Source organism: Pseudomonas sp. NBRC 111123, from assembly GCF_001320205.1.
GTDB classification, from domain to species: domain Bacteria; phylum Pseudomonadota; class Gammaproteobacteria; order Pseudomonadales; family Pseudomonadaceae; genus Aquipseudomonas; species Aquipseudomonas putida_J.
In genome coordinates, this window is record NZ_BCAZ01000005.1 from 114,071 (window position 1) to 168,814 (window position 54,744).

Annotated in this window: 62 protein-coding genes and 1 pseudogene (2 of these 63 only partly in view); 40 read left to right on the plus strand and 23 right to left on the minus strand. The window is 62.4% G+C overall.

Annotated elements, in window-relative coordinates; all coding sequences use genetic code 11:
• From APH27_RS04795 to APH27_RS04805, 3 genes are all read left to right on the plus strand, one after another.
• Positions 1-177, plus strand: partial view of a GNAT family N-acetyltransferase gene (locus tag APH27_RS04795; RefSeq protein WP_023532427.1) — the 3' portion only. It extends 306 nt beyond the left edge of the window; the window shows 177 of its 483 coding nt (coding positions 307-483); the start codon falls outside the window, past its left edge; it ends in the stop codon at positions 175-177.
• 30 nt (positions 178-207) lie between these two features.
• Complete coding sequence (locus APH27_RS04800; protein ID WP_060484137.1) at positions 208-885, plus strand: FMN-dependent NADH-azoreductase; 678 nt, start codon at positions 208-210, stop codon at positions 883-885.
• A 110-nt stretch (positions 886-995) separates the two neighbouring features.
• Complete coding sequence (locus APH27_RS04805) at positions 996-1,445, plus strand: carboxymuconolactone decarboxylase family protein (protein ID WP_023532827.1); 450 nt, start codon at positions 996-998, stop codon at positions 1,443-1,445.
• 284 nt (positions 1,446-1,729) lie between these two features.
• On the opposite strand, the gene APH27_RS04810 is transcribed toward APH27_RS04805, so the two are convergent.
• Positions 1,730-2,131 (minus strand): MerR family transcriptional regulator, encoded by a 402-nt coding sequence (locus APH27_RS04810; protein WP_060484138.1) that lies wholly within the window; start codon positions 2,129-2,131, stop codon positions 1,730-1,732.
• A 73-nt stretch (positions 2,132-2,204) separates the two neighbouring features.
• On the opposite strand from APH27_RS04810, the gene APH27_RS04815 reads away from it, so the two are divergent.
• The 3 genes from APH27_RS04815 (at position 2,205) to trbK (ending at position 5,047) form a co-directional block, all read left to right on the plus strand.
• On the plus strand, positions 2,205-3,269 hold the full coding sequence (locus APH27_RS04815) for an SDR family oxidoreductase (RefSeq protein WP_060484139.1): 1,065 nt from the start codon (positions 2,205-2,207) through the stop codon (positions 3,267-3,269).
• Between the two features lie 120 nt (positions 3,270-3,389).
• Entirely contained in the window at positions 3,390-4,289 is a 900-nt protein-coding gene (locus APH27_RS04820) for a DMT family transporter (protein WP_060484140.1), read from the plus strand.
• 512 nt (positions 4,290-4,801) lie between these two features.
• Positions 4,802-5,047: an entry exclusion lipoprotein TrbK gene (gene trbK / locus APH27_RS04825; RefSeq protein WP_060484141.1), complete on the plus strand. Its 246-nt coding sequence runs from the start codon at positions 4,802-4,804 to the stop codon at positions 5,045-5,047.
• Positions 5,048-5,113: 66 nt separating this feature from the next.
• Here trbK and APH27_RS04830 read toward each other — a convergent pair whose 3' ends face one another.
• The 6 genes from APH27_RS04830 to nikA form a co-directional block, all read right to left on the minus strand.
• Positions 5,114-5,326, minus strand: a complete 213-nt coding sequence (locus APH27_RS04830) for a hypothetical protein (protein WP_060484142.1) — start codon at positions 5,324-5,326, stop codon at positions 5,114-5,116.
• A 404-nt stretch (positions 5,327-5,730) separates the two neighbouring features.
• Entirely contained in the window at positions 5,731-6,546 is an 816-nt protein-coding gene (nikE, locus tag APH27_RS04835) for a nickel import ATP-binding protein NikE (protein ID WP_027916901.1), read from the minus strand.
• Complete coding sequence (gene nikD / locus APH27_RS04840; RefSeq protein ID WP_060484143.1) at positions 6,543-7,313, minus strand: nickel import ATP-binding protein NikD; 771 nt, start codon at positions 7,311-7,313, stop codon at positions 6,543-6,545. The genes nikE and nikD overlap by 4 nt, the downstream gene beginning before the upstream one ends.
• On the minus strand, positions 7,314-8,159 hold the full coding sequence (gene nikC, locus APH27_RS04845) for a nickel ABC transporter permease subunit NikC (RefSeq protein ID WP_060484144.1): 846 nt from the start codon (positions 8,157-8,159) through the stop codon (positions 7,314-7,316).
• Positions 8,156-9,097, minus strand: coding sequence for a nickel ABC transporter permease subunit NikB (nikB, locus tag APH27_RS04850; RefSeq protein ID WP_060484145.1), 942 nt, complete (start codon positions 9,095-9,097; stop codon positions 8,156-8,158). The genes nikC and nikB overlap by 4 nt, the downstream gene beginning before the upstream one ends.
• A gap of 1 nt (position 9,098) precedes the next feature.
• Positions 9,099-10,673 (minus strand): nickel ABC transporter substrate-binding protein, encoded by a 1,575-nt coding sequence (gene nikA, locus APH27_RS04855; protein WP_060484146.1) that lies wholly within the window; start codon positions 10,671-10,673, stop codon positions 9,099-9,101.
• 87 nt (positions 10,674-10,760) lie between these two features.
• Here nikA and nikR point away from each other — a divergent pair, with 87 nt between their 5' ends.
• Entirely contained in the window at positions 10,761-11,186 is a 426-nt protein-coding gene (gene nikR, locus APH27_RS04860) for a nickel-responsive transcriptional regulator NikR (protein WP_027916906.1), read from the plus strand.
• Positions 11,187-11,273: 87 nt separating this feature from the next.
• Here the strand turns inward: nikR and APH27_RS26765 are convergent, their stop codons facing one another.
• Together APH27_RS26765 and APH27_RS26770 are read right to left on the minus strand one after the other, a co-directional pair.
• Positions 11,274-11,423 (minus strand): HTH domain-containing protein, encoded by a 150-nt coding sequence (locus APH27_RS26765; protein ID WP_256250549.1) that lies wholly within the window; start codon positions 11,421-11,423, stop codon positions 11,274-11,276.
• Positions 11,386-11,640, minus strand: coding sequence for a hypothetical protein (locus APH27_RS26770; protein ID WP_027916907.1), 255 nt, complete (start codon positions 11,638-11,640; stop codon positions 11,386-11,388). The genes APH27_RS26765 and APH27_RS26770 overlap by 38 nt, the downstream gene beginning before the upstream one ends.
• Before the next feature lie 402 nt (positions 11,641-12,042).
• Here APH27_RS26770 and APH27_RS04870 point away from each other — a divergent pair, with 402 nt between their 5' ends.
• From APH27_RS04870 to APH27_RS25625, 4 genes are all read left to right on the plus strand, one after another.
• Complete coding sequence (locus APH27_RS04870) at positions 12,043-12,363, plus strand: transposase (protein ID WP_060484147.1); 321 nt, start codon at positions 12,043-12,045, stop codon at positions 12,361-12,363.
• Positions 12,360-12,695 (plus strand): IS66 family insertion sequence element accessory protein TnpB, encoded by a 336-nt coding sequence (gene tnpB / locus APH27_RS26775; RefSeq protein ID WP_060484148.1) that lies wholly within the window; start codon positions 12,360-12,362, stop codon positions 12,693-12,695. Before APH27_RS04870 ends, tnpB begins: the two co-directional genes overlap by 4 nt.
• A 63-nt stretch (positions 12,696-12,758) precedes the next feature.
• Complete coding sequence (locus tag APH27_RS04880) at positions 12,759-14,294, plus strand: IS66 family transposase (protein ID WP_060484149.1); 1,536 nt, start codon at positions 12,759-12,761, stop codon at positions 14,292-14,294.
• An 87-nt stretch (positions 14,295-14,381) separates the two neighbouring features.
• On the plus strand, positions 14,382-14,576 hold the full coding sequence (locus APH27_RS25625; protein ID WP_082434994.1) for a hypothetical protein: 195 nt from the start codon (positions 14,382-14,384) through the stop codon (positions 14,574-14,576).
• Between the two features lie 173 nt (positions 14,577-14,749).
• On the opposite strand, the gene APH27_RS25630 is transcribed toward APH27_RS25625, so the two are convergent.
• Positions 14,750-15,103, minus strand: coding sequence for a CPCC family cysteine-rich protein (locus APH27_RS25630; RefSeq protein WP_082434996.1), 354 nt, complete (start codon positions 15,101-15,103; stop codon positions 14,750-14,752).
• Positions 15,104-15,447: 344 nt separating this feature from the next.
• Between APH27_RS25630 and APH27_RS04890 the strand changes: the two genes are divergently transcribed.
• From APH27_RS04890 to APH27_RS04930, 10 genes and pseudogenes are all read left to right on the plus strand, one after another.
• Positions 15,448-16,032, plus strand: a complete 585-nt coding sequence (locus APH27_RS04890) for a GNAT family N-acetyltransferase (protein WP_060484151.1) — start codon at positions 15,448-15,450, stop codon at positions 16,030-16,032.
• A gap of 20 nt (positions 16,033-16,052) precedes the next feature.
• Entirely contained in the window at positions 16,053-16,412 is a 360-nt protein-coding gene (locus tag APH27_RS04895) for a cupin domain-containing protein (RefSeq protein WP_060484152.1), read from the plus strand.
• 102 nt (positions 16,413-16,514) lie between these two features.
• A pseudogene (locus APH27_RS26780) lies at positions 16,515-16,815 on the plus strand (LysR substrate-binding domain-containing protein); the annotation flags it as partial.
• 200 nt (positions 16,816-17,015) lie between these two features.
• A complete protein-coding gene (locus APH27_RS04900) occupies positions 17,016-17,711 on the plus strand; it encodes a 3-oxoacid CoA-transferase subunit A (RefSeq protein WP_027916915.1) in 696 nt (231 codons plus the stop codon).
• A gap of 8 nt (positions 17,712-17,719) precedes the next feature.
• Complete coding sequence (locus APH27_RS04905; RefSeq protein WP_027916916.1) at positions 17,720-18,361, plus strand: 3-oxoacid CoA-transferase subunit B; 642 nt, start codon at positions 17,720-17,722, stop codon at positions 18,359-18,361.
• A gap of 727 nt (positions 18,362-19,088) precedes the next feature.
• A complete protein-coding gene (locus tag APH27_RS04910; RefSeq protein ID WP_060484153.1) occupies positions 19,089-20,432 on the plus strand; it encodes a gluconate:H+ symporter in 1,344 nt (447 codons plus the stop codon).
• Between the two features lie 34 nt (positions 20,433-20,466).
• Positions 20,467-21,816, plus strand: a complete 1,350-nt coding sequence (locus tag APH27_RS04915) for a D-serine ammonia-lyase (protein ID WP_060484154.1) — start codon at positions 20,467-20,469, stop codon at positions 21,814-21,816.
• A 34-nt stretch (positions 21,817-21,850) separates the two neighbouring features.
• Entirely contained in the window at positions 21,851-22,810 is a 960-nt protein-coding gene (dsdC, locus tag APH27_RS04920) for a DNA-binding transcriptional regulator DsdC (protein WP_060484155.1), read from the plus strand.
• A gap of 109 nt (positions 22,811-22,919) precedes the next feature.
• Positions 22,920-23,774, plus strand: coding sequence for a LysR family transcriptional regulator (locus APH27_RS04925; protein WP_027916920.1), 855 nt, complete (start codon positions 22,920-22,922; stop codon positions 23,772-23,774).
• A gap of 166 nt (positions 23,775-23,940) precedes the next feature.
• Complete coding sequence (locus tag APH27_RS04930; protein WP_060484156.1) at positions 23,941-24,306, plus strand: AraC family transcriptional regulator; 366 nt, start codon at positions 23,941-23,943, stop codon at positions 24,304-24,306.
• A gap of 35 nt (positions 24,307-24,341) precedes the next feature.
• Here the strand turns inward: APH27_RS04930 and APH27_RS04935 are convergent, their stop codons facing one another.
• Positions 24,342-25,292 (minus strand): GlxA family transcriptional regulator, encoded by a 951-nt coding sequence (locus tag APH27_RS04935; protein WP_060484157.1) that lies wholly within the window; start codon positions 25,290-25,292, stop codon positions 24,342-24,344.
• Positions 25,293-25,398: 106 nt separating this feature from the next.
• Here APH27_RS04935 and APH27_RS04940 point away from each other — a divergent pair, with 106 nt between their 5' ends.
• Positions 25,399-26,196 (plus strand): SDR family oxidoreductase, encoded by a 798-nt coding sequence (locus APH27_RS04940; RefSeq protein WP_027916923.1) that lies wholly within the window; start codon positions 25,399-25,401, stop codon positions 26,194-26,196.
• A 147-nt stretch (positions 26,197-26,343) separates the two neighbouring features.
• A complete protein-coding gene (locus APH27_RS04945) occupies positions 26,344-27,351 on the plus strand; it encodes a zinc-binding alcohol dehydrogenase family protein (RefSeq protein ID WP_060484158.1) in 1,008 nt (335 codons plus the stop codon).
• A 33-nt stretch (positions 27,352-27,384) separates the two neighbouring features.
• On the opposite strand, the gene APH27_RS04950 is transcribed toward APH27_RS04945, so the two are convergent.
• From APH27_RS04950 to APH27_RS04975, 6 genes are all read right to left on the minus strand, one after another.
• Positions 27,385-28,722 carry an amidohydrolase gene (locus APH27_RS04950; protein ID WP_060484159.1) on the minus strand — a complete coding sequence of 446 codons (1,338 nt, stop codon included), beginning with the start codon at positions 28,720-28,722 and terminating at the stop codon, positions 27,385-27,387.
• Positions 28,723-28,913: 191 nt separating this feature from the next.
• Positions 28,914-30,155 carry a cytosine deaminase gene (gene codA, locus APH27_RS04955; protein ID WP_060484160.1) on the minus strand — a complete coding sequence of 414 codons (1,242 nt, stop codon included), beginning with the start codon at positions 30,153-30,155 and terminating at the stop codon, positions 28,914-28,916.
• Positions 30,156-30,159: 4 nt separating this feature from the next.
• A complete protein-coding gene (locus APH27_RS04960) occupies positions 30,160-31,377 on the minus strand; it encodes a PucR family transcriptional regulator (protein ID WP_060484161.1) in 1,218 nt (405 codons plus the stop codon).
• A complete protein-coding gene (gene codB / locus APH27_RS04965; RefSeq protein ID WP_060484162.1) occupies positions 31,374-32,639 on the minus strand; it encodes a cytosine permease in 1,266 nt (421 codons plus the stop codon). The genes APH27_RS04960 and codB overlap by 4 nt, the downstream gene beginning before the upstream one ends.
• A gap of 248 nt (positions 32,640-32,887) precedes the next feature.
• Positions 32,888-33,784, minus strand: coding sequence for a DUF2950 domain-containing protein (locus APH27_RS04970; RefSeq protein ID WP_060484163.1), 897 nt, complete (start codon positions 33,782-33,784; stop codon positions 32,888-32,890).
• Positions 33,781-35,262, minus strand: coding sequence for a DUF3300 domain-containing protein (locus APH27_RS04975; protein ID WP_060484164.1), 1,482 nt, complete (start codon positions 35,260-35,262; stop codon positions 33,781-33,783). Before APH27_RS04975 ends, APH27_RS04970 begins: the two co-directional genes overlap by 4 nt.
• A gap of 239 nt (positions 35,263-35,501) precedes the next feature.
• Between APH27_RS04975 and APH27_RS04980 the strand changes: the two genes are divergently transcribed.
• The gene (locus tag APH27_RS04980; protein ID WP_060484165.1) at positions 35,502-35,759 is read left to right on the plus strand and encodes a hypothetical protein; all 258 of its coding nucleotides are present in this window, start codon (positions 35,502-35,504) and stop codon (positions 35,757-35,759) included.
• Between the two features lie 7 nt (positions 35,760-35,766).
• Here APH27_RS04980 and APH27_RS04985 read toward each other — a convergent pair whose 3' ends face one another.
• Positions 35,767-36,408 (minus strand): VIT1/CCC1 transporter family protein, encoded by a 642-nt coding sequence (locus tag APH27_RS04985; protein WP_060484166.1) that lies wholly within the window; start codon positions 36,406-36,408, stop codon positions 35,767-35,769.
• Between the two features lie 322 nt (positions 36,409-36,730).
• Between APH27_RS04985 and APH27_RS04990 the strand changes: the two genes are divergently transcribed.
• Positions 36,731-36,982, plus strand: coding sequence for a hypothetical protein (locus APH27_RS04990; RefSeq protein WP_027920340.1), 252 nt, complete (start codon positions 36,731-36,733; stop codon positions 36,980-36,982).
• Here the strand turns inward: APH27_RS04990 and APH27_RS04995 are convergent.
• Positions 36,961-37,884, minus strand: a complete 924-nt coding sequence (locus tag APH27_RS04995; RefSeq protein WP_060484167.1) for a LysR family transcriptional regulator — start codon at positions 37,882-37,884, stop codon at positions 36,961-36,963. The genes APH27_RS04990 and APH27_RS04995 overlap by 22 nt on opposite strands.
• A gap of 113 nt (positions 37,885-37,997) precedes the next feature.
• On the opposite strand from APH27_RS04995, the gene APH27_RS05000 reads away from it, so the two are divergent.
• From APH27_RS05000 to APH27_RS05025, 6 genes are all read left to right on the plus strand, one after another.
• Positions 37,998-39,188, plus strand: a complete 1,191-nt coding sequence (locus tag APH27_RS05000; protein ID WP_060484168.1) for a CaiB/BaiF CoA-transferase family protein — start codon at positions 37,998-38,000, stop codon at positions 39,186-39,188.
• A gap of 15 nt (positions 39,189-39,203) precedes the next feature.
• Positions 39,204-40,169 (plus strand): hydroxymethylglutaryl-CoA lyase, encoded by a 966-nt coding sequence (locus APH27_RS05005; protein ID WP_060484169.1) that lies wholly within the window; start codon positions 39,204-39,206, stop codon positions 40,167-40,169.
• On the plus strand, positions 40,166-40,549 hold the full coding sequence (locus APH27_RS05010) for a VOC family protein (protein ID WP_060484170.1): 384 nt from the start codon (positions 40,166-40,168) through the stop codon (positions 40,547-40,549). The genes APH27_RS05005 and APH27_RS05010 overlap by 4 nt, the downstream gene beginning before the upstream one ends.
• Positions 40,550-40,569: 20 nt before the next feature.
• Positions 40,570-41,511 carry a D-2-hydroxyacid dehydrogenase gene (locus APH27_RS05015; protein ID WP_060484171.1) on the plus strand — a complete coding sequence of 314 codons (942 nt, stop codon included), beginning with the start codon at positions 40,570-40,572 and terminating at the stop codon, positions 41,509-41,511.
• A gap of 168 nt (positions 41,512-41,679) precedes the next feature.
• On the plus strand, positions 41,680-42,969 hold the full coding sequence (gene dctA, locus APH27_RS05020) for a C4-dicarboxylate transporter DctA (RefSeq protein WP_027920346.1): 1,290 nt from the start codon (positions 41,680-41,682) through the stop codon (positions 42,967-42,969).
• Between the two features lie 119 nt (positions 42,970-43,088).
• Positions 43,089-43,808 (plus strand): TorF family putative porin, encoded by a 720-nt coding sequence (locus tag APH27_RS05025; RefSeq protein WP_060484172.1) that lies wholly within the window; start codon positions 43,089-43,091, stop codon positions 43,806-43,808.
• Here APH27_RS05025 and APH27_RS05030 read toward each other — a convergent pair.
• The gene (locus APH27_RS05030; RefSeq protein ID WP_081784335.1) at positions 43,805-44,062 is read right to left on the minus strand and encodes an EamA family transporter; all 258 of its coding nucleotides are present in this window, start codon (positions 44,060-44,062) and stop codon (positions 43,805-43,807) included. The genes APH27_RS05025 and APH27_RS05030 overlap by 4 nt on opposite strands.
• A gap of 255 nt (positions 44,063-44,317) precedes the next feature.
• Here APH27_RS05030 and APH27_RS05035 point away from each other — a divergent pair, with 255 nt between their 5' ends.
• A complete protein-coding gene (locus APH27_RS05035; protein ID WP_060484173.1) occupies positions 44,318-44,962 on the plus strand; it encodes a cupin domain-containing protein in 645 nt (214 codons plus the stop codon).
• Here the strand turns inward: APH27_RS05035 and APH27_RS05040 are convergent.
• From APH27_RS05040 to APH27_RS05045, 3 genes are all read right to left on the minus strand, one after another.
• Positions 44,957-45,484, minus strand: coding sequence for a helix-turn-helix transcriptional regulator (locus APH27_RS05040; RefSeq protein WP_027920350.1), 528 nt, complete (start codon positions 45,482-45,484; stop codon positions 44,957-44,959). The two genes, APH27_RS05035 and APH27_RS05040, sit on opposite strands and share 6 nt — an antisense overlap.
• Complete coding sequence (locus tag APH27_RS25640) at positions 45,481-45,723, minus strand: DUF4160 domain-containing protein (protein WP_079230521.1); 243 nt, start codon at positions 45,721-45,723, stop codon at positions 45,481-45,483. The genes APH27_RS05040 and APH27_RS25640 overlap by 4 nt, the downstream gene beginning before the upstream one ends.
• A 108-nt stretch (positions 45,724-45,831) precedes the next feature.
• Positions 45,832-46,719 carry a LysR family transcriptional regulator gene (locus tag APH27_RS05045; RefSeq protein ID WP_060484174.1) on the minus strand — a complete coding sequence of 296 codons (888 nt, stop codon included), beginning with the start codon at positions 46,717-46,719 and terminating at the stop codon, positions 45,832-45,834.
• 141 nt (positions 46,720-46,860) lie between these two features.
• Between APH27_RS05045 and APH27_RS05050 the strand changes: the two genes are divergently transcribed.
• From APH27_RS05050 to dctM, 8 genes are all read left to right on the plus strand, one after another.
• Positions 46,861-47,700: a MaoC family dehydratase N-terminal domain-containing protein gene (locus APH27_RS05050; protein ID WP_060484175.1), complete on the plus strand. Its 840-nt coding sequence runs from the start codon at positions 46,861-46,863 to the stop codon at positions 47,698-47,700.
• A gap of 21 nt (positions 47,701-47,721) precedes the next feature.
• Entirely contained in the window at positions 47,722-48,885 is a 1,164-nt protein-coding gene (locus tag APH27_RS05055) for an acyl-CoA dehydrogenase family protein (protein WP_027920353.1), read from the plus strand.
• A 10-nt stretch (positions 48,886-48,895) separates the two neighbouring features.
• A complete protein-coding gene (locus APH27_RS05060; protein ID WP_060484176.1) occupies positions 48,896-50,245 on the plus strand; it encodes an MmgE/PrpD family protein in 1,350 nt (449 codons plus the stop codon).
• Positions 50,246-50,263: 18 nt separating this feature from the next.
• Positions 50,264-51,463, plus strand: a complete 1,200-nt coding sequence (locus APH27_RS05065; protein WP_060484177.1) for a CaiB/BaiF CoA-transferase family protein — start codon at positions 50,264-50,266, stop codon at positions 51,461-51,463.
• Positions 51,460-52,278, plus strand: coding sequence for a CoA ester lyase (locus APH27_RS05070; protein WP_060484178.1), 819 nt, complete (start codon positions 51,460-51,462; stop codon positions 52,276-52,278). Before APH27_RS05065 ends, APH27_RS05070 begins: the two co-directional genes overlap by 4 nt.
• Before the next feature lie 257 nt (positions 52,279-52,535).
• Positions 52,536-53,534, plus strand: coding sequence for a TRAP transporter substrate-binding protein (locus APH27_RS05075; RefSeq protein WP_060484179.1), 999 nt, complete (start codon positions 52,536-52,538; stop codon positions 53,532-53,534).
• 69 nt (positions 53,535-53,603) lie between these two features.
• The gene (locus tag APH27_RS05080) at positions 53,604-54,236 is read left to right on the plus strand and encodes a TRAP transporter small permease (protein WP_027920358.1); all 633 of its coding nucleotides are present in this window, start codon (positions 53,604-53,606) and stop codon (positions 54,234-54,236) included.
• Positions 54,236-54,744: the beginning of a C4-dicarboxylate TRAP transporter large permease protein DctM gene (gene dctM / locus APH27_RS05085; protein WP_027920359.1), read on the plus strand. 775 nt of this gene lie beyond the right edge of the window; only the first 509 of its 1,284 coding nucleotides appear in the window; its start codon is at positions 54,236-54,238; its stop codon lies beyond the right edge, outside the window. The genes APH27_RS05080 and dctM overlap by 1 nt, the downstream gene beginning before the upstream one ends.

Consider the following 54,744-nt stretch of genomic DNA (forward strand, 5'->3'; position numbering starts at 1 on the left):
GGAGGTCAGTGGGGCTCGCGCTTATTGCAAGCCTTGGAGCGACTGGCCCGCGCCAGCGGTTGTGCACGCCTGGTGCTCGACACGGGTTTGGCCAACGCCCGCGCGCAACGCTTCTACTTCCGTGAAGGCCTGTTGACGGGTGCACTGCGCTTTCAGAAACAGTTCGATACGCCATAACCCGCACGCACATCCAAGGAGGCGAACCTCATGACATCGTCACAACAGCCACTTGCTCCTTTGCGCATTCTTCGCCTGGTCGCCAGCCCCAATGCAGAGGATTCGGAAAGTCTGAAACTGTCCCAGCAGATCCTGTTTGCCTTGGCCAGTCAGGCCGGCAGAAGGGGTATCCAGTTGACCGATTTAGACCTCAACTCCTTGGCCCCAGTCGATGCGCCTTACGCCCAGGCGTTAGCCAATCAGCGCGTAGTCATAGCAAGCGGTCAGGAGGGTACGTTGAGCCGTTCCGACGAGTTGATCGACCAACTGCAGGCATGCGACGTACTGCTGATTGCCACGCCGATGCACAACTACAGCGTGCCCGCCCCACTCAAGATGTGGATCGACCAGGTGGTACGCGTGGGCAAAACGTTTCTGGGCACCGCCAAAGGCAAAGTCGGATCGCTGACGGATCGTCCGGTTTACGTCGCAATAGCTTGCGGGGGCTACATCAGCGGCCAGCATGCCCGTCAACCCGACTTTCTGCGATCCTACCTGTCCGCCGTCCTCGCCACCATCGGTCTCAATCACGTGTACTACTTCACCGTTGAAGGTACCGCCAAGGGTGTGGAGTCACTGAATACTGGGAGGGAAACAGGGTACGGTGAGGTGCAGACGTTCTTTGGTAGGGATAGCCATGGTGTGGATCAAGTCTGCAGCCCGCTTTAAGAACATCATCGAATTCAAGCGTATAGGTTTGCACATTAGCTGGGCGGTGTGCCGTCAAGCGGCAATCCGCATGTCACCCTCTTCATTGCTCAAAGACAGGAAAAGAAATCATGAGTCGACTCAATTGGTTTGAAGCTTCGCCTGGTGCAGCCAAGGCCCTTGGCGGGCTGCATCATTTCGTGACCACCGCGACAAATTTGCCAGCCCCGTTGATTCACCTCGTGTTTCTCAGGGTGTCTCAAATCAACGGCTGCGCCCATTGCATCGATCTGCACTCACGCGATCTGATCAAAGCAGGTATTTCAGTGGACAAAGTGCTGTTAGTACCAGTATGGCATGAAGCGCACTATTTGTTCTCGGATCAGGAGCGCTCAGCATTGGCCTGGGCAGAAGAAGTCACGCGGGTAAGCGAGACACATGTATCCGACGAAGCTTACGCAGCAGCATCGGCAATGTTTGCCGAAAAGGACCTTGTCGACCTGACAGCGGCCATTGCCGCAATGAACGCTTTTAACCGTATGGGCGTCAGCTTCCGACTCAAACCTGCCGCTAAAACGTGATGACCTATGACTCAACATGCAAACGCAGTACTTCAGAGACCGCCCTAGTATTGCCTACAGTCTGTTTCAGGCCTTTGCGGCCCCTTCTGAACGACGGGTATGAGCCGAAAGCAGTCTCTGACGGACGTCCGCAATGGGTCGAAAGCAGACAGTCACGACTGACCGCTATCGACCCATAGCGGCCATTCGACACCGGCAGTCATTGGCTGATTGGCCGCAAGGTTTCCCGGCAGGCCTATGAAGGCCTGGAAGCAACTGGTCTTGCAAATGGCCTTGCCGGGAGGTTATGGCGTAGAGGCATGCAGATGTGCAGCTAAGGGGGTAATCAGACCGTTGGCAATGGCACTGGCTTCAAGCTTCGCATGCTCTGCGTTCAGAAAGACATAAGCGGCTTGAAGCTTGGCGATCTTCGCTTGAATTTCGACCATCTTGCTGGCAACTAAAGCTGCGCCTTGCGCGCAATCGATCTTATTGCCTCGCTTGGCTGCAAGAATTTCTCCAATCTCAGCGAGGGAAAAACCGCCACTCTGGGCGCTCTGAATAAAGGCCAGGTCAACAACCGTCTGATCGCTGTAACTGCGGTAATTGTTGGCTTGTCGTTGTGCCACGATAAGCCCGAGCTGTTCGTAATAGCGCAATGTATGCCGACCGACGCCACTGCGGCGCTCTAATTCTCCAACGTTCACACTAAAAACTCCTTGACTGTAGAGCGTGCTCTACACCTTAGCCTGCGCCCATTATCCAAACAAGGGATCAGGCATGAGCGTGGAATGCTTCGTCACAGGCGGCAGTGGATTTGTGGGGCAACATTTACTGGCCCGTCTTACTGCTGCAGGGTACAAGACCTGGGTGCTTATGCGCACCCCTGGCAACATTGAGCGTCTTAGAAAACAGGTAGGTCAACTGGGCGGTAATCCTGCCTATGTCCATGCCGTTGAGGGCGATATCAGCATAGACGGGCTTGGGCTCAGCGAAGCGGACAAGCAGTGCGTGTCTTCGACCTCTGTGATCTTCCACCTCGCGGCGGAGTTTTCCTGGGGGCTGACAATGGAGCGCGCCCAATCAGTCAATGTGCTTGGGGCGCTGAGGGTCGCCAAGCTTGCGGCGAGCCAGAGCATCCGATTGCTGATGGTGGGCGGCTTTATGCTGAAAAACCTTAACCACCTTGCCAGTATCGGTGTTGATATAGAGTGCCCTGAAAACACAAGTTGGCACAAAGTCTACGGCCGTGTAGGTGGTTACGAAGGAAGCAAGATCGAGTCACATTTTGCAGTCATCCGTTATATGCAGGATGCGGGCGCGGACTACACGATCGTTCATCCTGCTACGGTGTGTGGCCACAGCGAGAGTGGGCACATACTGGAGGGACAACCTCTGGTCGCACTCATTCGAAATCTGGCACAAGGTCGGTTCAAAGCGGTCCCCGGTTCCCCCAAGCACTGGTTGCCATTAGTCAGCGTTGACTACCTGGTGGCGATGATGACCTATGTGGCGTTCGATCCCTCGATGGCCAACCGGCAGGCGCTGGCGCTCTATGAATACACATTGAGCCTGCACGGGATGCTTGAGCAGATCGCAAAAACGCTGGAGGTCAAGGCGCCCCGCCGGCATGTACCGATAAGGTTGCTCAGGTGGCTTTTGACGATTCCCGGGCTGGCAGCACGATTTGCGATCAGCGACGAGTCATTGCACTTCATCCATACGCAGCGCTTCGACATGAGTGATAGCGAGCAATTGGAACGCAAGTATCAGTTAACTCATCCCAATATGGCGCGCACGCTGGAGAAGACGGTGCACTACGTCAAGGATCAGTTTCTCCACTAAGGCAGGCCGGCCGTAATGGCTCAAGAAATACGTAAGACAGCGAGCTCGCGTTCGAAGCGCGTGGCCCTATGTCAGCAAGACCTCTCCGTACTCTAAAGACCCGTGACAAGGAATGTACTAATGCAATCCTATTTTGGCAAAGGCGTCCTCTTTGCACTCTGCGCCGCGGCCCTGAATGCGACAATCGGCGTACTTAGCAAGGTGTTGATGAACAGTGGATTCAACTCCAGCAGCATCGCCTTAATTAAGACAGTTCTCGGCTGCCTGATACTGTCAGTCCTGCTCCTGTTTTCCAAGCGACCCGCGACCACTGCCAAGTGGTTTCACGCAGCCATTTGTGCCTTTCTCGGAATTTTCGTGTTGTTCCACTTTGAAACCTCGGCCTATAGCCATTACGCGGCGGCGGGCGTCGTCGTCATTCTGATGGCGAGCGCCTCCATATCGTCGATTCTCTTTGGACGCATGGTCCTTCATGACCCCATTACCGCCAACGCAATGGTTGGCGCCGGCTTGGCCATCGCCGGTATTACGGTGATTTTTGGCGCCGACCTGGGAGAAGGCTTCACGCTGCAAGGCGCAGTGCTTGCTTCGATTGGTGGATGTGGCTATGGGGCCTTTTCGGTTGCCATGAAAAGGATGGGGGTATCGGGAGGGCTGCATTTCACCCGACAATTGTTGTTCTTTGGCAGCCTGTACCTGCTGATGCCGGCTGCGGCCAATGGTTTCGTGACAGGAGAGCTGTCGCTGCTGGCGATCGCTGTACTACTGGCGCTGGCCACGCTGCCGACAGTCCTGGGTTTCTTCTGCACCACCAAGGCCATCGAGTATCTCAAACCATCACAAGTGCAGGCGCTGGAGCTGACCGAACCCCTGTTCGCCGCGCTGCTGGCATTTGTGGTGCTCAATGAGGTACCGCGCGAAAGCCTGTACGTGGGAGCGGCACTGATCATCATCGGACTGTGCTTCTCCAATGAACTAATCCGCTTGGGCGGCAAAGTATCTGCCCCTTCGACCGAGTGAGCTTTTTCGGCCCCTGATAACTTCAACAATCAGTTAATTGAAGTGGCTCAAGAGGCTGGCCGTTGCTGGCCGAAAGTGGACATCCACCGGGCTACCCAACCTCCAGGTGCTGGCTATCGGCCGAGTTGCTGTCGAGTGACAGGGCAATGGTTGGTCGCTGCCAGGTGGTTTGCAGTGCCGGTGTTCGCGGCTAAACCTGCTCCCACGAAGTGGTCTGCCCCCGAAAAGTTGGACAGTTTTAGCCAGCGGCCTGAGTCTTGTAGCTGACAGGACTGTGCTTTTGCCGTCAAACGGCGAGAGTTGCTCGCTGGTCCTGCGCATGATTCGCTCGATGTGCACGCTCGGGAGCGTTAGTTACCGGTCGTAAATGGCTGCTTTCGACACAAAACGTCCGTTGGTGTATAGCGAGAGAAATGGCCGAGGCTGGTGTTTCACGCCCCCGCGCTTTAGGCTACTGCCGGGCTCAAGGGAGCCCACTACCAAGCTGAACGCAATGACCTAAGGATCACAATATGGATATCAAATTGGCTCGGCTGGGTGCAGCCATGGGATTGGCCATGATTTTGGCAGCCTGCTCAGAGGAAAAAGTACCCGAGCCGACAGCAGACAACTGTGCTCCGCAGATGTACGAAAAGAATCTGGCGAGTTTGTCGAAAGAATCGAACCGTAACGAGTTCATCGCAAACTGCAAGAGTTTCATCGCCGCGAAGAAGATGACCGAATGGGAATTCAAGAAAAGCCCAGAAGACAATTTCTGAGCATCTAGCCTGACAAGCCACCTCGCCAATAAGGAGCCTACGGGCTCCTTATCCTTCGGATCGCGCTCAGCGGGTCTTTTGCCCAGAACCGCCGTTCTCGGATGGCTCCAGAGCATCGCACTTATCGATTAGATCTTCCGTCTTCTTGCCATCTGGTAGATTCTCCCAGTACTCAGGAGTGCAATGCTCTTCTGACACTGAATAATCAGGCTCACCCGCCGCCATGGCGAAACCTGAAGCAAGCGCAGCGGTGAGAAAAATTACAGATTTGGTTGTCATAGGTTCATTCCTTTGAGGTGGCCGGCTGTTATAGCAAAACTTCCTTCGGTTCACAAAAACGTCTGTGCGTTGCCTTGGTGGTCTGCTATTGGGCGTGCCTGCATCCAAGGCCGCCCCCCCACCACCCCAGAGCAGGCGGCGTTCCATAGCTCTGGTCAGTACCGTTTACAGATGTCCGCTATGGGTCGTAAGCGGCCTTTCGCGACTGGCCGCTCTCGACCCGAAGCGGCCGGTCGCGAAGCCTGACCTTATTTAGGTTAACCAGGCAGCTGAAAATTAAATGCGCTACGCAGGGTCGCGATAACGTGATCTACAAAGGGGCCTGGTACCGGTGGCCGATAGCGCACAGTGCTGACCGCCTGCTTTCTACCCGCTGAGGATGAGTGCCCATTACGCTCATTTGCTCACACGAAAGATCCATTCACCCGAGCGCCGGCCTTTGTTGGGCGTTCAGGCAGCACGGCGGCTTGCAGCTGTTGCCCTACCGGGTGGTCAAACGACAGGTTGCCGTTTATCAGGCGGTCTTCGACCATGCGCCCAGCATCGAGCACGACAACCCGCTGGCAAAAGTAGCGCACCAGACTGAGGTCATGGGTGATCAGAAGGAAGGCAGTGCCATGATCGCGACGCAGTGCTTCGAGGCGTTGCAGCAGTTGCAGTTGCAGCACACGATCCAGGTTGGATAGCGCCTCGTCGAGCACCACCAGTTTTGGTGAAATCGCCAACGCTCGTGCGATGCTGGCCCTTTGTAGCTGACCTCCGCTGAGTTGCTGTGGCAGGCGTTCTGCGTGCTCGGCACGCAGGCCCATTTGTTCAAGCAACTCAACGGCACGTGTGCGGCGGGCTGGCTGATCCAGATTGCTCAAGTGACGCAACGGCTCCGCAATGCTCCAGCCGATGCTGCGCTGCGGATTAAATGCGCCTGGCGCGTCCTGGAACACCAACTGCACGGTGCGTTGGAATGCACGCGCTGATTCACCTCGTAATTGGCTGACGGCTTGGCCGGCGAACGTCACCTCGCCCTGGCTCGGTTTTTCCAACCCGAGCAGCAGGCGGGCCAGCGTGCTTTTGCCACTGCCACTGCTGCCCAGCAAGCCGAGCGATTGGCCTGCCTGAAGCTCCAGATCTATACCGTCGAGGACCTGTAGCCAACCGCGTTTGTGCAGCAATCCGCCAGTGCGGTATCGATGGCTCAATTGGTGGACATGTAGCAGGCTCATAATGGGCTTCCGCACAGGATTTGATGGGCTTCGAGCAGCGTGCGCGCGACGTCGCTGGTGGGGTTGCTGAACAGTGCATTCACCGGCTGCCGCTCGACAATCCGGCCAGCCTCCATCACCGCGACCTGATCGGCGCAGCGCGCTACCACGCCCATGTCGTGAGTTACCAGTAGCACGCCAAGGCCATGCCCCTCGACCAACTCCATGAGCAGATCGAGAAAGCGCGCTTGACTCAGCACATCCAGATCACTGGTGGGTTCGTCCGCCAGGAGAAACGGCGTTTCGGCCATTAACGCCAGGGCGATCATCATGCGTTGCAGCATGCCGCCGCTGAGCTGGAAGGCGAACGATTGCAGGACGCGGGTTTGATCTTCCAAGCCCACGACTTCCAAGCAATGGGCCATGCGCTCACGGGCACTGGTACCTGTCATGCCGCGCTGGCGAAGCGTTTCCAGCCCGTGGCTGGCCATGTTGCGTACCGGGTTGAAGGCGCTACGCGGGTTTTGCAGCACCAGGCTGGCCAGGCGGCCGCGCACTTGGGCTGCGTTCACCGGTTGGTCGTCGAGCAGCAACTGGCCCTGTGTGCGTAAAAGGCCTGCCGGCAACAGGTCGAGCATGCCCAGGCAGCTCAGCGATTTGCCTGAACCACTGGCCCCGACCAGTGCACTGACTTCGCCGCGATGCAGTTGGAGATCGACGCCCTGCACCAATGCGCTGGCATGGCCCTCGATACGCAGGTCACGGACTTCCAGGGTAGATGGAGTCATCTAGTGGTGCTCCCGAGTCGGGTCAAGGCGGTCGCGCAGGGCATCGCCCAGCAGGTTGAAGGCCATTACCGAGAAGAAGATCATCAGCCCCGGCAACAGCAGCAACTGTGGGTGGGTCCAGATGAATTCCTTGGCGTCGTTGATCATCACGCCCCATTCGGCGGTCGGAGGCGTCACCCCCAGGCCCAGAAACGACAGGCCCGAGACGTGCATCATCATGTGCCCGATGTCCATGGTCGCCAGCACCAGCAGCGGGCCGGCGATGTTTGGCAGTACATGCTGACGCAGGCGCGTCCAGCGCGAAGCGCCGGCCAAGCGCGAAGCCAGCACGTATTCGCGACCGCGCTGAGCAATCACCATGCCGCGCACCATGCGTGCATACCAGGCCCAATGGGACAACGCGATGGCGATGATCACGTTGGTCAGGCCGGTACCGAGCAGGGTAACGAAGAAGAACGCCAGCACCAGCGTCGGGAAGGTCATGAACATATCGCACAGACGCATCAGCAGCAGGTCGGTCCGCCCGCCGACGAAGCCCGCAAGCCCACCCACGACAAGCCCAAGGGCCAACACCATTGCCAGCGTGAGCATCACGCTGCCCAGTGACAGTCGGGTGCCGACAATCAAGCGGGAGAGCAGGTCGCGGCCCAGGTGATCGGTGCCCAGCCAGTGCCGGGCGTCCGGAGGCATCAGACGCTGACTGAGGTCGACCAGGTCAGGGTCGTGCGGTGCCAGCCACTGGCCGAACACGGCCAGGACAATCAGAAGACCCACCAGGATTATTCCGATAATCAGGCCAGTGTGGCCGGCCAGTGCCGGCCGACGAATTGTGGTGAGAACGGTCATGCGCTAGCGCCCTCCAGCCGGCTGCGCGGATCGAGCCAGGCGTAACACACGTCCACCACCAGGTTACAGACCATGAGCAGACCGGTCAGCAGCAGGGTAAAACACTGCATCACTGGGAAGTCTCGGTTGAGCACCGCCGAAACGGCGAAACGACCCACTCCGGGCCAGGCGAAGATGGTTTCGATCACCAGTACACCCCCTATCAACTCGCCCACGTGCATGCCGGTGGCCGTGACAAATGGCAGCCAGGCGTTGCGAAGCACATGGTGGCGCCATACCCGGCGCTCGGGCAGGCCGCGGGCGCGGGCGTAGGTGACATGGCGCTGGCCGCTAACTTCGAGCAAGCTGGCGCGTAGCAGGCGGGCGTTTATCGACATCGACATCAGGGCAATGGCCAGCACCGGCATCACCAGGTGCCCAGCCGTGCCACGTCCCAGCGGTGGTAACCAGCCCAGCCACAGCGAGAACAGCGCGATCAGCAAGAACGCCAGCCAGAAGTTGGGCATCGACACGCCCAGGAAGGTGACCGCTCGTACCGCATGATCGGGCCAGCGGCCCTGCCAACGTGCCGCCATCAGCCCTAGCGGAATCGACAGTAACAGCGTGCAGGCCAGGGCCAAGCCGCCGAGTTGCAGGGTGGCGGGCAGGTAGTACAGCAGGTCATCGAGCACCGGCCGGCCCGTCAGGTAGGAAATACCGAAGTCCAGATGCAGGGCTTTCCACAGCCAGCTCAGGTACTGCTCGTGCAAGGGACGATCCAGGCCCAAGGTGTGGCGCACTTCGGTGATGGCCGCATCGGTCGGCGGGATGTGCGACAGGCGTAGATAATCCAGCGCCGGGTCCGTACTGCCCAGGTGCAACAGCACGAACACCAGCAGCGACACGCCTAACATCACTGGCACCAGCAACACCAGGCGCATCAGTATGTAGCGCAGCATGTCAGGGCTCCTGCTTCGGTGTCATGGCCTCGAACGGCACATCGAAAAGGGTGCTTCCAAACTGCACGTGGGCCACCGAATCACGCCGCACGCTGATGGCGGTAAGGTGCGAGATCGGCAGGTACACGGCCTGTTCGTGCAGGGTGGTGAGGATGAAACGGTACTGATCGGCACGTTTTTTCTCGTCGGTGCTGGCCAGCACCTGGCCGATGCGCTGATCGAGTTCGTCCTTGATCGCCAGGCCGCGCTGGGCCATGTAGTCGGCGTGGCCGGCATAACGCATGGAACTGACGAACGAATGCGGGTCGTAAGGGGCGCCCCAGGTGTCGGCGAAGATCATGCCGAAGTCACCGTCGCGCTGGCGGCGGACCAAGGCGCCTTCTTCCACGGCGCGCAGCTCGATATGGATACCGACCTTGGCTAGCTCGCCTTGCAGCACTTCGGCCAGGCTTTTTTGCAGGGCGCTGGTGCCGAGGAACACCAGTTCGATCGAAAGCGGCTCACCGTTTTTGCTGCGCACGGACGCACCGGGAGCGAGTGTCCAGCCCGCAGTCTCCAGTGCCTGCATCGCCTGAGCGGGATCGTACGGATAAGGCCTCAGGCCAATGTCTGCGTACGGCATGTTGCTAGCAAACAGTGTGTCAGCCTTTGGCTCCAGGCCGTAGAGGATCTTGTCGATGATCGCCTGCTTGTCCACCGCCTCGTTGATCGCCTGGCGCACCGCCAGGTCACGAGTGGCACCACGGCCAGTGTTCATGGCCAGCGTGCGCGTGGCCAAGGGGGCCGACAGCGCAGTGGCGTAGCCCTGGTCGCGCAGGCGTACGAAGGTGCCGGCAGTGATCTCGCCGGCGGCGCCCTGGATCAGCTCGACCTCGCCAGCCTGCAAAGCCAGGGCACGACTGTTGGGGTCGGGAATGACCTTGACCATGACCTCGCCATAGGCTGGCTTCGGCCCCCAGTACAGCGGATTGCGCACGAAGCGGTCGAACTCGCCCAGACGTGATTCGGCACGTACCCATGGCCCGGTACCTACGGGCTGCCCGGGCTTGGCAGCGGGCGCGCCGAAGCGCAGCGGGCGAACCTGGGCCAGCTCCATCAGGGTTGGGTAATAAGGGTGCTTGAGCACCAGGCGCAAGGTCAGGCGATCCGGAGCGTCTACGTGGTCTAGGGTGCTGACCAGCTCCATCCAGCGGTGGCGTTGGCTGTTGGCCAGGACCGCATCCAGGTTGGCCTTGGCGGCCGCAGCATCGAACGCAGTGCCATCGCTGAAGCGCACCCCGTCGCGCAGGATAAAGGTATAGGTCTTGCCGTCATCGGAAACCTTCCAACTGGTGGCCAGCCACGGCTCGACAGTACCGGAGTGGGTGTAGCGCACCAGCGGTTCGTACACCATCGCCTGGGCGTACATCTGATTCGGCGAGTAGCCACGCGGGTCAAGCGGGCCCGCGTTGACGGGCCAGGAGTACACCAGTGTCGGACCTGGGGCCTGGGTGTCGGCGGCTTCAGCGAAGGCGCTCGCCGCGAGGAAAAGGATGCCCCACAAGGCGGGCTTTCGTTTGCCTGGCTGCTGCTTCACACTGCGTCCCCCACTTCAACGGAGGGCGTAGGCTAATCAGCGGTGGGTATGATGTCTACGTAAAATCATCTTACTGGAAGTTACAAAATGCAACGGATCACCATCACGCTGGATGAAGAACTGCTGGATCTCATCGATCGGCGGGTGGAAGTGCAAGGTTATCAAGGGCGCTCGGAGGCCATTCGCGACCTGCTGCGCAGCGGCCTGCGAGAAGCCGAGGCGTTGCCCGACGATACGCCGTGCGTGGCGGTGGTCAGCTATTTGTACGACCACACCACCCGTGAGCTGCCCAAGCGCCTGAACCAGACCTTGCATGCCCACCATGACCTGACACGCTCGACATTGCACGTACACCTGGATGCCGGGCATTGCCTGGAAGTCTCGGTGTTACAGGGTGAACGTGGGCGTATTAGTGAGCTGTCGCGCCAGTTGATGGTCGAGCGGGGAGTGGAATATGGACAAGTACACGTGATCCCAGCACCACTGTCCCAGCGTCCGCTCTGCGACCATTAGATGAAGCGTTGTGAATCGCCCCTGGTGCCCTGGACACCTCCAAGCCTTTTAATGAGACCTGGAGGAATCTAGGAAACCAGGGGCGATTCAGTATCGATAGATTGAGCGAACGGAAACGCCAATTCGGCTAGCCAGTCGTTCAGCGGAGATTGGCTGATGGACACGAATCAGATTTACCAATTGAAATAAGCGATCAGCTTTACGCGCTAGGTGTGCCCAACTGCGAGTCCTTTGCAAGCTCGATGGCCGCGTTAATGGCGGCCCGAGCTTGGGGGCTATTCTTCCAGCAACTCGATCCCGCTGCTGCCGACGCCTGAGCCAGAATGTCACAAGCATTCGCTTTGCTGAGCACAGCTAGCGAGTCAATGCCCATCTGCTCAAGGCGAGCGATAACAGCCGGCCCTACGCCCTTTAGGGCCAACAAGGCATTATGCTCCGTCAGTGGAAATGGCATCCGTAAACTCCTGTTATCGGCCAATGAAACAACCGGAGTCTGCCCGACAGTAGAGGGCACCTCAATAGATGGACTTCATCGCCCTCAGCGTAAGCATCAGGAAGGTGGGTTTGGCAGACGCTTACGTTGACCCTTCGAGCGTAACGACTGAATCGAACCCAGTTTCGTAGGCAACTCTAGTCGTTCGCTTTTGGCCGGTTGCCGCCTTTCGGGAAGGGCAGCTTTGGGTCGATAGCGGCCTGTCACGTACGGCAGCTTTCGATCCATAGCGGACTTTTTACGCCAATTCACGCTGCTAGGTCGTAAGCGTCCGGCGAACTCACCTTTCAAACTCCAGCATTAAGGGCGATGGTGTCCGCGTATTTTTAAGCGGACGCGATCGCCTTTATCGCCAGGATTTCCATGCGCCAACGAAGCTCTTATCCGAAACCCTTCAAGGCCCAAGTCGTTCAGGAGTGCTTGCACCCTGGGGCAACCGTGTCCAGTGTCGCCCTTAGCCACGGCATCAACGCCAACGTCATCCGCAAATGGATGCCGCTCTATCGAGACCAATGCGCGACAACTTCGCTACCGGCCTTTGTGCCAGTGAAGGCTGCCCCTAAACGGCCAACTGAAACGTCAGTGATCATCGAATTGCCCATGGCCGGGCAAGTGATCACGGTGAAATGGCCAACCTCGGATCCCGAGGGCTGCGCGCAATTTATCCGGGCTGTCGCTCAATGATTCGCATCGATGCGATCTGGCTGGCCACCGAACCGATGGACATGCGCGCCGGCACCGAAACGGCATTGGCCCGAGTGATCGCGGTGTTCGGTGCGGCGAAGCCGCACTGCGCTTATCTGCTCGCCAATCGCCGGGCTAATCGGATGAAAGTGCTGGTGCACGACGGTGTGGGCGTTTGGCTTGCAGCGCGGCGTCTGAATCAAAGCAAGTTTCACTGGCCTGGCATTCGCCATGGCTGTGAGGTCGAACTCGACAGCGAGCAACTCCAGGCGTTGGTACTAGGTTTGCCGTGGCAGCGAGTCGGCGCGGGTGGCGTGATCAGCATGCTGTAATCACCGGCCATTTGACCGGTCTGCTTGTCGTGGTTTCGGCCCTGCTCTGGCACAATCGGCGGCATGACTTTCTCGCCCAACCTCGTCCAGATGACTCCGGAACAGCTTCGTGCCTTGGCGGCACAGGCGTTGCAGTTGCAGTCTCAGGTCGAGGCGATGAGCAGGAAGATCCAGAACGATGAAATCCTCATCGAACAGTTCAAGTTCGAAATTGCACTTCTCAAACGCCACAAGTTTGCCAAGCGCAGCGAGCAAATCAGCCCGGCACAAGGCAGCTTGCTGGATGACCTGCTCGATACAGACCTTGAAGTTATCGAGGCAGAGCTGAAACAGCTTCTTCCCGCTTCGTCACAGGCCGAGCCACGGCAATCGCCCAAACGTGCGCCATTGCCGCCGCAGTTTCCGCGCACCGTGATTTGTCACGAACCAGAAAACACCCAATGCGCCTGTGGCTGCCAACTTCAGCGTATTGGGGAAGACGTCAGCGAGAAGCTGGATTACACGCCGGGCGTTTTTACCGGCGAGCAACATGTGCGTGGCAAATGGGCCTGCCGTCACTGCGAAACACTGATCCAGGCGCCGGTGCCGGCGCAGGTCATCGACAAAGGTATCCCGACCGCAGGCCTGCTGGCCCACGTGATCGTGGCCAAATTTGCCGATCACTTGCCGCTGTATCGGCAGGAGAAAATCTTTGGTCGTGCCGGACTGGCCATTGCTCGCTCGACCTTAGCCCAGTGGGTCGGGCAAACCGGTGTGCGGCTCCAGCCGCTGGTCGATGCACTGCGTGAAGCTGTGCTGAGCCAAAGCGTAATTCACGCCGATGAAACACCGGTACAAATGCTTGCGCCGGGCGATAAGAAAACCCACCGAGCCTACGTCTGGGCCTATAGCACTACGCCGTTTTCGGTGATCACAGCGGTGGTTTACGACTTCAGTCCAAGCCGTGCCGGAGAACATGCACGCAACTTCCTGGGCGACTGGAACGGCAAGCTGGTCTGCGACGACTTCGCTGGATACAAGGCTGGTTTTGAACAAGGCATCACTGAAATCGGCTGCATGGCTCATGCCCGCCGCAAGTTTTTCGACCTGCATGTCGCTAACAAAAGCCAGCTGGCCGAACAGGCGCTGCACTCAATTGGCGGTTTGTACGAGGTTGAACGCCAGGCTCGGGACATGAGCAACGAAGACCGTTGGCGAATACGTCAGGAGTTGGCGGTACCGATCAGTAAAACACTGCATGAGTGGATGTTGGCCCAGCGCGACCTGGTGCCCAACGGATCAGCCACGGCCAAAGCCCTCGACTACAGCCTGAAACGCTGGGTAGCGCTGACGCGCTACCTGGACGATGGGGCTGTGCCCATTGACAACAATCAGGTGGAGAACCAGATACGGCCATGGGCACTCGGACGCTCGAACTGGTTGTTTGCAGGGTCGCTGCGCAGTGGCAAACGGGCGGCTGCAATAATGAGCCTGATCCAATCGGCGCGTATAAATGGTCATGATCCGTATGCCTATCTAAAAGATGTGCTGACGCGGTTGCCGACACAGCGGGCCAGAAAGATCGGGCAATTGCTGCCGCACCAGTGGGTACCGGCTTGACTTACGCAAGGTGAGTTCGCCTGACGCTTGCCGTAAGTCAAGACGTGACGGAACTTTTGATAAAATTTGAATCGTGTCGGTGATTGAATGAGCAACAGAGTAGACTGGGAAAATCGAGGCAAGACAGTGGCGGAGCTTATCGCTGAACTTAAGACGTTTGGCGATCAGCACCTTAAAGTGGAAATTTCTTTTGATGAGGGCGAAACATCAAGACCGATCAGTATTGTCGTTAAGCGAGATGGAAAATGCCTTTTATTGCATGTAGATTCGCTGGGTGATTGAAGGCCGTGGCGGCTCGTCATGAGCATAACTTTGTAATTCTCGTTATTTCAAATGCTTGGCAAGCTCATCTAGCTGCTTTCAAACCTTATAGACGATGGTGTCTATTTATGAATACGCGGACACCACCGCACTAAAAGCTGGAGTTCGCAAGGTGAGTTCGCCGGACGCTTACGCTAGGTCCGCAGCCAATAGTAGAGGTCGTACTTTGATTGCATATGTTGAGAATGTTGGTTGCCGGACTTGGCGTCTGGCATGTCAACTCGGCGAGCCCAGAGCGGGAACCACTCGCCATCCCGCACATCGCCATGGCTAGCCACTCGCACATTCTTCGACATGCCTCGCTCGCAGGCACCGAATTGGAAGAAGTTCACCTGCGCCTCAATCAAACTACATCTATTCGGGCCACCTTTCTGGTGAGGGTAGTAGAGTTGGAAGACGTCATCCTCCCAGAAACAAATTGGGCAGATTTCGTATGACCCTGGGGGTTCCTCGAAGACTACATATCCGCAGCATGGGCAGGTAAACATCAAATCTCACTTATCGATGGCCGTCTATTTTTGCTCGATTTTAGCCACATGCCGAACGACTGCAATGGGTCGGTTGCTGCCATTTCGTGCAACACGACCTGCTCAGTTTCCGGCCACCCTGCCATGGAAGTAAACATCGCCCCCGCTTCTCGCCTCTCCACCTCCAGCAATTGCATGATCGATTCCCCAGGCCTGAGCCATTAGACGGCCACATGCCTTTGAACATGGGCAACGTCGCAGGCCGTGCTGACGGTGTTCGCCCAGAGCATGATGGCAACCGCTGAACCCGCCTACCCTGCCCCCCTGTCAAAGGCGTAATCCTTGAAAACTAATCACCCGATGCCATGGGAGCACTGTACTTGCCTATCGACTTCAGACCCGCGCAAGCCTCAGACGCGCGCGATATTGCACGCTTCTTTCAACTGACATCGGAGGGAATGGCCGATTACATATGGAGCAAGCTTGCCGCACCTGGTGAAGCATTGCTGAGTGTCGGTGCTTCTCGCTATGCCAGGGAACAGGGCGACTTCTCCTACAAGAACTGCCTGATGGCCACTTTCGAAGGGCGCGTCATCGGCATGATGCATAGCTATGCCTTGCACGAGATCCCTGGCAGGCCTGTCGAGACAGACCCTGTCCTTGCGCCCTATTCCGACATGGAAATACCCGACACCTTGTACCTATCCAGCCTGGCCCTGGATGAAGCCTGGCGCAGCCAAGGGTTGGGCATGCAGTTTCTTCGCCACGCCCAGCAACGTGCTGAGGACGCTGGCCTGAATGGGCTATGCCTGATCGATTATGCAGAAAACCACGGTGCACGCCGCTTCTACGAACGCCACGGTTTTCAGATTGTTAAAACCTGCCAGATCGTTCCGCACCCGATGCTGGGCGTAACCGGTGAAGCCTATTTGATGTATCGCCCTATCTAAAACGTGCTCGAGAAAAAACCATGAACAACAAACTGACCGTGTTCCGCGAACTGGATATCCAACCGGTGCGTGACCTTCCCTTTTTTGAAGAGGTCTTGGAAGGCACCCCTCATACGCTGACGTCCAAGTACTACCACGATGAACAGCAAGGTCGTATTTCCGGAGAATGGGAAGCCAGCACCGGAGCGTGGCGCATCAACTACACAGTTTGGGAGTTCTGCCATGTCCTGAGTGGAACCTGCGTCATCGAGCTTGAGGGTTGCCCCCCCGTCACACTGGCCACTGGCGACACGTTCATTATCGAGCCGGGCGCCAAGGGCAAATGGACCGTGCTGGAAGACATGAAAAAGAACTTCGTGATCCTCTTGCCCGCGAACTAGTCACCGGGTCGCGTTTCATCGCGCGCAGCGCAAAGCCAGGTTGCAGCCTTGCCTGCTGTTTGCGCGGCTCCCACAGGGTAGGCCTTCATAGCAGGTCGGGGAATACTGGATCTGTTCAGCTTCTACGACCTTTCACCTGCCGTCGTGCACCGTGTGCGCACCTTCGAGTTGCAGCGCAGCCTCGTCGCCAACGGGTTTGGCGTGGCGCTGATCCATACCCCCATTTGGTGACCGTAGCGATGATGGCCAAGCGCTGGTCTGCCGGCCGACCGAGGGAAAACTGCCAACCCATAGCATCGTGCTAGCGCATGACCAGCGCTATCCGCTGACGCCTTCAGCCGAGGCGTTCAAGGCGCTGGCGGTGGCATGGTTCGCGGAACGACCGTCGTTTGCATCCGCGTGAACGCAGGTGACGTGAGCCGCTCATAAATCGCACAACAGTTCGGTAATCGCACAAATTCCACTCCGCCCTCTCTACTGTTGCCCTGTCTTGCGGCACGCTATAGGCAAGTCAGCACACAACGCCAAGCGCTGAATGGCCCCACCGCGTCCGCACGCGGCCAGGTCGACAAACCATACTCCAGGAAGAACCAGGAGCTCGCTGTGATCAATAAAACGTTTGAGTCCATCGCCAGCGCGGTGGAAGGGATTACCGACGGCTCGACCATCATGGTCGGCGGTTTCGGCACTGCCGGCATGCCTTCGGAACTCATTGATGGCCTGATCGCCACCGGTGCCCGCGACCTGACCATCATCAGCAACAACGCCGGCAACGGCGAGATCGGCCTGGCCGCTCTGCTGATGGCGGGCAGCGTGCGCAAGGTAATCTGCTCCTTCCCGCGCCAGTCTGACTCATACGTCTTCGACGAACTGTACCGGGCCGGCAAGATCGAACTGGAAGTCGTGCCGCAGGGCAACCTGGCCGAGCGTATCCGCGCGGCGGGCTCAGGGATCGGTGCATTCTTCTCGCCGACCGGCTACGGCACGCTGCTGGCCGAGGGCAAGGAAACCCGTGAGATCGACGGCCGCCAGTACGTGCTGGAAATGCCGCTGCACGCTGACTTCGCGCTGATCAAGGCGCACAAGGGCGACCGCTGGGGCAACCTGACCTACCGCAAGGCCGCCCGCAACTTCGGGCCGATCATGGCCATGGCCGCCAAGACCGCCATCGCCCAGGTCGACCAGATCGTCGAGCTCGGTGAACTGGACCCGGAACACATCATCACCCCGGGTATTTTCGTCCAGCGTGTGGTTGCCGTCTCCGGCGCTGCCGCTTCTTCGATCGCCAACGCTGTCTGAGGCCTGCCATGACCATCACCAAAAAGCTTTCCCGCACCGAGATGGCCCAGCGCGTGGCCGCAGACATCCAGGAAGGCGCATACGTCAACCTGGGCATCGGCGCACCGACCCTGGTGGCCAACTACCTGGGCGACAAGGAAGTGTTCCTGCACAGCGAAAACGGCCTGCTGGGCATGGGCCCGAGCCCGGCCCCAGGCGAGGAAGACGATGACCTGATCAACGCCGGCAAGCAGCACGTTACCCTGCTTACCGGGGGTGCCTTCTTCCACCACGCCGACTCGTTCTCGATGATGCGTGGCGGCCACCTGGACATCGCCGTACTGGGCGCCTTCCAGGTGTCGGTCAAGGGCGACCTGGCCAACTGGCACACTGGCGCCGAAGGTTCGATCCCCGCCGTGGGCGGTGCGATGGACCTGGCCACCGGCGCCCGCCAGGTGTTCGTGATGATGGACCACCTGACCAAGTCTGGCGAAAGCAAGCTGGTGCCCGAGTGCACCTACCCGCTGACCGGCATCGGTTGCGTCAGCCGTATCTACACCGACCTGGCCGTGCTGGAAGTGACCGCCGATGGCCTGAAAGTGATAGAGATCTGCGCAGACATCGACTTCGACGCGCTGCAGAAGCTCAGTGGTGTGCCGCTGAGTCAGTGACGTGCAGCGGTGGGTCGTTATCGCCGGATTCAGGGCGTGATGGCCTAAAGGTGTTCGACGTTAAATAGACAGCGGCTGTGAGACCGAGCGCCGCCCGCGCGGCGCATCGCGAATAAATTCGCTCCTACATTTGTTGCAACGTACCGAACATGTTATGCCATGGTTGCCAGCCCCGGCGCATGCCCTGAGCCTTGCAGGCAGGCTGGAAACCATGGCCTGTCAGGCATGGCCACGTTGCAACAAATGTAGGAGCGAATTTATTCGCGATGCGCCGCGCGGGCGGCGCTCGATTTCACAGGCACTGCACAACTGTCGACGAACACCTGATAGCCGTAATGCGTTCTCAGACCTGGCCTTTCGCAGCCCCCATGCCTATCTCTGCGCCCTCCATCAAGGCCTTGGCCATCGCCCATCAACGCCGAAGCCTGCTCGCGGGCGAGCTGGCAAGGGAACTGGTTCGACACGGAACAGCAAGCGATGCTGCGAATCTCAGGTGGAGCACGTGCTGTTCCACAATCCGGCGGACTTCTTCGCCAGGGTGACGATCTTCAGCATTCTCGTACTGAATCGCCCCCAACTCTGAATGCCAACCCAATGCCATGGGTGACATGGGTTCACTCATGCCTTGAAAAGTGATCGTTTGAGTCGATCAAATCGCTGAAATCTAATGGTTGGAAACCAACAAGAAGCTCGCACGGAAGCGATCAGCGACAGAGATAACTACAAGATGACTCCAACGTTCTCGTTAATCGTCCTGGGCACCGCGATACTCCTGATCGTGGTGATGATCAGCAAGCTCAAGGTCCACCCCTTCCTCGCTCTGCTGGCTGCAAGCCTGGTGGTAGGCATCGGCACCGGCATGCCGCCTACGGCCATGGTTGCTGCTTTCGAAAAGGGCATGGGCAGCACGCTCGGCTTTCTCGCCGGCATCATCGGCCTGGGCAGCATCTTGGGCAAACTGCTCGAAGAATCGGGCGGAGCCAAACGCATCGCCACCACGCTATTGAAACTGCTGGGCGAACGCAACGCGTCATGGGCAATGATGCTGGTGGGCTTCATTGCCGGCATCCCGGTGTTCTTTGAAGTCGGCTTCGTGTTGCTGATTCCGCTGATTTACGTGGTCGCCCGGCAAACCCGTATCAGCATGCTGTACCTCGGCGTGCCGCTGGCTACCTCGCTGATGGTGGTGCACTGCATCCTGCCACCGCACCCGGCTGCCACGGCAATTACCGGCATGCTCAATGCCGATATCGGCACTGTCATCCTCTACGGCCTGATCGTTGGTCTGCCCACTGCCATCATCGCCGGCCCGATCTGGGTACGCTTTGCCTGCAACCGCGACGCGACACCCGCGCAACAGGCCTTCCTTGCCGCACGCAGCGAGGCCCAGGCCGACGACCAACCGCTACCACCCTTCGGCATCACGCTCGCCACGGTGCTGCTGCCGCTGCTGCTCATGGTCGCGAAGACCTTGGCAGTCACCGTGCTGGCCAAAGGCACCCCGCTCTACGAATGGGTGGCCTTTATTGGCAACCCGCTGATCGCCCTGGCGCTGTCGGTGGTGTTCGCCTACTGGGCGCTGGGCCTGCGTCGCGGCCTGGACATGGCGCAATTGCTCAACCTGACCCAGCGCTGCTTCCCGCCCCTGGCCGGCATCTTGCTGATCATCGGTGCCGGTGGCGCCTTCAACGACATGCTGGTGGGTAGCGGCATCGGCAAGGCACTGGCTGACGTGCTCAACCAGACCCAGCTCAACCCAATCATCCTCGCCTGGCTGATCGCCGGGATCATGCACTTTGCGGTCGGTTCGGCCACGGTGGCCATGATCAGCGCAGCGGGCATGGTAATGCCGATGCTAGGCCAACACCCCGAATACAACCGGGAAATCCTGGTGATCGCCATCGGTGCCGGGGCCATTGGCTGGACGCACATTACCGATTCGGCGTTCTGGGTTGTGAAGGAATACCTCGGCCTTTCGCTGAGCGATGCGCTGAAGAAATTTACCGCAGCTACCGTGCTGGCCTCGGTGATCGCCTTGTGCCTGACCCTGCTGCTTTCGAAAATTGTCTGATCTACTGTGCAAAGACTGCGCTACAGGTGAAATCATGATTCACGGAAAAACCTTGCAAGCCTGGCAACAAAGCCACCCGATCATTGCCGACCTGATCGCCCTGAAGGAAACCAGCTGGTTTAACCCTGGTATTGCCAAGGCGTCAGCAGCACTGAGCGACGTGGGCCTGACCGCTGAAGATGTGCAGGCCACGAGCCAGCGGCTGCAGAGGTTCGCGCCCTACCTCGCCACTGTGTTCCCCGAAACGGCAGCCAGCGGCGGGGTTATCGAGTCCCATATCGCCCCACTGCCGCAGCTTCGCCAGCTGCTTGTCGAAGAAGGATCATTGCAGAACGCTGGTAGCCTGTGGCTCAAGGCAGACAGCGACCTGCCCATTTCAGGCTCCATCAAGGCCCGTGGCGGCATACATGAGGTGCTCAAGCACGCCGAGGATCTGGCGTTGGCAGCCGGCCTGATCACGCCCTGCGATGATTACGCCGTACTGGCCAGCGAGCAGGCGCGCGCGTTCTTCAGCCAGTACAAGATCGCCGTGGGTTCGACCGGTAACCTGGGCTTGTCGATCGGCATCATGAGCGCGAAGCTGGGCTTCCAGGTGAGCGTGCACATGTCATCCGACGCCAGGCAGTGGAAAAAGGACAAGCTGCGCGCCAACGGCGTAACGGTGGTTGAACACGCCTCGGACTACAGCGTTGCCGTCGAGCAGGGCCGCCAGCAGGCAGCGTCCGACCCCAGCTGCTATTTCGTTGACGATGAGAACTCCCCGCAACTCTTTCTGGGCTATGCCGTGGCCGCCGAGCGCCTGGCCCGGCAATTCGACCAGGCCGGCATCAAGGTGGACGCCGATCATCCACTGTTTGTCTACCTGCCCTGTGGTGTTGGCGGCGGCCCTGGCGGCGTCGCCTTCGGCTTGAAGCTGGTTTTCGGTGATGCAGTGCACTGCGTTTTCGCCGAGCCCACCCACTCGCCCTGCATGCTGCTGGGCGTGTACACCGGCCTGCACGACGAAACCAGCGTGCAAGACTTCGGTATCGACAACATCACCGCCGCCGACGGCCTGGCAGTCGGACGCCCGTCCGGGTTCGTCGGCAAAGCCATGCAGCGGCTGATTGACGGCTACTACACCGTGACCGACGAAGAGCTGTACCGCCTGATGGTGGTTGCCTTCGAACAGGACAAGGTCAAGCTGGAGCCCTCTGCGCTGGCCGGCGTACCCGGGATGGCTCGGGTGCTACAGGCAAGCGACTATCTGGCTCGCCTGGGCTACTCTACGGCCCAACTGCAGCAGGCTACCCACCTCGTCTGGGGTACAGGTGGCAGCATGGTGCCGGACGATGAGTTCAACGCATACCTGGCGAAAGGGCGAAGCCTTCCAGCTACGGTGTAACAGCAGTAGATGAACTGCGCAGAAGGATGGGTCAATGAACAGCCAAGGCAGCGGTACCACGGTGAAACTCAACGGCTCGCACTTGGGCAGCCTGCATGTTTTCCTGGTGGCCGCACGACACCTGAGCTTCTCTCGCGCAGCAGATGAGCTGTGCCTGACGGCCAGTGCAGTGAGCCATCGCATCAACCGCCTGGAAGATGAGCTGGCATACAAGCTGTTTCACCGCATGCCGCGCAAGGTCCGCCTTACCGAAGACGGTGAGCGCTTGTTCACGGTCATGCAGCGGACCATGGATGAACTCAGCGAGGCCGTGCAGGAGCGTGCCCACGCTGAGATCGCCGGCCAGCTGACCTTGTATGTACGCCCGTCCGTAGCACAGTGCTGGCTGGTGCCGCGGCTGGCACAGTTCAGCGCCCGCTACCCTGATATCCAGCTGGATATCAGGGTCGGTAACGAGAGCATCGATTACCGGACACGAAAGATCGACCTGGTCCTGTGTTACTCGGATGGGCATCATCCCGGGTTACAGAGCATCCACTTGATGAACGAGCGGATCGCCCCAGTGTGCTCTCCCCGTTACGCAGAAACCCATGCATTGGCAGGTGACCTGCGACAGGTGGAGCAGTGCACCGCATTGCATGACGTTGCGGCCTGGGACAACGCCGCATTCGATGCAGAATGGCAGCTCTGGGCCAACAGCACAGGTGCCGGCCTCAAACTCCCGCGCCGGTTCCTCACATTTGACCGTTCAGACCTTTGCACGCTCGCTGCGCTGAATCACGCCGGCATTGCCATCGGCCGGGAACAACTGGTCACGGAGCGTATTGCGCAAGGTGAGCTGGTGCTGCCGTTCGGGGACTTTCTGGATGCCTCCAACTACGGTTACTTCCTGGTCTACCCCCATCACGATCCGATGCCCAAAAGGTTACAGGTTTTGATCGACTGGCTTGTCGAGTGCGCCACCAGCCAAGCCTTCGCTACCAGCAACCCATAGAGCAAACTCTTGCGCCGTGCAGAAATCCGCCATCCACGATTCATGCTTGCTTGCCACTTTGGCGGGATCGATACTCTTGGCACACCTTCCATAGCCTTAATCGATACCCATGCGCTACTCCCCCGAAGCTCTTGTCGCCTTCGTCGAAGCCGCCGCCCTCGGTTCGTTCTCCGCCGCCGCGCGCAAGCTGCGCAAGAGCCAGTCGACCATCAGCATCGCCATTGCCAACTTCGAGGCCGACATCGGCTGCCCGCTGTTCGACCGCGCCGGCCGTCACCCCACGCTCAATGCGGCCGGCCATCAGGTGCTGAACCACGTCGAGGCGATCCTCGATGCCAGCGCCAGGCTGGATGCATTGGCCGTGCGCCTGGCTGACCAGGTCGAACCGCTGGTGTCAGTGGTGATGTCCGACAGTTACAGCGTGACCTTCCAGGGCGCGGCGATGGGCCGTTTCGCCGAGCATTACCCACACACCGAACTGCGCTGCGGCCCCTCCGAAGACGCCGACGTGATCGACCTGGTGCAGCAAGGCCTGGCGCACATCGGCATCCTCGCGGCGCAGGGCAGTTACCCGGCGGACGTCAGCGTGGCACGCCTGCCCGAGCAGGCAGAATTCTGCCTCTATGCCAGCCGCGAACACCCGTTGGCGAAGCTGCCGGCGTTGCAGCCGGAACACCTGGAACACGAACGCCAGCTGTACATCAAGACCTACGCCCCAAGCCTGCCCCACGGCCACGGCCAGGCCTGGTCGGCACCGGACTACCTGACCTTGCTCGAATTCGCCGTGCGCGGCTTCGGCTGGGCCGAACTGCCCAAGGCGCTGGTGGCGCGTTTCGGCAGTGGCCTGGTGGAGTTGCCCATGGCCGGCTACCCGCGGCGGGTGGCCATGGATGTGGCCTGGTCGCGCCAGCGGGCGCTGGGGCCCGCCGGGCAATGGCTGGTGGGGCAGTTGCTGGAGCGCTAGGCGAGTTCGCCCTGCCCCGCCCGTGCTTCGCGCCGGGCCCCCGGTTGCTGCCTCTGCCTGACCCTTGTCAGCCCCTGCGCCCAGGGGCTGCTCACTGACCCGCTGGTGGGTAACCCGGCTGCAGTGGACGGCGGTGTGTGCCCACTTCATGGATAAATGGATTTGTATGAACAGTGACCACTGCACTGTGCTGGCAACTGTCGCACTAAAAACGACCGGGCGGCTGAAACCTTGGCAGCTCAAGATTGCCAAGCCGTTGATGCTGGGTCACCTGGACACCGGCATCACCGTTACCGAGCTCGCCCAGGCACGCGCGCTGTCACGCAGCCATTTCACGCGCATGTTCAAAGAAACCGAGCAAGTGCCCCTGCAGCAGTGGATGCGTGAGCAACGGCTAAAGCGAAGCAAGAAGTTGCTGGCTGAGATCGCACTGGATTGCGGTTTCTGCGACCAGTCCCACTTTTGTAGAACCTTCGCGAAAGCGGAGGGCATGTCGCCGCAGGCCTGGCAGCGATTGGGCGCCTGCAGCTGACTTGCAGCCCCGGCATCTCGCTTACAGCCGGCGCTTCAGCCAGCCACTACGCGTCGTGCGTCCCTGCGCACCGCCTGCGGTGGCACACCAAACCCACGCATGAACACCTCGCGCATATGCCGCCGGTCGCGAAAGCCAGTCTCCCGGGCCACTGTGTCGAGGCTGTGCCGGCTCTGCTCGATCATCACCCGGGCAGCCTCCAGGCGCAGGCTTTCCACCGCCTTGGCGGGTGATTGGCCGGTTTCTGCGGTAAATACACGGGTGAATTGCCGAGGGCTCAGGTGCACCACGTCGGCAAGCTCCTCCACGCTCAGCGGCCGGCTCAGGTGCTGGCGGGCGTAATCCAGCGCGTGCTGGATACGGTCCGACTTGGGCGACAGCGACAGCAACTCGGAATGCTGGGATTGCCCACCGGAGCGGCGCTGGTGCATGACCATCCTGTGCGCCACTGACCTGGCCAGTTCGGCGCCCAGGTCCTTTTCCACCATGCCCAGGGCCATGTCCAGGGCAGCGGTCATGCCGGCGGAAGTCCAGATCGAGCCATCGACGATGAATATCCGGTCTTCCTCCACTTGCACCTGAGGGAACAGCTCGCGCAGCTTCGGGGCGTAAGCCCAGTGAGTGGTGGCGCGCCGGCCATCCAGCACGCCGGCCTGGGCCAGCACGAAGCCGCCGGTGCACAGGCCAGCGGTCCGGCGTGCGCCATCAACGAAACCGCGCACGCTGGCCAGCACTGCGTCATTGGGTGGTGTCAGTGGCGTCAGCGTGCCGGTGACCATCCAGGTGTCCGCAAGGCCGGGCGCGCCCAGTGGCAGCGTCTCGATATGCATGCCCAGGGAGGAGCGCACCATACCGCCCTCGATGGAGAAGTTCTGGACCCTGTACACCGTTTCGCCCGCCGAGATGTTGGCGAATTCGAACACCGTCTGCGTCGCCAGGGACATGATCTGGAAGCCTTCAGTAATCAGATAGCCGACACGATGCATCGTGAACCTCCTGCGCCTGTTGTCCTGAAAACTTACCATATACGTCATTTAAGCCACAAAACACTTTCTGCATCATGGCTCCACACCCAAGCAACGGAGCATCACCATGACGCAGCAATTCAAAGGCACCGCGCTCATCACAGGCGCTTCAAGCGGTATTGGAGCGATCTACGCAGAGCGCCTGGCCCGCCGCGGCTATGACCTGGTGCTGGTGGCTCGCAACCGGGAACGCCTGAACGCGCTCGCCGGCCGGCTCACCAGCCAAACCCGGCAGAACGTCGAAGTGTTCCCGGCCGACCTGGGCAATGCCGAGGACCTGGCCAAGGTGGAGCGCAAGCTGCGCGAGGACGCCAGCATCAGCCTGCTGGTGAACAACGCCGGCATCGGTACCCACACCCCCCTGCTGGAGAGCGACGTCGAGCGCATGGCCGAGATGATCAGCCTCAACGTCACAGCCCTCACCCGCCTCACCTACGCGGCAGTGCCTGGTTTCGTCGCTCGTCGGCAGGGGGCGGTGATCAACATTTCGTCCGTCGTCAGCCTGGCGCCGGAACTGCTCAACGGCGTGTACGGTGCCAGCAAGGCCTATGTCACGGCGTTTACCCAGTCACTGAACAAGGAGCTGGCAGAGCAAGGCGTGCAGGTCCAGGCGGTATTACCCGGTGCCACTGCCACCGACTTCTGGCAGATCGGCGGCTTGCCAGTGGAGAACCTCGACCCCGGCATCGTGATGTCCGCCCAGGACTTGGTGGACGGCGCACTGCAGGACTTCGACAACGGTGTGCTGATCTCGCTGCCGTCGGTGCACGACCTGCAGGCCTTCGACCACTACCAGGCCAGCCGGCAGGCGCTGTTCGGCCAGTTGTCCAGCAACCAGCTCGCACCGCGCTACAGCGCAAGCTGATCAGCACCCGAGGAACTGAGCCATGAAGCGGCGGTTCATGGCTTTTTCACTGCTGCAGTGAAAGTGTTGCGCCATTTTGGCTGTTTATCGTTTGAAACGAAAGGAATAGCCTGAACCCACTTTCCGAATGCCCAAGAGGTAGCGCCAATGAAGGCTGTCGTTTACACCCAACCCGGTTTGCCGATCCACGACCCACAGTCGCTGTACAACGCAGAACTGCCCAAGCCGAAACCTGGCCCGCGGGACCTGCTGGTCGAAGTCAAGGCCATCGCCGTCAACCCGGTCGACACCAAGATCCGCGCCAGCCGCGGGGGTGAGCAACCCCAGGTGCTGGGTTGGGACGCCGTCGGTATCGTGCGCGAGGTTGGCGACCAGGTGACGTTGTTCGGTCCCGGTGATGAAGTGTTCTACGCCGGGGCCATCGACCGCCCCGGCAGCTACAGCGAGTTCCACGTGGTGGACGAGCGCATCGTCGGGCACAAGCCACGCAGCCTGGACAACGCCAGCGCCGCCGCCCTGCCACTCACGTCCATCACCGCCTGGGAACTGCTGTTCGACCGCCTGGGCATCGAAGAAAACGGCGGCCAGGGCCAGCGCCTGCTGGTGGTCGGTGCCGCCGGCGGCGTGGGCTCGATCCTGGTCCAGCTCGCCAGCAAGCTGACCCAGCTGACAGTCATCGGTACCGCCTCGCGCCCCGAAACCCAGGCCTGGGTCCGGCAACTGGGTGCCCACCACGTCATCGACCACACCGAATCGCTCCCGCTTCAGCTGCAAGCGCTCAAGCTGGATTCGGTCGACTACGTGATCAGCCTGACCCACACCGACAGCTACCTGGCACAGCTGGTGGAAGTACTGCGCCCACAAGGCAAGCTGGCATTGATCGACGACCCGGCGCAGCTGGATGTCATGCCGCTCAAGCGCAAGTCGCTTTCGCTGCACTGGGAGCTCATGTTCACCCGTTCGCTGTACAAGACCGAGGACATGATCAAGCAACACCAACTGCTCGACCGCGTGGCGCAGCTGGTTGATGAGGGCGTGCTGAAGACGACCCTGGGCGAGCATTACGGCACCATCAACGCCGAGCACCTCAAGCGCGCCCACGCCATGATCGAAAGTGGCAAGGCGCGCGGCAAGATCGTGCTGGAAGGCTTCTGATGAGCCTCAGCGGCTGGCCGTAGCCTTCGTCAACTACTGCTTGCCAGCCTGCTGCGTCAGGAAGTCCACGGTCACGCCCGACAACGCCCGCGCGCCCACGATCAGCGCGCTTTCATCCACGAAGAAGCGCGGGTTGTGGTTGGGCGCGGCCTTGGCCGGGTCCTGCCCTTGCGGCGTGACCCCGAGGTAGAAGTACAACGCCGGCACCTGCCCGGCAAAGAACGAGAAGTCCTCCGACGCCCCTACCAGCGGCGATGTCGCGACCTTGCCATGGGCCGCGCGGCCGAGCACCGGCGCCATGCGTGCGGCCAGTTGCGCGTCGTTCATCGTCACATCGTAGGCCGGCACGATCGACACCTTGGCCGTGGCCCCGGCGCTCTCGGCGATTTTCTCGGAGGTCAGCTTCACATCAGCGGCCACCTGCGCGCGCACGTTAGGGTCGTAGGTGCGGATGGTGCCCGCCATGTCGACGCTTTCCGGCACGATGTTCGGCGCACTGCCGCCCTGCAGCATGCCCACGGTCACCACCGCCGGCGACTGGGTCAGGTTGGTGCGGCGGCTGACCACGGTCTGCAAACCGGTGATCACCTGCGCCGCAGTCACCACCGGGTCGACGGTGTTCCAGGGCATGCCACCATGGCCCTGCTTGCCGATAACTTGAATGGCGAGGTCGTCACTGCTGGCCGTGGTGGCCCCGGAGCGCCAGCTCAGCTGCCCCGAAGGCCCAGGCATCACGTGCACGGCGAACACCGCATCGGGCTTGAGCTTGTCGAACAGCCCTTCCTGCAGCATCAACTGCGCGCCCCAGCGGCGCCCTTCCCCGCCCTTGACCAGGCTGGAGCCTTCTTCCGCCGGCTGGAAGATGAACATCACCTTGCCCGGCAGGCTGTCGCGCATGCCAGCCAGCACCTGGGCAGTGGCCATCAGCATGGCGGTGTGGGTGTCGTGGCCACAGGCGTGCATCACATCCACCTGCTGGCCGTGATAGGTGCCCCGTGCGGTCGAGGCAAAGGGCAGCCCGGCAGGTTCCTTGACTGGCAAGGCGTCCATGTCGGCCCGCAGCGCCACGGTCGCGCCTGGCTTGCCGCCTTGCAGAATGCCGACCACGCCCGTGCGGCCGACGCCGGTGTGCACGTCCATGCCCAGCTTCTTCAAGTGCTCGGCGACCAGCTTGGCGGTGCGGGTTTCCTGCTCGCCGAGCTCCGGGTGCTGATGGATGTCACGGCGCCAGGCGATCATCTGCGGCTCGACCTGTGCGGCGCGGGCAAACGCTTGTTCCTCGAGTGGGTTGTCTTGCGCTTGCGCAGTGCCGGCCAGCGACAGCATGGCCAGGCACAGCGCGTTCAAAGGTAAAGAAGATCTAGCAGGCATATTCGGGGATCCAGGCAGGTCGCTCGGCAGTAGATTCACGCCGACGCTGATGATTGTTCTTGGGAGGGGCGACCTTAACAATCGCTTAGCTTGCTATCAATGAGCCTGGCGTACGGCTGTGTTTCAGCAATACGTCTGGACAAGACCCGCGCGCCATGACGCGCGGGTTTCGTTACCACTTGCCTGCGTTGTCAGGCAAAGCGCTCGACCTGCGCCGGCGTACGCCGCATCAGCACCTTGCCGTTGCGCACCGACACCAGCGCATGGCCCTGGCTGCGGACCATTTCGTAGTCATCCGGCGCCGACAGCAGCAGCAGGTTGGCCGGCCGCCCGACCTCGATGCCATAGCGCTCGCCGAGGTTGAGGGTGCGGGCGCTGTTGTCGGTGATCAGGTCCAGGCTGCGTTGCAGGTCTTCGTAGCCGAGCATGTGGCAGATATGCAGCCCAGCCTCGAGAATGCGCAGGATGTTGCCGTTGCCCAGCGGGTACCACGGGTCGACGATGGAATCCTGGCCAAAGCACACGTTCATCCCGGCGCGGTCGATCTCGGCCACACGGGTCAAGCCGCGGCGCTTGGGATAACCGTCGTAGCGCCCTTGCAGGTGGATGCTTTCGGTGGGACACGAGACGAAGTTGATTCCCGACATCTTCAGCAGGCGGAACAGCTTGTAGCAGTAGGCGTTGTCGTAGGACCCCATGGCCACGGTGTGGCTGGCCGTGACCCGCGCGCCCATGCCTCGCACCCGCGCCTCTTCGGCCAGCACTTCGAGGAAGCGCGACTGCGGGTCGTCGGTTTCATCGCAATGCACGTCCACCAGGCAGCCGGTGCGCTCGGCAAGGTCCATCAGAAACTTGATCGACGACACGCCCTGGTCGCGGGTGTTTTCAAAATGCGGGATGCCGCCAACCACATCGGCGCCCATGGCCACCGCTTCGCTCATCAGTGCCCGCCCATTGGCGTAGGACTCGATGCCTTCCTGGGGGAAGGCGACGATCTGCAGGTCGACCAGGTGGCGCACCTCCTCACGCACTTCGACCATGGCCTTGAGCGCGGTGAGCTTAGGGTCGGTGACGTCGACATGGGTGCGTACGTGCTGGATGCCATGGTCGACCAGCATGCCGATGGTCTTGGTGGCGCGGGTCTTGATGTCGTCGTGGGTGGTGATTTCCTTGCGCTCGGCCCAGCGTTCGATGCCTTCGAACAAGGTGCCGCTCATGTTCCACTTCGGCTCGCCCGCCGTGAGGGTGGCGTCCAGGTGGATGTGTGGCTCGACGAAGGGCGCCACCACCAGGTTCTGCTGGGCATCCAGGTCATTCGGGTGGCCCGGGGCGGCCACGTCGGCCTGTGCCGTGATGGCAGCGATGCGCTCGCCTTCCAGCTCGATGCGGAACAGGCCGCTTTTGCCACGCAGGCGGGCGTTGATGATGTTCATGGCGTTACTCCTTACCTTGGTCTTCGTTCATGCGCCATACCAGCATGGCGACGGAAGCGTTCATGCGAAACAGCGGATCGTCGAGGGACTGCCCACTCAGTTGTTCGATGCGTTGAATACGTTGGTTGATGGTGTTGCGATGCAGGCCCAGGCGCTGGGCTGCCTTGAGCCCGTTGCCGTTTTCCTTGAGCAGGGCGTCGAGGGTGTGCACCAACACATGCGGCTGTTTGCGCCCGGGGGTGATCAGCGGGCCGAGGGTCTGGGCAACGAAGTCGTCGATCAGCGTGCGGTCAACGATACCTTGCAGCAGGCGCAACACCCCCAGTTCGCTGAAGTCGCAAAAGCCGTTGGCCGGGTGCAGATGCTGCGCCACTTCCAAGGCCTGGCGCGCCTGGCTAAGGGCTTGCCGGTAGTGCGCACAATCGCCGGCCAGGCTCGACAGCCCCATGTACAGGGCCAGCTCCCCGACCACCGCGCTCAACTGCCGATGCAGCGCCGCCAGGGTTGCCGGCAGGTCGGCGGCATCAGCCAGCAGCAGCACCTGCAGGTCGCCCGGCAACTGCGCCGTCACCGTCCCCGGCCGCTCACGGCACCAGGCTTCGAGCTGGTCCTCCAGCGCCTGCCGGATAGCTTGCCAAAGGCGTTCGCCCTGGGCCAGGCCATGGCGCTCGAACAACTGCTCGACGTGCAGCAAGCGCAGCGCCACCACGCGACGCGGCTCATCCAGTGCCAATTCCAGGTGCGCTGCGCGCTGGCGGGCGATGGCCAGGCTTGGATAGTCGCCGCTGAGCAACTGGCCGAGGATGTCGCTGCGTGACCGGCGCACCTGGTTCATCTGTACAAGGGCGGTGCCGATCAGGTGGGTGACCACCACCATCTTCAGGGCATAGGGCTGCTCGATCAACGGCAGGCCCAGTTGCTCGGCGCGGGCGACCACTGCGGGCGGAATGCCCTGGATGAAGGTGCCGCCAGTAAGAATCACCATCCCGGCAATCCCCACCGCCTCGCCGTCTTCGACCAGGCTCAGCAAGTTGGCCTCGCCACGCGGGTGGTTGATCCCGGTGACGAACACCAGCTCGCCACCCATCACCCACTCGGCGATACCTTCGTTTTCTGCTACGTACGGCCAGCGCACCCGCCGCTGCAGGTTGCGCGCGCCGGCACGCACGGTCATTTCCTGCAGGCCCGGCAGGTGCAATATCTCCTCCAGCGCCAGGCTCACGGCTCGGTGCCCGCCTGGCCCAAGGCCCGGCCCCGGCCACGCAGCTCAAGCATGATGATGTAGCACAGGGCCGAGGCGCCAATGCCTACCAGCGGCGCGACCCACGGCGAGGCGTAGGCCAGTACTGCACCCAACGCGTAGGCCCCAAGCCCCATGAAGTTGTAGCGCGGCAGCTGCACCGATGCCAGCGCCGGGTACTTGCCACGGTGGCGGTACCAGAAATCGGCCATGATCACCCCGCCCACCGGCGGAATGATCGAGCCCAGCAGCACCAGGAACGGAATCAGCATTTCATACATGCCGCCGATCGCCAGCACGATGCCCACCGCTGCCGCGACCAGCGTGGCGGTGCGACGACGTTCGCTGCGCAGCAAGTGGCAGGCGGCTGCCGACACGTTGTAGATGGTCGGCCCCTGGATGGTCCAGAGGTTCAGGCAGAGCATCACCACCGCCGCAAACGACAGCCCTTGCAGCATCATCACTTCAACGATGTCGGCCTGCTGATAGACCATCGCGCACCAGGCCCCGGCCACCACCATCAGGCCGTTGCCTAGCAAGAAAGCGACGACGCTGGCCACTACCGCCACCCGCCCGCTGCGCGACAGCCGGGTCCAGTTGGTCGCCTGGGTGGCGCCGCTGGCGAAGGTGCCGAAGACCATGGTCACCGCTGCCGAGAAGGTCATGGTTTCATGCGGAACCACCGCTGCCAGGCCGGCAAAGCCACCGGCATCGCCAGTGGCGATGTACATCGATACCAGCAGCAGCGCGAACATCAGCGGCACCGACACCCGCGACAGCAGATCCAGCCCCTTGAAACCGATGATCGCGGTGATGCTGAAGCCCAGGCCGAACAGCACCATGAGCGGCACCGTAAAGCCACCCGCCAGGCCCAGCAGCTTGACCAGCACGATCGCCACGGTCGCGGTACCCCAGGCGTACCAGCCCAGCTCGGCGAAACCCAGGATGAAGTCGGAAAGCCGGCTGCCCGCCTCGCCGAAACAGAAGCGCCCCATCAACACGGTATTCAACCCGCTGCGCGAGGCGATGAAGGCCAAGGCCGCGGCATACAGCGCCAGCAGCGTATTGCCGATGGCCGCCACCCACAACATGTCGACGAAGTTGAAGGCCATGCCCAGCTTGCCGCCGGCAAACATGGTGCCGGTGAAGAAGGTAAAGCTGAACAGCACCATCGCGATGGGCAGCAGCCCCTTGCGTGATGACACTGGGGCTTCGCATAGCGGGAATTCGGTCGGTGAGCTCATGGCACGGTGCTCCGGGTTGTCGTTGCGACAGCAGGGAGCAATATGCGGGCCGCTTTTGCCAATCGCTGTAACCGGTAAATTTGCGGGCAATCGGCACAACCATTCCTGTTCAGTCTGCACACCAATAGACCCATCAAACGATGTAAACCTGTGCTTCAAGACCTGTTTTGATGCAGGCGCGCACCAAAGCGGAACAGCACTGGGTAGTTTCAACCCAATCCGGCGCTGCGGGTGGGCTGCCCCGCCCCTCATTCGCTGGCGTTGACGTCTACCTCCTTCCAGCTGTCGTCCGGGTCGAAGCGCTTCATGGCTTTGGCAATCTTGTCGCCCTGCGGCCCCAGGTCTTTCTCGAACACCTGCCCGTCGTGGCTGATCATGAAGCTCATCACCCCGGTATCGTCATACTTCGCCGGCCAGGCGACCAGGGCGAAACCGCGGCTCATCTGGTTGCCGATCAGGTAACTGTAGGCGCCGCCCGGTGCTGACGGGCCCTGGGCATCCAGGATGCGGAAGTGGTAGCCGTACCAGGCATCCCCCACCACGTCCTTGCCGAACAGCGGCCCCAGCGGGCTGATCTCACCGCCCTCTTCGTCCTCCCAGAACAGGCCGTCGTGCTTGCCGGGGGTGCTGAAGATCTGCTGGGCATATTCCAGCGCGCCGTTGCCGTTGCGGTCCTGCGAGGCGTAGTCCATCTGCGCGTCGTGATAGGCGAGCACCGACTGCAGGGCGGCCAGCTCGTTACGGCCGATGCGTCGGGCGCGGATTTCGGCGCTGCCGGCCTTGAGGTCGAAGCGCCAGCCGTTGGCGGCCTTGGTCAGCGGTATTGGCAAGGTCCAGTGTTCGGGGCCCACGGCCAGGATGGCCTTGCTGTCGCCCTGCTTGTCGATCTGATGCCCGGCCTTGTACTGCTCGAGGAAGGCATCGACGTCACTGCGCTGCACGCCTTCGCGTGGAATGTAGGTGCGCCAGTCGTCACCGAGCAACTGCGCCAGGCGCGCTTCGTCGGCGTGCTCGACACCCAGCGCCTGGACGAACGACTCGACCGCCTGCTCCGGCGTCGGGAATGCTTCCTGCGCGGCGGCCAGGTTGGTCAAGGCCATGCCCAGGCCCATCAGCAACGCCGCAATGGTTGTCTTGTTGTTCATCGACGGCCACCTCCACCACCGCGACGCGCCGGCGCACTGGGGCGGGAAATCTGATGCCCGGCCGCCCGCGAGGCGCCGGGCCGCTGGGCGAACGACTGACTGGTACGGCCGCGGTTGGCCTGCGCCGTGGTTCGCGACGGCGAGCGCACACCGTCGAAGGCATTGTTGCGCGCCCGGCCTGCCGTGTTGCCGGTACGGTTCTGTACGGCCTGACGGGCCTGGCCCTCACCCTGGCGCCGCTGGTTGATCTGGTTGCGCGCCTGCTGGTGATCGCGGGTGTTGTCACGCGTCGTGCGTGGCTCTGCACGGCGGTCGGCAGGGCGTGCGTTGTTGTTGGCGCCTTGCATGCGGTTGCCCACGCCACCTTCTGCGCGGGCCTGACGTGCACTGTCACGCGCTTCGCGGTTGCTGGTAGCCGGGCGCTCGATGCCTGCGCGGTCCATCGAGCTGCGGGCGCGATCGCGGGCCTGGGCACGCTGGGCATCGTCGCCGCGGAACGCCGCGCGCTGGTTGGCCCCGTCAAGCTGGCGGCCGAATTGCTGGCGGCTGCGGTTGTCGCGGTAGGGCACGCCATCACGGTGCGCGGGGTTGTGCTGCCACTTGTTCTGGTTGTTGGTGATGCGATTGTTTCGGTTGATGTTGTTGTAGCGGTTGACGTCGATATCGACATCGCCGTTGTTCCAGTCGCAATCACCCCACACCGAATCGATGATCGCCACGCCGGCGCCGAACGCCAGCCCGGCCATCAGCGCGGTGCCCGCGTAGTACATCGGCGACGGCGGGTAGTACACCGGCGGCGAGGCAGGATAGGCCCAGGTGCCATAGGTGGTGGTCGGGTTGTAGGTGGGCACGTACACCACCTGCGGGTCGGCCGGCTGGATGATGATGGTGCTGGTCGACGAACTGCTGGCTGGCGCGCTCTGCGCCCCGCCCGAGCTGGCCGGGGCCGGGGCTGGCGCCGCTGCTGGCGCAGCCTGCACCGTGACGTTCTGGTACTGGTTGCTGGTCAGGTTGCCAGCCGTCTGTGCCTGGTGGCGCAGGCGCTGAACACTGGCCATCACATCATCGGGTTGCGCCAGGAAGGCGTCGCCCAGCCGCTGGACCCAGACCGGGTCCTGACCGAGCACCACCAGCACCTGCGGGAACGCCACCAACGACTGCACGCTCGGGTCCCAGGTCTGCTTGGCCACCTGTTTGACCGCATCATCGCCCTGGGCCTTGGGATTGGCCTTTGACCAGGCCACCGCCTCAGTCACCTCACCTGGGTAGGTCGACGCCATCAGCACCTGGGCCAGCAGCGGGTCGGGATACAAGGCGATTGGCGCGAGCATCTGGTCGAGTTGTTCCTGGTTGAACACTGCCTGCCTGGCTTCGGCAGGCGCCGGGTCGGGTGCTGGCAGGTCCTCGGCCAGCGCCATGCTGGCTGCAGCGTCAAGGCACAACACCACCGACAAGACGCATAACAATGGCATGCGCATCGCAGTTCCTCATCTGGCCATACCGCGTGAAAGAGTGAGTTGCACAACCGGCCAGTCGCTGCCGTGCGATAAGGGTAGCAAAGGCACCCTTTTCAACCACGCTCGGACATTGGATTACAACGCACTAATGGCAAACAGGCTTACTCCCTTTAAATCTGGATCGCCAAGCGAAACGGAGCTCTACTTAATTACCCCCGAGCATTTTTCGGCAATGAACCAACCCAGCAGGAGGCTTGGTAATGGCAACTTCAAGCGCTTGTCGTTTTTGCGTGGCCGTGCTGTTGTGTGCCACCACGTTACAGGGCTGGGCAGCGGTCACCGACCGCGCCGAACGGCGCCAGGCAGCACGGGAGGTGCGCCAGGAAACCCGTCAGGGTGCACGCCAGACCAAACAGGACTGCCGCCACGCCGACCAGAAGAGCAATGCCGGTTGCCGCCAGGACAAACGCCATACCAAACAGCAAGGGCGCGAGCGTGCCAGAGACATCAAGTACTGACCCTGCATCAACCACCCAGGGCGATGATGGCCAGAATCAGCGCGACCCCGACCAGCGTCATGACCACGCCAGTCAGCACCCCACGGCCACCGGAATAGCGCGCCAACAGCCAGCCGGCGAGGAACAGCATGGCCAGGGCGACAAAGTTGGAGACCCGAATGGCGGTGCCGGTGTGTGCGGTCAACAGGAACGGGATGACCAACGGGAAAGTCGCCAGCACCACCAGCAAGAAGGTCGCCAGTGCCGCCTTGAAGTCCTGCAGGCCAAGGCGCGCGGGCATCGGGTGCCGGCCGTTGCGCATCAGGTGGACCCTGAGCAGTTCCAGGCCGTGTTCATCCACCACCTCGCCAATGCGCGCCGGCAGCGCATCGGCAATCAGCTGGCGCCCCTCGCGCCCGTTCTCGTCGGCGAGCAGCCGGGCCAGCAAGGTGCGGCTGCGGGTCCGTTCGGTCCAGGTGCGCAGCAGGTAGATCACCGCATCGGCCAGGCCCCAGGCCAGGTTGCAGCCAAAGGCCGCGATCAGCATCAGGCGGGCATCTTCCCGGCCGGCCGTGGCCACACTGAGCGAACCGGTGAAGGTCGTGGCCATCAACAGGCCGAACATCACTTCGGTAATGCGATCGACGGGTTCCAGCAAACGTCCACTCATACACTGCCCCTCGGGGTGGGCCTGAACTGACGGATGCCATGTTTCAGACGAGCATGGTGCGCAGGCTTGCGCTCATGCGGGCAGGTAATACGCCACGGCAATGTTTTTCCAGCGTAGCGCAACTATGAAGGTGCTCAACTAACCCTTCATTGTTCAAGTGGCCGCTGAAACTCACTTCCCATCTATCCGCCGAGTGGTCACGGACTGGAAACGTGTAGAAGCCTCAATAGTCACTATCGACAACACCAATTTCTACCAGCCGCCAGCAATCAATAACCTAGCTCCATCGATTCCCATCACCCGAATCCTGGAGTTTCCACCGATGAACACCACGGCCCGCCTGCTGCTCGCTGCCCTCACCGCCACCACCATCGCCGTGCTCACCGGTTGCGCCAGCCACCCCGAACTGCGCCCCTACACCGCCGAGGAAACCCGCCAGTTGCAACTCGAGTCGATCCAGCGCCAAAGCCTGTCGCTGGACGAATACGAACTGCGTAAACGTGTTATCGAACGCTCCTCCAGCCAGCAGGTAGTCACCGAAACCGGCGAAGCTCAAACCGCCATCAAAGGCTGATCGCCCCCGTCGAGCGAGCCCAGGTATTCGAACAGCCGGGTTGCCTCAGGCGAAAGGCTCGCCTGTTCGGCCACCCCGACATACAGCGTACGTAACGCCCACGGGTCCTCCAGCACGATGGCCTGCAATTGCTGCCCAAGCAGCTCCGCTCGCACCGACGCCAGTGGCAGCACGCCTATCCCCAGCCCCGCCTCGATCATCCGGCAGATACCATCGAAACTACTGACCTGAATCCGCACCTTGAGCAGCTTGCCATCGGCCAGCGCCGCCTCGCTGACCCGGCGCAGCAGTGAACTGCCCTGGTTCAATGCCACGAACTCGTAATCCAGCGCCTGGGCCAGGCGAATCCGCCGATGGCCGGCCAGGGCATGCCCGCTCGGCACCAGCAGCACCAACTGGTCGCGGCGGTAACAGCGCTTGTGAATACCCTCTGCGGCCACGTTGTCGGCGAAGATGCCGATATCCGCCGTGCCATGCAGCAGCGCTTGCACGATGTCATCACTGAGGGCTTCGTCCATGCCGATGCGCACGTGGGGGTTGCTGGCCAGGTAATGGGCCAGGTCCTGCGGCAGGAACTGGATCACGGCCGAGGTATTGGCCGTGAGCCGCACATGGCCGCGCACACCTGCGGCAAAGTCGTTGGCATCGCAGGCCATGCGGTTGACCCCATCGAGGATGTGCCGGGCATGTTCGGCAATGCCGCGCCCCGCCGCCGTGAGCTCGACGCCGCGAGGCAAGCGTTCGAGCAGCGCGCATTCGGTCTGGCGTTCAAGCTCGGCCAGGCGCTTGCTGGCGGCCGACAGCGACATATTGGCCAGCCGCGCCGCCTGGGTCAGGTTGCGCGTATCAACCACCAGCAACAGCAGGCGCAACGACAGCAAGTCCACATGCAACAGGTTCATGGCGCACCCCCAGCCTTTCGATTTGCGAAAGGGTACTGGAGAATTCGCCAATTTTCATCGGCCCGCCAGACGAGGACTATCGGCACATACCAACCACAAGAGCGGACAACGCCATGACCCTGCCGTTGCAAGGTATCAAGGTAGTCGAGATGGGCCAGCTGATCGCCGGGCCATTCGCTGCGAAGATGCTCGCCGAGTTCGGCGCCGAAGTGATCAAGATCGAACCGCCCGCCACGGGCGACCCCCTGCGCAAATGGCGCCTGCTGCACGGCGGCACGTCGGTGTGGTGGGCCGTACAGTCGCGCAACAAGCAATCGGTGACCCTCGACCTGCGCCAGCCCGAAGCGCGCGAGGTGGCCAGGCAATTGATTGCAGAGGCCGACGTACTCATCGAAAACTTCCGCCCCGGCACCCTGGAGAACTGGGGCCTGGGCTGGGACGAACTGCACGCCCTCCACCCGAAGCTGGTGATGTTGCGGGTGTCCGGTTACGGTCAGACCGGCCCCTACCGCGACCGCCCAGGTTTTGGTGTGATTGGCGAAGCCATGGGCGGCCTGCGCCACCTGTCCGGGGAGCCAGGGCGCACTCCGGTGCGGGTCGGCGTGTCCATCGGTGACTCGCTGTCGGCCTTGCACGGCGTGATCGGCGTGCTCCTGGCCCTGCGCCACCGCGAGCAGCACGGCGGCCAGGGCCAGCAGGTGGATGTAGCGCTGTACGAGTCGGTGTTCAACATGATGGAAAGCCTGCTGCCCGAATTCTCGGTGTTCCAGACTGTGCGCCAGCCGGCCGGCAGCAGCCTGCCGGGCATCGCACCGACCAACGCCTACCGCTGCCAGGATGGCAAGTACGCGCTGATCGCCGGCAACGGCGACAGCATCTACCGCCGCCTGATGGAAAAGATCGACCGCCTAGACCTGGCCAATGACCCGGCGCTCGCGCACAACGACGGCCGCGTGCTGCACGTGGCGCGCATCGACGCAGCCATCTCGGCATGGACGGCCGAGCGCCCGCTCGATGACGTGCTGGCGGCGCTGAACGATGCGCGCATCCCCGCCGGCAAGATCTACGACGCCCAGGACATCGCCAACGACCCGCACTACCAGGCCCGCGACATGTTGCTCGAGGCCCGGCTCGACGACGGCACGCCGGTGACCCTGCCCGGCATCGTACCCAAGTTGCTGGCCACGCCTGGCCAGGTCCGCAGCCCGGCACCGAAACTCGGTGAGCACACCGACCGCGTACTCGAAGCCCAGGGTATCGACGCCACCACCCGTGAGCTGTGGCGCAGCCGCGGCATCATCTAACAAGGAGCACAGCGCATGAAACGCCTGTACCTGCAGGAAGTCGCCACCCGCGACGGCTTCCAGAACGAAGCCACGTTCATCGACACCGCCGACAAGATCGCCATGGTCGATGCCCTGAGCCGCTGCGGCTTCGCCAAGATCGAGGTCACCTCGTTCACCTCGCCCAAGGCGATCCCGGCGCTGCGCGATGCCGAAGCGGTGATGCACGGCATCCGCCGCCACCCCGGTGTCGAATACACCGTGCTGGTGCCCAATGTGCGTGGCGCCGAACGCGCCCTGGGCTGTGGCATCGACGAGGCCAACCTGGTGATGTCGGTCAGCGAACCGCACAACCGCTCCAACCTGCGCATGACCCGCGAGCAGTCGTTCGCCCAGCTGCGCGAAGTGATCGAGGTGATCGGCAACAGCCGCGTTGCGGTGAATGTCTCGCTGTCCACGGTGTTCGGCTGCCCGATGCAAGGTGACGTCAAGGAAGACGAAGTGCTCGGCTGGATTGACCGTTTCGCACAACTGGGCGTACGCGGGGTGACCCTGTGCGACACCACGGGCATGGCCTTCCCGTCACAGGTGCAGCAGTTGAGTGCGCGCGTGCTGGCGCGCTTTCCACAGTTGCAGGTCACCCTGCACTTCCACGACACCCGCGGCATGGCTCTGGCCAATACCCTGGCGGCACTGCAAGCCGGGGTCGACCGCTTCGACGCCTCGCTCGGCGGCCTTGGCGGTTGCCCGTATGCGCCCGGGGCCAGCGGCAACGTCTGCACCGAAGACCTGTTGCACATGCTGACCCTGATGGGCTATGACACCGCGGTAGACCTGGACCAAGTGCTGGCCGCGTCGGCGCGCCTGCCCGGCTTGGTCGGCCACGCCACGCCGAGCCAGGTGCTCAAGGCCGGCAAGCGCCTGGATTTGCACCCGATCCCGCAACACGTGCAGACCCTGAGCAGGCAAGTCGTCTCGACCCTCACGGAGGCCACCCAATGATCAACCACCTGGACCACCTGGTACTGACCACCTGCGACGTCGACGCCTGCTGCGACTTCTATACCCGCGTGCTGGGCATGCAACGGGAAACCTTCGGCGCCGGCCGCCTGGCGTTTCGCTTCGGCCAGCAGAAGATCAACGTGCATGTGCGCGGCCATGAGTTCGAGCCCAAGGCCCATCTGCCGGTGCCGGGCGCGCTGGACCTGTGCTTCATCGCCAGCATCCCCCTGCAAGCCGTGATCGCCCGGTTGCACGAGGCGCAATGGCCGATCGTCGAAGGCCCGGTGCAGCGCACTGGCGCTACCGGCCCGATCCGCTCGGTGTATGTGCGCGACCCGGACCTGAACCTGATCGAGATCGCCGAACGCCTTCCCGCCTGACAGCCCTGCAGAGGTCCCCCATGAACATCGTTTTTCTCGACGGTGCGAGCCTGCCTGCGCCCTTGAATCGCCCGGCCCAGGCCAGCCGCTATGAAGTACGCCCCAGCACCACGAGCGCAGAAGTGCTCGACGCCCTGGCCGACGCCCAGGTGGCGATCACCAACAAGGTCAGCCTGCAGCGCAGCCAGCTGGAGCGCCTGCCGGCGCTGAAGCTGATCTGTGTGGCCGCGACCGGCTACGACTGCATCGACCTGGCGGCCTGCCGTGACCTGGGCATCAGCGTGTGCAACGTGCCGGCGTATTCGGCCGTGAGCGTGGCCGAGTCGGTGATCGCCTCGCTGTTCGCCCTGCGCCGGCACCTGTTCGCCTACCGCCAGGCGGCGGTGAGCGCCTGGCCAACCTCCAGCCACTTCTGCGTCCACCAGGCGCCGATCAACGATATCCAGGGCATGACCCTGGGCATCGTCGGCCGCGGTGACATCGGCAGCCGCGTCGCACGCCTGGCCAAGGCACTGGGGATGAACGTGCTGTTCGCCGAGCACCAGGGCGCCAGCACTGTGCGCGAAGGCTATGTGGCCTTCGACGACCTGCTGCAACAGGCCGACGCCATCACCCTGCACTGCCCGCTGACGCCGCGCACCCGCCAACTGATCGGCGCTGCGCAGCTGGCCCGGATGAAGCCCGGCGCCTTGCTGATCAATACCGCCCGCGGGCCGCTGGTGGATGAACACGCCCTGCTCGCCGCCTTGCTCGATGGCCACCTGGGCGGTGCCGCGCTGGATGTGCTGGACGGCGAGCCGCCGCGTGCCGATCACCCGCTGCTGCAGGCCGGGCTGCCCAACCTGCTGCTCACCCCGCATGTGGCCTGGGCCAGCCAGAGCAGCGTGGCGCGCCTGAAGCAGGTGCTGCTGGCCAATATCGAAGCGTTCGCCAAGGGGCAGCCGATCAACCTGGTTTCCTAGCGAGCGCGCCCTTTGCAGGCGCGGCCTTGTGTCGCTAAAGGGTCGCGCAGCGGCCCCGCCAATGGTCGCGGTGAAGCTGAAATCCCGGAGGCGCTGCGCCCCCCTTTTGCGACACAAGGCCGCGCCTACAAGACCGTGCGCAAATCAACAAGTACAAGGCAGAGCACCATGACAACAACAATCAGCTCGACAAACGACCTGCCGGCCATCCGCCGCAAACCGTTGTACCAGCACCTGTACGTGCAAGTGCTGGCCGCCATCGCCCTGGGTATTCTGCTCGGCCATTTCAGCCCTGGGCTGGGCGAGCAGATGAAGCCACTGGGCGATACCTTCATCAAACTGATCAAGATGCTCATCGCACCGATCATCTTCTGCACGGTGGTCAGTGGCATCGCCGGCATGCAGAGCCTCAAGCGCATCGGCCGCATCGGCTTCAAGGCGCTGGTGTACTTCGAGGTGCTGACCACCATCGCCCTGGTCATCGGCCTGATCGGCGTCAACCTGCTCAAGCCGGGCGTGGGTATGCACATCGACCCGGCCACCCTCGACGCCAGCGCCATCGCCGGCTACAGCAAGGCGGCCCACGACCAGAGCGTGGTCGGCTTCCTGACCCACATCGTGCCGAGCACGGTGTTCGGCGCCTTCAGCGAAGGCGACATCCTTCAGGTGCTATTCATCTCCGTGCTGTTCGCTTTCGGCCTGCAACTGCTCGGCGATGTCGGCAAACCCTTGCTCGACACCCTCGACCTGGTGGCCAAGGCGTTCTTCCGCATGCTCAAGATCGTCATGTACGTGGCGCCGCTGGGGGCGTTCGGCGGCATGGCGTTCACCGTTGGCAAGTACGGCGTGCAGTCGCTAAGTGCTTATGGGCATCTGCTGCTGTGCTACTACCTGACCGGGCTGGTTTTCGTCTTCGTGGTGCTGAACCTGGTTGCCCGCCTGGCCGGCTTCAGCCTCTGGAAGTTCCTCAAGTACATCCGCGAAGAGCTGGTACTGGTACTCGGCACCTCATCTTCCGAGTCAGCGCTGCCGCGACTGATGGGCAAGCTGGAAAAACTCGGCTGCGAGAAATCCACGGTGGGCCTGGTGGTGCCGTCCGGCTACTGCTTCAACCTCGACGGCAGCTGCATCAACATGACCGTGCTGGCGATCTTCATTGCCCAGGCACTGGATATCGATGTGTCGCTCTACCACCAGGTGACCTTGCTGCTGATCCTGCTGCTGACCTCCAAGGGCGCAGCCAGCGTCACCGGCGGCGCCTTCATCACCCTGGCAGCCACGCTCGGCTCGCTGGATGTCATCCCCGCCGCCGGGCTGGTCCTGGTGCTGGGCATCTATCGCTTCATCTCCGAAGGCGGTGCGCTGATCAACGTGATTGGCAATGGCGTCGCCACATTGTTCGTCGCCCGCTGGGACGGCGCACTGGATCGCGAGCAGCTCGAACGCGAGCTGGGTTGAGGGTTTGCACCCCGGCCGTCCGTCCGCGCCTGCCACGCACAGGTACGGGCGGCTGGCCGAGGTGCACTCGGCAAAGGTATGCTTGGCCGCTCAAGAGCAAGCCTTCCAGGACGGTGACCATGATCAGGCCCTTTCTGTTGCTGACCGCGGCACTCCTCTCAAGCCCGGCACTGCACGCGCAACAGATCCAGCGCCAACTGGGCGATTTCGACTTCAAGCTCGGCACCACACCCTCGCGCAGCATGGCCCAAGGGTTGATCTCGCCGAGCGCGGTGGGCGCCTTCCACGGCGGCCTGGACCTCAGCCACCCCAGCGGCTGGTACCTCGGCCAGTACGCACCCAGCGTGGGCGTCACGCCCGATTCCACCCTGCGCCTGGACAGCTATACCGGCTACAAGCATCACTTCGACAGCACCCTGGGCTATGAAGTGGGGCTGATCCACTACAGCCAACCGAACATCGCCGGCCCCGACAGCTACGCCCTGTACGGCGGCATTTCGGTGCTCGGCAGCCGCTTCGGCGGCGCCTGGCGCGACAACCCGGGCAACCGCACCGGCACGCTGTTCGCCGACTTTGGCCAGCTGCCGCTGTTCAATGTCGACCTGACCGTCAAGCTCGCCCACCACCGCCTGGGCACCCCCTTCACCATCGGCGACGGTAGCCAGATCAGCGGGTTTTCCGACTGGTCGCTGGAGCTGTCACGGCCGTGGCTGGGCATCGACCTCAACCTGATCTACAGCAACTCCGACCTCAGCGGCAGCGGCTGCGACGCCTATGCCGGCATCAACACCTATTGCGAAAGCATGGTTACCCTCAAGGCCCAGCGCAGCTTCTTCTAACGTGGCCTGGCCGGCAGCAGCGCCAGCGCCACGCCACCCAGCACCACCAGCGAGGCGAGCAGCAGGCGCAGCGACATCGCTTCGCCGATCAGCAGCACACCACCCAGCGCGGCGATGACCGGCACACTGAGCTGCATCGTCGCCGCCTGTTGGGCACCGACCTGTTTCACCACCCCGTACCACATCGCATAGCCTGCGCCGGAACAGAAACGCCGCCCCGCTGGCCAGGCGCAGCACAGTGAACGACTCGGCATCGATTGCCCCATCGCGCAAGGCCAGGCGGCAGAAGATCGAATTGGCAGCGAAGGCCACAAGGCTGAACAGGGCGGGCCAGTGCCAGGATCGTTTACCGTGGCCGGCGATGGTTGTAGTGCGGGCACTCAGGGTGTTGACACCGCTGAGGTGGAAATTCTTGTTTGTCCGTCGTTGTAGAGCCTTTATCGTTCTTTAACAACAGCTGATCATGGGCGGGCCGCTACAGCCAACCCTGCAACTCCAGGAAAACCGCCATGCTCCCGGACCGCCTGAACGCCGACCTGACCCTGCCCGCCATCATGCACGGTGCCGACCTGCCCTGGCTGGCCAGCCCGCTGCCTGACGTCGAGCGCCGCCCGCTGTTTCGCATCGGTGGCGAAAAGGCCCGCGCCACCAGCCTGGTGCGTTATGCCCCCGGCAGCCATTTCAGCGCCCACCCGCACCCTGGCGGCGAAGAATTTGTGGTACTGGAAGGCGTCTTCGAGGATGAGCGCGGTCGCTACCCGGCTGGCAGTTATGTGCGCAACCCGCCAGGCAGCGCGCACGCGCCGAAGTCCAGCGAGGGTTGCACGATCTTCGTCCGCCTGCAGCAGTTTCACCCCGACGATGACCAGCAGCTGGTCGCAACGGTATCGGCGCAGGGCGACCAGGTGCTGTTTTCGAACGCCTACGAACAGGTGTGTATCAAGCACCTGCAACCCGGCGCCGCTGTTCACCTGGACAACCCGCGCGGCCTTGAATGCCTGCTTTTGCAAGGCAGCCTGGACGGTGCGCAGTTCAGCCTGCAACCTTTGAGCTGGATTCGCCTTCCAGCAGGCACTCCCTTGCACGCTTGCGCCGGCCCGCAGGGCGCACGCCTATGGTGCAAGGACGCCGCGCCTACCCTGGGGCTTTCATGATGAAGCAGTTTTGACGGGAGATACTTTCTCCGCGTGACGATGGATAGTCACGCGTTCGCTGCCTTTTCTGGACTTGGCCTTTCCCGCATACAACGCATCCCAACCCTTCATCGCAAGCGCTACCGTCCTTGGAATGGGCTTCTCTCCACTTCGGTAGTAGGCCAGCATTCGACGACTCAAGCCCAGCTCTTGCGCTGCTCGGTCCAACGTCATCCCGTGTTTTGCCATCCAGTTCCAGAGATGCTCGTGCGAGCACTCGCCAGCCTGTTCCACAGCCCGCGCACGGAGGTTGTCGGCAGCCAGTTCCAGATTGTCGTCGTTGGCCCAGATGACAGTGTCCTTCCACTCCCCTATTGCTGCGGTTGCAAAAACGGCGGGATTCGAGAGTCTGTGCAAGGTCGGATGCCTGGCGATGATTTCGTCCAGTTTCACCGGAAGCTGTTCACCGTCCGCGAAAGTCAACAGCAAGGAACTGGGGGCGAAAACCGCAATGTCTTTCAGCTGGAAATGCCTGTTGGTCATTGATTCAACTCCTTCCATTTGGCAAGCAGTTGAGGTCTGTTCTGCGAGGCCCATTCAATCGCTTCACACAGCTCCCGCCTTGAAACCGCCGAGCCGCCAAAGCCCGTCAGCAGTGACAGATCCTCAATCGCTATCAGTGCCTGGCGACCATCATTGAACCTTACATGAAAATGAGGTGGCGCATGATCATTCGCGTACATGCAAATCGAACAGTCAGACAGCCGATGGATCGTAGGCATAGGAAGAGTATAGAGTGCAATAGTTGCACCGAACAGTAGCACCCTGATTCGCTACGCTCATCTGTGAAAATGTAAGTACTGCTTTCAGCGAAACTCGCCCTGTCAGTATCAAGCTCCAGGCATCAACGTCGCAATCAACGCCCGCACCGTCCCCGGCAACGCCTCCAGTTCACGCACCAGGATGCTCCGCTCGCGCACCGCCCATGGCTCATCCAGGCTGATGGTGACCAGTTCCATGGTCTGGCTGTGCCGCAGCGCAGCCGACTCGGGGATGATGCCAATGCCCACCCCCGCCTCCACCAGCCGGCAGATCGCCTCGAAGCTCGACAGCTGAATGCGCAGCGACAGGTTCAGGCCCATGCGTTCCACATGGTCACGCAGGAAGCTCAACAAGGTGCTGCCGTCGTGCAAACCGATATGCTGGAAGTCCAGGGTCTGCTTCAACGACACCGTCTTGCGGCCTGCCAGCTCATGGCCCGCCGGCACGATCAGCACCAGGCGGTCGGTGCTGAAGTGCATCACCTGCAGGCCGCTGGCCTCCACGGGCCCTGCGATGATGCCCATGTCGCTGCTGCCATCGAGCACACCACGCACGATGTCCCGCGACAGGCGCTCCTGCAGGTCGACAGTCACCCCAGGGCGCTTGGCCATGAAGCCGGCTAGCACTTCGGGCAGGAACTCGGTGACGGCAGTGGTGTTGGCGAAGATGCGGATATGCCCGGCCAGGTCGGTGCCGAACTGGGTGAACTCGGCTTTGAGGTAGTCGACCTGGCGCATGATCAGCCGGGCATGCATCAGCAGCTTGTGCCCCGCCGGGGTCAGCTCCACGCCGCGGCTGTCACGGTAAAGCAGACGCGTGTCGAGCTGGGCTTCCAGCGCCTTGACCCGCGCACTGGCTGCTGCCGGCGAAAGGAACGCCCGACGCGCACCCTGGGTCAGGCTCGGCGACTCGCCGATATGGATGAAAAGCCGCAGGTCTGCCAGGTCGAAATGCATGTGAGGCTCCGGTTGTGGCCCGTGCAGGCCAATACATGGCGTTCAGCATACATGAACGCTGCCTTACACAAATGCAAATTCACAGAATGCCAGGCGCCTCGCATGATCGGCCCATAACAACAAATGCAGAGGCCCATGGTTATGACTGCTTCCCACCCGCCCATCGACTACAGCGCCTGGATCGGCCGCACGGAAGAGGCCGTCGATGAGCTCAGCCGCAACCTGATCAAGCGCATCGCCGCCACCTTCGGTGACACCGCACCCGCCGTCGGCCAACCCCTGCCACCGTTGTGGATGTGGTGTTTCTTCCAGGAGCCGCTGGCCGAAGCGCAACTGGGCGCTGACGGCCACCCGGCACGCGGCGGCTTCCTGCCCCCGGCCGACAACCGCAACCGCATGTGGGCCGGCGGGCGGGTCGAATTCATCGCCCCGCTCAAGGTCGGTGCCGAGGCCCATCGCCTGTCGACCCTCCTGCATATCGAGGAAAAGCAAGGTCGCACCGGCGCCTTGCTGTTCGTCACGGTGCGCCACGACTACTCGCAGCACGGTGAATTATGCGTGCGTGAAGAGCAGGACATCGTCTACCGCGAGCCCAACCCGCCCAGGCTCGACAGCGCCCCGGCCGATGCACCGGCCGACTGGCGCGAAGCGGTAACGCCGACGCCGACCCTGCTGTTCCGTTACTCCGCCGTGACCTTCAACGGCCACCGCATCCACTACGACTTCCCCTACGTCACCGACACAGAAGGCTACGCCGGCCTGGTGGTGCACGGCCCGATGATCGCCACCTTGAACCTGCGCGCGTTCATCCGCGCCAACCCGGGCAAGCAGGTGCGCCATTTCGCCTACCGCGGCGTGCGCCCGCTGACCGTGCCCACGCCATTCGAGGTGGCCGGGCGCATCAGCGCGCCAGGCCAGGCACAGCTGTGGGCCGGCAATGCCGACGGCGTGGCGCAAAGCGCCGACGTGCTTTTCGACTGATACCAGACAGGGAACACCCGCATGCATACGTACGACAGCGATGACCTCAATGCCATCCGCGAAGGCGTGCGCGCCTTGTGCGCCGAATTCGACGCCAGCTACTGGCGCAAGGTCGATGAAGAAAAGGGCTTCCCGGAAGCCTTCGTCAAAGCCATGACCGACGCCGGCTGGCTGTCGGCGATGATCCCGGAAGCCTACGGCGGCTCGGGCCTGGGCCTGGCAGAGGCGTCGGTGATACTCGAAGAGGTGAACGCCTGCGGCGGCAACTCCGGCACCGTGCACGGGCAGATGTACAACATGTTCACCCTGCTGCGCCATGGCAGCGAGGAACAGAAGCGTCACTACCTGCCCAAGCTCGCCACCGGCGAATTGCGCCTGCAGTCGATGGGCGTGACCGAGCCCACCACCGGCACCGATACCACCAAGATCAAGACCACTGCCGTGCGCCAGGGCGACAAATACGTGATCAATGGCCAAAAGGTGTGGATCTCGCGCATCCAGCACTCGGACCTGATGATCCTGCTGGCGCGCACCACGCCGCTGGCTGAGGTGAAGAAAAAATCCGAGGGCATGTCGATCTTCCTGGTCGACCTGCGTGAAGCCATCGGCAACGGCCTGACCGTGCAGCCGATCGCCAACATGGTCAACCACGAGACCAACGAACTGTTCTTCGACAACCTCGAACTGCCCGCCAGCAGCCTGATCGGCGAGGAAGGCAAAGGCTTCCGCTACATCCTTGACGGCCTCAATGCCGAACGCACGCTGATCGCCGCCGAGTGCATCGGCGATGGCCGCTGGTTCGTCGAAAAAGCCAGTGCCTACGCCCGTGACCGCGTGGTGTTCGGCCGCCCGATCGGGCAGAACCAAGGCGTGCAGTTCCCCATCGCCGAGGCCCACATCGAAATCGAGGCCGCCGACCTGATGCGCTGGCGCGCCTGCGCCGAATACGACAGCGGGCAGAACGCCGGGGCCAGCGCCAACATGGCCAAGTACCTGGCAGCCAAGGCCTCGTGGGAAGCGGCCAACGCCTGCCTGCAGACACACGGGGGGTTCGGCTTTGCCTGCGAATACGACGTCGAGCGCAAGTTCCGCGAAACCCGCCTGTACCAGGTGGCGCCGATCTCCACCAACCTGATCCTGTCCTACGTAGCCGAGCACCTGCTCGAGCTGCCGCGCAGCTTCTGAGGGCCTGAGCATGCAGCATACCCAAGCCCTGGCCGGCTTCCTCGCCGACCTGCATTACGCACAGATCCCCGGCCCTGTGCTGGCGCGCACCGAAGACCTGTTCCTCGACTGGCTAGGCTCGGCCCTGGCCAGCCAGGGAGCGCACCCGATCCCGCTGTTCGAGCGCTATGCCGAGCGCATGGGCCCCACCCAAGGCAGCGCCCGCGTGCTGACCAGCGGGCGCACTTCATCGCCCTATTTCGCCGCGTTGGTCAACGGCGCCGCCTCGCACCTGGTGGAGCAAGACGACCTGCACAACAGCTCGGTGCTGCACCCGGCAACGGTGGTGTTCTCCGCCGTGCTGGCGGCCGCCCAGGACCTCGGCAAGTCCGGCCAGGAGCTGCTGCTGGCCGCTGTGGCCGGCTACGAAGCGGGCATCCGCATCGGTGAATTCCTGGGTCGCTCGCATTACCGCATCTTCCACACCACCGCCACCGTCGGCACCCTGGCTGCTGCCATCGGCGTGGGCAAGCTGCTGGGCTTCGACAAGGAGCAGTTCATCAACCTGCTTGGTAGCGCCGGCACCCAGGCCGCCGGGCTCTGGGAGTTCCTGCGCGACGCGGCCGACTCCAAACAGCTGCACACGGCCAAGGCCGCTGCCGATGGCCTGCTCGCCGCTTACCTGACGGCCGATGGCCTGAGCGGTGCACGCAATATCCTAGAAGGTGACCAGGGCCTGGCCGCCGGCATGTCCAGCGACGCCGACCCGGTGCGCCTGAGTGACCGCCTGGGCACGCGCTGGGCGTTGGTGGAAACCTCGTTCAAGTTCCACGCCTCGTGCCGCCACACCCACCCCGCCGCCGACGCGCTGCTGCATCTCATGCAGCGCGAAGGCCTGAGCCACGAGCAGATCGCCAAGGTGGTCACCCGCGTGCACCAGGGTGCCATCGATGTGCTTGGCCGAGTCACCACGCCAACCACCGTGCACCAGGCCAAGTTCTCCATGGGCACCGTGCTGGGCCTGATCGCCGTACATGGCAGCGCCCAACTCATCGAATTCCGCGACCTGGCGCTGACCGACCCACGGGTCGCAGCCTTGCGCGACAAGGTCGAGATGCAGCTGGACCCTGAAGTGGACGCCGCCTACCCGGCCCGCTGGCTGGGCCGGGTCGAGGTCACCTGCAGCGATGGCCGCCACTTCAGCGCCGCCATCGACGAGCCCAAGGGCGACCCCGGCAACACCCTCTCGCGCCCGGAGCTGGAAGCCAAGTTCCAGCGCCTGCTTGCCTATTCCGGCGCCCGCAGCCCAGCCCAGGGCCAGGCCTTGATCGAGCAGGTCTGGCAGCTGCGCGATGCGCGCTCGCTGGCCGCATTGCACTGATGATGAACAGGTGAACCCATGACTCCAACCGCACCCCGCCCGCTGGACGGCATCACCGTCGTCAGCCTGGAACACGCCATCGCCGCGCCCTTCTGCACCCGCCAGCTGGCCGACCTGGGCGCCCGCGTGATCAAGGTCGAACGCCCCGGCAGCGGCGACTTCGCCCGTGGCTACGACCAGCGCGTCGATGGCCTGGCCTCGCACTTCGTGTGGACCAACCGCTCCAAGGAAAGCCTCACCCTCGACCTCAAGCAGGAAGCTGCCGACAGTATCCTCGACGCCCTGCTGGCCAAGGCCGACGTGCTCGTGCAAAACCTCGCACCCGGCGCAGCCGCACGCATGGGCCTGTCATTCGAAAGCCTGCACCAGCGCTTCCCGCGCCTGATCGTCTGCGACATCTCCGGTTACGGCGCAGGTGGCCCGTATGAGAAGAAGAAAGCCTACGACCTGTTGATCCAGAGCGAGGGCGGCTTCCTCTCGGTGACTGGCGGCCCCGGCGACGAGGAAATGGCCAAGGCCGGTTGCTCGATCGCCGACATCGCCGCCGGCATGTACGCCTACACCGGTGTGCTGTCGGCGCTGCTGTTGCGCGACAAGACCGGCCTGGGCAGCCGCATCGATGTGTCGATGCTGGAGAGCCTGGTGGAGTGGATGGGCTACCCGATGTACTACGCCTACAACGGTGCACCGCCACCGCCACGCGCCGGGGCCTCGCACTCGACCATCTATCCCTACGGGCCATTCCCCACCGGCGGTGGCGGCACGATCATGCTCGGCCTGCAGAATGAACGGGAATGGGCGCTGTTCTGCGAGAAGGTGCTGCTGGACCCGGCGCTGGCCAGCGATGACCGCTTCAGTGCCAACTTCAAGCGCTCGGAAAACCGCGAAGTACTGCGCCAGATCATCGTCGAACGGTTTGCCGCCTTGTCGCTCGACGAAGTGGTGGCGCGCCTGGAACACGCCCAGATCGCCAACGCCCGGGTCAACGACATGCACGGCGTGTGGCAGCATCCGCAGCTGCAGGCCCGCGACAGCTGGCACGAGGTGGACAGCCCGGCCGGCAAACTGCCGGCGCTGTTGCCGCCGGGGCGCAATACGGCATTCGCGCCACGCATGGACGCTGTGCCGGGGCTGGGGCAGCACACACGCGGCATCCTCGACGAGCTGGGTTTCACGGCCGAACAGCAGGCCAGCCTGGTGTCGGGGGGCGTGGTATGAACACCGTGCGCTCAGCACTGTTCGTGCCCGGCAGCCGGCCAGAACGTTTCGCCAAAGCGCTGGCGGCGGGCGCCGATGTGGTCATCGTCGACTTCGAGGATGCGGTCGAGGAGCCGCTGAAGCAGCAGGCCCGCGACAACCTGGCGGCGTTTCTGCAGGCCTCACCGCAGGCGTCGGTGTGGGTGCGGGTGAATGCGCCGCAGCATCAGCAGCACGCGGCGGACCTGGCGTTTAGCGCGCAGCAGCCGGGGGTTGCCGGGCTGCTGCTGCCCAAGACGGAGAACGCCGCGCACGTGGCGGTGGCCTGGCAGGGCGGCAAGCCGGTGTGGCCGATCATCGAAAGTGCCAAGGGCTTGTTGGCGCTGGCGCAGATCGCCACGGCAGATGGCGTCGAGCGCTTGTCGTTCGGCAGCCTCGACCTGGCACTGGACCTGGGCTTGAACACCGAGAGCGAGGCGGCCCGGCAGTTTCTCGACCAGGCGCGCATGGCGGTGCAGCTGCATTCGCGGGCGGCGGATCTGGCGCCGCCACTGGACGGGGTGTACCCGGCCATCGCCGATGCCCGAGGGCTGCAGCGGGCCATGCGGCATGCCTATGACATGGGCTATGGCGGGGCGTTGTGCATTCATCCGCAACAGGTGGCGGTAATTCATGCGGCGCTGGCGCCCAGTGCCGAAGAGCTGGCGTGGGCGCGGCGGGTGCTGGCGGCGAACGAGGCGGCCAATGGCGCCGGGGCCTTCCAGCTGGATGGGCAGATGGTCGATGCGCCGGTGGTGTTGCGGGCGCAGCGGTTGCTGGCTCAGCACAAACACTGAACTTTGTAGGAGCGGCCTTGCGTCGCGAAAGGGCTGCGGAGCAGCCCCAGGATTTTGGCTCACCTGGTAGATGGCCGGGGCCGCTTTGCAGCCCTTTCGCGACGCAAGGCCGCTCCTACAGCGATCGCATAGGCTGCACTCGCCGGCGTTCACCGCAGCCGAACGCCGCCTTACACAAATGCTGATTCTCCACACGCACGCCCTTGGTCCATCGTTACCCCCACTCCTCCTACAAAAATAAATCAGAGGTGACACCGATGTTGAAGCTGACCCAGGCGCTGTTCTGCGCCGCTGCAGTGTCCATGGCCGGCCTGGCCCAGGCCGCCGACCCGATCATCATCAAGTTCGCCCACGTGGTGGCCGACAGCACGCCCAAGGGCCAGGGTGCGCTGATGTTCCAGAAGCTCGTTGCCGCCGACCCGCAACTCAAGGACAAGGTCAAGGTCGAGGTCTACCCCAACTCCTCGCTGTTCGGCGATGGCAAGGAAATGGAAGCCCTGCTGCTCGGCGACGTGCAGATGCTGGCGCCCTCGCTGGCCAAATTCGAGCACTACAACAAGCAGGTGCAGATCTTCGACCTGCCGTTCCTGTTCGACGACCTGGCCGCCGTCGACCGCTTCCAGCAAGGCCCGCAGGGCAAGGCACTGCTGACTTCGATGGAAGACAAGGGCATCCGCGGCCTGGCCTACTGGCACAACGGCCTCAAGCAATTGTCGGCGAACAAGAAAGTGATCCTGCCCAAGGATGCCCGCGGCCTGAAGTTCCGCGTGCAGGCCTCCAGCGTGCTTGAGGAGCAGTTCAAGGCGGTCCGCGCCAACCCGCGCAAGATGAGCTTCGCCGAGGTCTACCAGGGCCTGCAGACCGGCACCGTCAACGGCACCGAGAACACCTGGTCGAACTACGAAAGCCAGAAGGTCAACGAAGTGCAGCCGTTCTTCACCGAGACCAACCACGGGCTGATCGACTACATGGTGATCACCAACGCCACGTTCTGGAACGGCCTGCCTGAGGACGTGCGCGGCGAACTGCAGACGATCATGGATGAGGTCACCGTCGAGGTGAACAAGCAGGCCGAAGCGCTCAACCAGACCTCCCGGCAGAAGATCATCGACGCCAAGACCAGCGAGATCGACCCGCTCACCGCCGAGCAACGCCAGCAATGGCGCGAGTCGATGCGCCCGGTGTGGGAGAAGTTCTCCGAGCAGATCGGCGCCGACCTGATCAAGGCCGCTGAGGACGCCAACAAGTCGTCCTGACCCTCCTGCGCCCTGCCCCGGCCACCCTTCCTGCGGGTGGCCCGCCCTCTCTCTGTCTGGAGAATCCTTATGCAATCGCTCAGGCGTGTCTGGGAGCACTTCGAGGAAGGCATGATCGCCTTTCTCCTGGCGGCCATGACCTTGGTGACTTTCATCTACGTGTCACTGAACAACCTCTACACGATGTTCTACACGCTCAGTGACCACTGGGCATTCGCCAGCGACCTGCTGCTGGGCATCGGCGACCACCTCATGGCCTACGCACAGGAGATGACCTGGAGCATCGCCTTGACCAAGGCGCTGTTCGGCTGGCTGATCTTCTTTGGCATTTCCTACGGCGTGCGCACCGCCGGCCACCTCGGCGTCGACGTGCTGGTGCGGCGCACCCGCAAGCCGGTGCAACGGGTGCTGGCAATGATCGCCTGCGCCTGCTGCCTGGCCTACGCCGGGCTGTTCCTGGTGGCGAGCATCAAATGGGTGAGCGCGGTGCTGGTGGCCGGCATCGGCGCCGAGGACCTCGACCGCTACGGCATCAAGGTCGGCCATATCGCGCTGATCGTGCCGCTGGGCTTCGCCCTGGTCATCATCCGCTACCTGGAAATCCTCTACCGCCTGTTCACCCACCGCCAGTACGGCCTGGGCCTGGCCGACGAGGCCGCCGAAGCCAGCAAGCTGGCCAACCCCGGTGAGGAGCACCACTGATGACGGTTATCTGCCTGTTCCTGCTGCTGTTCGTGTTCATGTTCCTCGGTGTGCCGATCGCCATCTCGCTGGGCCTGTCGGGGGCGCTGTCGATCCTGATGTTCAGCCAGGACTCGCTCAGCTCGCTGGCGATCAAGCTGTTCGAGACCTCCGACAGCTACACCTTCCTGGCCATTCCGTTCTTCCTGCTGTCGGGCGCCTTCATGACCACCGGTGGCGTGGCCCAGCGCCTGATCGATTTCGCCAATGCCTGCGTCGGGCATATCCGGGGTGGCCTGGCCATTGCCGCGGTGCTGGCGTGCATGCTGTTCGCCGCGCTGTCGGGTTCGTCGCCGGCCACCGTGGCGGCCGTCGGCTCGATTGCCGTGGCCGGCATGGTGCGCTCCGGCTACCCGCGCGAGTTCGGCGCCGGGATCATCTGCAACGCTGGCACACTGGGCATCCTGATCCCGCCGTCGATCGTCATGGTGGTGTACTCGGCGGCCACCGAGACCTCGGTCGGCAAGCT

Coding starts and splice junctions, on each gene's coding strand:
- APH27_RS25640 (WP_079230521.1), bottom strand. CDS start 45,723: ATGCCTACGATCCATCGGCTGTCTGACTGTTCGATTTGCATGTACGCG.
- APH27_RS05035 (WP_060484173.1), top strand. CDS start 44,318: ATGCTCCCGGACCGCCTGAACGCCGACCTGACCCTGCCCGCCATCATG.
- APH27_RS04895 (WP_060484152.1), top strand. CDS start 16,053: ATGAACAACAAACTGACCGTGTTCCGCGAACTGGATATCCAACCGGTG.
- APH27_RS04915 (WP_060484154.1), top strand. CDS start 20,467: ATGATTCACGGAAAAACCTTGCAAGCCTGGCAACAAAGCCACCCGATC.
- APH27_RS05055 (WP_027920353.1), top strand. CDS start 47,722: ATGCATACGTACGACAGCGATGACCTCAATGCCATCCGCGAAGGCGTG.
- dctA (WP_027920346.1), top strand. CDS start 41,680: ATGACAACAACAATCAGCTCGACAAACGACCTGCCGGCCATCCGCCGC.
- APH27_RS05000 (WP_060484168.1), top strand. CDS start 37,998: ATGACCCTGCCGTTGCAAGGTATCAAGGTAGTCGAGATGGGCCAGCTG.
- APH27_RS04830 (WP_060484142.1), bottom strand. CDS start 5,326: ATGACAACCAAATCTGTAATTTTTCTCACCGCTGCGCTTGCTTCAGGT.
- codB (WP_060484162.1), bottom strand. CDS start 32,639: ATGAGCTCACCGACCGAATTCCCGCTATGCGAAGCCCCAGTGTCATCA.
- APH27_RS04975 (WP_060484164.1), bottom strand. CDS start 35,262: ATGCGCATGCCATTGTTATGCGTCTTGTCGGTGGTGTTGTGCCTTGAC.
- APH27_RS04940 (WP_027916923.1), top strand. CDS start 25,399: ATGACGCAGCAATTCAAAGGCACCGCGCTCATCACAGGCGCTTCAAGC.
- APH27_RS25625 (WP_082434994.1), top strand. CDS start 14,382: ATGAGCAACAGAGTAGACTGGGAAAATCGAGGCAAGACAGTGGCGGAG.
- dsdC (WP_060484155.1), top strand. CDS start 21,851: ATGAACAGCCAAGGCAGCGGTACCACGGTGAAACTCAACGGCTCGCAC.
- APH27_RS04985 (WP_060484166.1), bottom strand. CDS start 36,408: ATGAGTGGACGTTTGCTGGAACCCGTCGATCGCATTACCGAAGTGATG.
- APH27_RS05075 (WP_060484179.1), top strand. CDS start 52,536: ATGTTGAAGCTGACCCAGGCGCTGTTCTGCGCCGCTGCAGTGTCCATG.
- APH27_RS05005 (WP_060484169.1), top strand. CDS start 39,204: ATGAAACGCCTGTACCTGCAGGAAGTCGCCACCCGCGACGGCTTCCAG.
- APH27_RS04820 (WP_060484140.1), top strand. CDS start 3,390: ATGCAATCCTATTTTGGCAAAGGCGTCCTCTTTGCACTCTGCGCCGCG.
- APH27_RS25630 (WP_082434996.1), bottom strand. CDS start 15,103: ATGTTTACCTGCCCATGCTGCGGATATGTAGTCTTCGAGGAACCCCCA.
- APH27_RS26770 (WP_027916907.1), bottom strand. CDS start 11,640: ATGCCATTTCCACTGACGGAGCATAATGCCTTGTTGGCCCTAAAGGGC.
- APH27_RS04990 (WP_027920340.1), top strand. CDS start 36,731: ATGAACACCACGGCCCGCCTGCTGCTCGCTGCCCTCACCGCCACCACC.
- APH27_RS04910 (WP_060484153.1), top strand. CDS start 19,089: ATGACTCCAACGTTCTCGTTAATCGTCCTGGGCACCGCGATACTCCTG.
- APH27_RS04930 (WP_060484156.1), top strand. CDS start 23,941: ATGAACAGTGACCACTGCACTGTGCTGGCAACTGTCGCACTAAAAACG.
- APH27_RS04970 (WP_060484163.1), bottom strand. CDS start 33,784: ATGAACAACAAGACAACCATTGCGGCGTTGCTGATGGGCCTGGGCATG.
- APH27_RS04890 (WP_060484151.1), top strand. CDS start 15,448: ATGGGAGCACTGTACTTGCCTATCGACTTCAGACCCGCGCAAGCCTCA.
- nikE (WP_027916901.1), bottom strand. CDS start 6,546: ATGAGCCTGCTACATGTCCACCAATTGAGCCATCGATACCGCACTGGC.
- APH27_RS04935 (WP_060484157.1), bottom strand. CDS start 25,292: ATGCATCGTGTCGGCTATCTGATTACTGAAGGCTTCCAGATCATGTCC.
- APH27_RS05030 (WP_081784335.1), bottom strand. CDS start 44,062: ATGCCGAGTCGTTCACTGTGCTGCGCCTGGCCAGCGGGGCGGCGTTTC.
- APH27_RS04980 (WP_060484165.1), top strand. CDS start 35,502: ATGGCAACTTCAAGCGCTTGTCGTTTTTGCGTGGCCGTGCTGTTGTGT.
- APH27_RS05010 (WP_060484170.1), top strand. CDS start 40,166: ATGATCAACCACCTGGACCACCTGGTACTGACCACCTGCGACGTCGAC.
- APH27_RS04950 (WP_060484159.1), bottom strand. CDS start 28,722: ATGCCTGCTAGATCTTCTTTACCTTTGAACGCGCTGTGCCTGGCCATG.
- APH27_RS04995 (WP_060484167.1), bottom strand. CDS start 37,884: ATGAACCTGTTGCATGTGGACTTGCTGTCGTTGCGCCTGCTGTTGCTG.
- APH27_RS04925 (WP_027916920.1), top strand. CDS start 22,920: ATGCGCTACTCCCCCGAAGCTCTTGTCGCCTTCGTCGAAGCCGCCGCC.
- tnpB (WP_060484148.1), top strand. CDS start 12,360: ATGATTCGCATCGATGCGATCTGGCTGGCCACCGAACCGATGGACATG.
- APH27_RS05060 (WP_060484176.1), top strand. CDS start 48,896: ATGCAGCATACCCAAGCCCTGGCCGGCTTCCTCGCCGACCTGCATTAC.
- APH27_RS05080 (WP_027920358.1), top strand. CDS start 53,604: ATGCAATCGCTCAGGCGTGTCTGGGAGCACTTCGAGGAAGGCATGATC.
- APH27_RS05040 (WP_027920350.1), bottom strand. CDS start 45,484: ATGACCAACAGGCATTTCCAGCTGAAAGACATTGCGGTTTTCGCCCCC.
- APH27_RS04905 (WP_027916916.1), top strand. CDS start 17,720: ATGACCATCACCAAAAAGCTTTCCCGCACCGAGATGGCCCAGCGCGTG.
- APH27_RS05015 (WP_060484171.1), top strand. CDS start 40,570: ATGAACATCGTTTTTCTCGACGGTGCGAGCCTGCCTGCGCCCTTGAAT.
- APH27_RS04815 (WP_060484139.1), top strand. CDS start 2,205: ATGAGCGTGGAATGCTTCGTCACAGGCGGCAGTGGATTTGTGGGGCAA.
- nikD (WP_060484143.1), bottom strand. CDS start 7,313: ATGACTCCATCTACCCTGGAAGTCCGTGACCTGCGTATCGAGGGCCAT.
- codA (WP_060484160.1), bottom strand. CDS start 30,155: ATGAACATCATCAACGCCCGCCTGCGTGGCAAAAGCGGCCTGTTCCGC.
- APH27_RS05070 (WP_060484178.1), top strand. CDS start 51,460: ATGAACACCGTGCGCTCAGCACTGTTCGTGCCCGGCAGCCGGCCAGAA.
- APH27_RS05025 (WP_060484172.1), top strand. CDS start 43,089: ATGATCAGGCCCTTTCTGTTGCTGACCGCGGCACTCCTCTCAAGCCCG.
- APH27_RS05050 (WP_060484175.1), top strand. CDS start 46,861: ATGACTGCTTCCCACCCGCCCATCGACTACAGCGCCTGGATCGGCCGC.
- APH27_RS04945 (WP_060484158.1), top strand. CDS start 26,344: ATGAAGGCTGTCGTTTACACCCAACCCGGTTTGCCGATCCACGACCCA.
- APH27_RS04805 (WP_023532827.1), top strand. CDS start 996: ATGAGTCGACTCAATTGGTTTGAAGCTTCGCCTGGTGCAGCCAAGGCC.
- APH27_RS05045 (WP_060484174.1), bottom strand. CDS start 46,719: ATGCATTTCGACCTGGCAGACCTGCGGCTTTTCATCCATATCGGCGAG.
- nikC (WP_060484144.1), bottom strand. CDS start 8,159: ATGACCGTTCTCACCACAATTCGTCGGCCGGCACTGGCCGGCCACACT.
- APH27_RS05065 (WP_060484177.1), top strand. CDS start 50,264: ATGACTCCAACCGCACCCCGCCCGCTGGACGGCATCACCGTCGTCAGC.
- APH27_RS04870 (WP_060484147.1), top strand. CDS start 12,043: ATGCGCCAACGAAGCTCTTATCCGAAACCCTTCAAGGCCCAAGTCGTT.
- nikR (WP_027916906.1), top strand. CDS start 10,761: ATGCAACGGATCACCATCACGCTGGATGAAGAACTGCTGGATCTCATC.
- trbK (WP_060484141.1), top strand. CDS start 4,802: ATGGATATCAAATTGGCTCGGCTGGGTGCAGCCATGGGATTGGCCATG.
- nikB (WP_060484145.1), bottom strand. CDS start 9,097: ATGCTGCGCTACATACTGATGCGCCTGGTGTTGCTGGTGCCAGTGATG.
- APH27_RS04800 (WP_060484137.1), top strand. CDS start 208: ATGACATCGTCACAACAGCCACTTGCTCCTTTGCGCATTCTTCGCCTG.
- APH27_RS04880 (WP_060484149.1), top strand. CDS start 12,759: ATGACTTTCTCGCCCAACCTCGTCCAGATGACTCCGGAACAGCTTCGT.